The sequence below is a fragment of the Roseivivax sp. genome, from assembly GCF_054552075.1.
In genome coordinates this window covers 57,672-114,280 of the sequence record NZ_JBTOLZ010000011.1, presented here as the reverse complement: position 1 = coordinate 114,280, position 56,609 = coordinate 57,672, and the positions used below count along the sequence as shown (strand labels likewise).

Here is a 56,609-nt window from a genome sequence, read left to right as displayed (position 1 = left end):
TGATCGACCACCGGCAGCGCGGGCGCCTCGGCGCGCACTTGGTCCCAGTCCCCGCAGGCGGCAATCCGGCCATCCGAAAGCCGCAAAGCGCCGTCCTCGAGATAGGTGAAGGCCGCGTGGTCCTCGGGGCCCATGGGCGCGCGGTGGAAACTCAGAAGGCGCCCGCGGATGATCTGGTCGGTCTGTGTCATCGTCTCTCTTGCCTCGTTCTGCGGACGGGCGCGGTGGGCGCCCGTCCGGCCTTGGATCATTCGCCGGGCTGCATTCCGACCGGGTCGACCGGGTCAGAGGGCTCGCCGGCGCTCTCCTGCCGGTGGAAGACCGGGTAGATCGCCAGGAAGGCCGCCGCCATCAGGTAGCCCATCGCGACCGGCGTCGGCTCGGGCCATTGCAGGCCGGCGGCATGGATCACCCCGAAGGCCGACATCACCGAGGCCGCGAAGGCGAACCCGGCGGAGGTGCGGAAGTGCCCGTCGATCACGCTGGCGACGATGGCGCCCCAGATCAGCCCGGTCAGGATCGCGCCCTGGCTCAGCAGCAGATGCCCCTGGTAATGCGCGCCCTGGGTCATCAGCTCGGCGGTCAGCGCCGCGTCGCCCAGCCTCGGCAGCCCCTCGACGCCCGAGGCGCCGAGCGCGCTCATCATCGAGTTCCACTTGGTCACCAGGAAGCTCGAAATATGCGGCATCATCGCGATGCTCACCGCGGCGATATGCGAGGGCTTCACCGATTGCGCGGTATTGGTGATCAGGCTCAGCGCCACGAAGACCAGCACCGGCGCGGCGGCGGCGGCGGGGATCAGCCCGTTGAGGAAGGCCAGAAGCCCGGTGAAGGCCGCCAGCGGGATCACCGTGCCCACGCCGATCACATAGCCCGCATGGGCGCCCATGCGCTTGTAGGCGGGATGGCCGATATAAGCCGTCGTCGGGAAGGGCGAGCCGAAGAGCGCGCCGACCATGGTTCCCGCACCGTCGGTCACCTGGCAGAGCCCCACCGGGTAGCTGTCGCCCACCGCCTCGGCGCTCTCGACGTTGTTCATGGTCTCGATGAAGTTGTAGATCTGCACCGGCACCAGGACGAGGAACAGCTCGGGGTTGGCGAAGAGGTGCTGGATGCCCGCCAAGAGGTCGCCGAGGTAGGGCATCGGCAGGTAGACCCCGACGGTCGAGACGTCGATCTCGGACTTGCCGAGCGCCAGCGCCACAAGCGTGCCCGCGACCAGCGCCAGAAGGCCCGCCGGCACGTTGCCCGGCAGGCGGAAGCGCCCGACGAGGCCCCAGAGGATGATGATCATCGAGGCGAAGCCGACGTAGGGGTCCTCGAAGACGGTGGCGAGCGGCACGGTGCCGATGAAGACCAGCGCGATCCCGCAGAGCGTGCCGAGCATGCCGGCGCGCGGCGTCACGCGCTTCAGCCAGGGCCCGACGAGCGCGCCCATGGCCGCCACGATGCCGCCGATGAAGCCCGCGCCGATGCCCACCTGCCAGGCCAGGAGCGGATTCTCGGTGGCCCAGTAGATCGGCCCGATGACGCCGAAGAGATAGACGAACATCACCGGCGTCGAGATGCCGTAGGGCAGCGCGGTGACATCGCGACCGGTGCGCGCGGCGGTGCGTTTGGCGAGCCAGACGTAGACCGCGACCCCGGCGATGATGGCCATGGCGGCGCCGGGCAGGATGCGCCCGAAGACGATCTCGGAGGGCATGCCGAAGACGAAGCGGCAGATCCCCGAAAGCACGATCAGATTGACCAGGTTGTCTGTGAACAGCGCCCAGAAGGCACTGAAATCGCTGCGTGAAAACAGCCTGTAGCTAGAGTGTCCGGTGTCCATGTCAGGTCTCCTCCCTGGGTGGTTGCGCCTTGGTCTCTCCCGCCGGCCCTCAGCCGTGCGGGTCCTCCCGGACCGCGGCGCGGGTCCGTTCCATGCCTGGGCATGGGGTGGGGTGTCGTGGCGCGCGGGCCGCGGTCTCTTCCCGGGTCAGCGCGCCCATCACCTCGGCGGTGACGCAGGCGGCGATGATCTCGGGGCGTTTGTCGCGGCTCGGGCCCGCGCCGATCGGGCAGGTCAGGCCGGCGGTCGAACTGGCCTCGCCGGTCTGGCGCACCCAGCGGTCGAATTTCGCCCGTTTGGTCCGGGATCCGATCAGCCCGACATAGCCCGCGTCACCCCGCGCCAGCGCCGCGTCGGTGACCAGGAAATCGAGCCCGTGGTCATGCGTGGCGACCACGAAGGCCGCGCCCGGAGCGGCGGCTTCGACCAGCGCCTCGGGCAGGACGGCGAGCCGCGTCTCGACCCGGGCGGTGCAGAGCGCCAGCTCCTCGGGGCGCATGTCCACCAGAACCGTGCGCACCGGCATGTGCTGCATCAGATCCGCCAGCGCCCGGCCGACATGGCCCGCGCCGAAGATGAAGACCTCGGGCCAGGCCGCGCGCGCCCGGGCCGCGCGCTCGCAGGCGGCGCGCCGGTCGCCCCGGCTCATGCGGGTCAGGGTGATCTCCACGCGCCCGCCGCAGCACTGGCCGATCTCGGGGCCGAGCGGCAGGTCCATCCGGTCCGAGAGCACGCCTGTTTCGAGCATTTCACGGGCGCGGGCGACGGCCATGTATTCGAGCCGCCCGCCGCCGATGGTGCCGTGCAGGTCCTCGGGCGCCACGAAGATCGCGGCCCCGGCCTCGCGTGGGGAGGACCCGCGCACCCGGTCGAGCGCGACGCGCACCACCGCGCCTTGGGCCGCGAGGAAGTCCTCGAGCGGTCTCATGCCCCCTGCCCCTTCAGCCGTTCGACCGCCATGAGCACGCGCTCGGGCGTGGCCGGCGTGTCGAGGCGCGGGCAAGTCCGGTAGTCGGCGACGCTCGCCACCGCCATGGACAGCGCCTCGAGCACCGAGATGCCGAGCATGAAGGGCGGCTCGCCCACCGCCTTGGAGCGCTTGATGGTGCGCTCGGCGTTGGCGTTCCAGCTGACGAGATCGACGTTGAAGATCCGCGGCGCATCCGAGGCCAGCGGGATCTTGTAGGTCGAGGGCGCGTGGGTGCGGAGCCGCCCGGCCTCGTCCCACCAGAGCTCCTCGGTGGTGAGCCAGCCCATGCCCTGCACGAAGGCGCCCTCCACCTGGCCGCGGTCGAGGTCGGGGTTCAGCGAGCGGCCGACGTCGTGCAGGAGGTCGGTCCTGAGCACCCGGTATTCGCCGGTCAGCGTGTCGATCTCGACCTCGGAACAGGCCGCGCCATAGGCGTAGTAGTAGAACGGCCGCCCGGTGCCGCTGGCGCGGTCCCAGTGGATGTCCGGGGTCTTGTAGAAGCCCGCCGCCGAGAGCTGCACGCGCGCCATGTAGGCGGATTTCACGAACTCCGCGAAGGGCACCACCTCGTCGCCGATGGCCACCGCGTTCGGCAGGAAGCGCACCGCCTCGGGGGCGACGCCGCGGCTCTCGCAGGCGAAGCCCACCAGCCGCGCCTTGATCTGCTCGGCGGCATCCAGCGCCGCCATGCCGTTCAGGTCCGAGCCCGAGGAGGCCGCCGTCGCCGAGGTGTTCGGCACCTTCTCGGTGGTGGTCGCGGTGATGCGGATGGTGTCGATGTCGACCTGGAAGGCGTCGGCCACCACCTGTGCCACCTTGGTGTTGAGGCCCTGCCCCATCTCGGTGCCGCCGTGGTTCAGGTGGATCGAGCCGTCGTTGTAGACGTGGATCAGCGCGCCCGCCTGGTTGAAATGCGTGGCGGTGAAGGAGATGCCGAACTTCACCGGCGTCAGCGCGATGCCGCGGCGGATCACCGCGTTCTCGCGGTTGAAGGCGAGGATCTCGGCGCGCCGCGCGCGGTAGTCGGCGCTGGTCTCCAGCTCTTCCACCAGCCGCAGGATCACGTTGTCGGTGACCTCTTGGTGATAGGGGGTGAGGTCGCGGCCCTCGCGGTAGAAATTGGCCTTGCGCACGTCGAGCGGGTCGCGGCCGAGGGCGTAGGCGATCTCTTCGATCATGCGCTCGGCGGCGACGACGCCCTGCGGGCCGCCGAAGCCGCGGAAGGCGGTGTTCGAGACCGTGTTGGTCTTCATCGGCCGACTCTCAAGCCGCACGTGCGGGTAGAAATAGGCGTTGTCGGCGTGGAACAGCGCCCGGTCGGTCACCGGCCCGGAGAGGTCAGCGGAGAAGCCGCAGCGCGCCGCGAAGCATCCCTCGACCGCGGCGATCACGCCGTCACCGTCGAAGGCCACGTCGTAGTCGACCACAAAGTCGTGGCGCTTGCCGGTGGCGGTCATGTCCTGGTCGCGGTCGGGGCGGATCTTCACCGGCCGGTCGAGCCGCTTGGCGGCCACCGCGGCGACGGCGGCGAAGAGGTTCATCTGGCTTTCCTTGCCGCCGAAGCCGCCGCCCATGCGCCGGACCTGCACGACCACCGCGTTCGAGGGCACGCCGAGGACATGGGCGACCATGTGCTGCGCCTCGCTCGGGTGCTGGGTCGAGCAGTGCACCGTGACGGTGTCGTCCTCGCCGGGCACCGCGAAGGAGATCTGGCCCTCGAGGTACATATGGTCCTGCCCGCCGATGCGGACCTGCCCGGCGATGCGGCGGGGTGCTTGGGCGCGGCCTTCGGCGACCTCGCCGCGCTTGAGCGTCAGCGGTTCGGTCACATGCGGGTAGCCCGCCGCGATGGCGGCCTCGGGGTCGAGAACATGCGGCAGCGCCTCGACCTCGACCTGCGCCAGCGTCGCGGCGCGGCGCGCGGCATCGCGGCTCTCGGCGATCACCGCGAAGAGCGGCTGGCCGTGGTACTGGATCAGCTCCTCGGGGAAGACCGGGTCGTCGTGCTTGCCGGTCGGGCTCACGTCGTTCTCGCCGGGGATCTCGGCGGCGGTCAGCACGTCCACCACCCCGGGGGCGGCGCGCACGGCTGCGAGGTCCAGTGACAGGATGCGCCCGTGGGCCACCTCCGAGACGCCGAGATAGGCGTGCAGCGTGCCCGCCGGCTCGGCGATGTCGTCGGTATAGGCAGCGCGGCCGGTGACGTGGTTCGCGGCGCTGTCGTGGGCCAGGCTGGTGTGGACCGCGCCCCGGATCGGCGCGCGGATGGTCTTCATGTCGGTCATCGGGTCCCCTCCCCTCAGGCGCTGAGACGGACGCGGGCCGCGGCCCCGTCGGCATGCTCGAGATGGAAGCGGCGCAAGAGGTTCTGCGCCGCCAGCGCGCGGTACTCAGCCGAGGCGCGCCAATCGGTGAGCGGCTGGCAATCCTGCGCCAGAGCCTTGGCCGCCGCCTCGAAGGCCGCTGCGCCGAAGGGCTGGCCCAAGAGCGCCGCCTCGGCGCCGGGCGCCCGGCGCGGCGTCGCCGCCATGCCGCCGAAGGCGATGCGCGCGCCCGTGATCACCCCGTCCGTGACCGTCACGCTGATCCCCGCGGCGAGCGCCGAGATGTCCTCGTCGCGCCGCTTCGAGACCTTGTAGGCGGCGTCGCGCTGGCCGGTTGCGGGACGCGGCAGGCGGATGCTCTCGACGAACTCGCCCGGCGCTCGATCCTGCTTGCCGTAATCGATGAAGAAGTCCTCGAGCGGCAGTGTCCGCCGCCCCTGCCCGTGCCGCAGCGTGACCGTGGCACCCAGCGCGATCAGCACGCAGGGCGTGTCGCCGATGGGCGAGCCATTGGCGATGTTGCCGCCGATGGTACCCATGTTGCGCACCTGCCAGCCGGCGATGCGGGCCCAGTAGGGCGCGAGATGCGGGATGTGCTCGGCTATCACCGGCTCGAGTCCGGAATAGCTGACGCCCGCGCCGATCTCGATGGCGTCTGCCTCGACCGCGATGCGCCGCAGCCCGTCGAGATGGCCGATGAAGACCGCCGGGCCGATGGGCTTGAGGAACTTGGTCACCCAGAGCCCGACGTCGGTGGCCCCGGCGATCACCGTCGCCTCGGGCAGTTCGGCCAGCACCTCCGCCAGGTCGTCGACCGAGCCCGGCAGGATGGCGCGGTTGTCCGCGGGCCCGCTGACCACGCGCCGCCCGTCGCGCATGGCGCGCAAGCGGTCCTCGATGGCCTCGCGCTCGGCGGCGATGGGGTCGTTCTCCGGCGTGCCGTAGGCATGGACCGCCTGCGCCGCGCGCAGGATCGGCGCGTAGCCGGTGCAGCGGCAGAGGTTGCCCTGCAGCGCCGTCTCGATCTCCTCGGTGGTGGGCCGCGGCGAGGCCATCCAGAGCGCGTAGAGCGACATCACGATGCCCGGCGTGCAAAAGCCGCACTGGCTGCCGTGGTGATCGACCATGGCCTGCTGCACCGGGTGCAGCGCGCCGCCGCGCGGCGAGAGGTGCTCGACCGTGACCACGTGGCAGCCGTCCACCGAGGCGAGGAAACGGATGCAGGCGTTCACCGTCTCGTAGCGCAACGCCCCGTCCTGCAGGCGGCCCACCAGCACGGTGCAGGCGCCGCAGTCGCCCTCGGCGCAGCCTTCCTTGGTGCCGGTCAGCCGCCGCGCCAGGCGCAGATGGTCCAGAAGCGTGTCGGACGCGCCGACGCCCTCGAGCACGACCTCGCGGTCGTTCAGCAGGAAACGGATCTCCGTGCGATGCGCCATGGCTCTCTCCCGTCGCGGATCTGTGGACTCTGCGGCAGACCATACGCCCGGAGCACCCCGACCGATAACAGAGCCAATCGGCAAATTCTTTCAACGAAGTGTTGAAAATACCCCCGCCCGGGGATCTGCTAGAAGGGCCTGGCCAGACCGGCCTGAGAGGGAGGGCCCGATGCCTTACGTGGAAAGCCTGCGCGTCTTCGCCCGTGTGGTGGAGCTGGGCAGTATCACCTCGGGCGGCCGCGACCTGCGGCTCACCCCGGCGGTGGCCAGCAAGCGGATCAAGGAGCTCGAACAGAAGCTCGGCGTGCGGCTCTTCAACCGCACCACGCGCTCGCTCACCCCGACCGAGGTCGGCCGGGTCTTCTACGAAGAGGCCAAGGAGGTGCTCGAACGGCTCGACCGCGCCGAGGCGGCTGTGGCGAATTACTCGCAGACCCCGCGCGGGGCGATCCGCGTCAGCGCCCCGCTGGGCATCGGGCGGCGGCTGGTGGCGCCCCTGGTGCCGGAGTTCACCGACGCCTACCCCGAGACGCAGGTGCGCATGCGGCTTTCCGACCGCCGGGTCGACATCCTGGGCGAGGAGATGGACGTGGCCTTCTTCCTCGGCAATCCGCGCGATTCCAACCTGAAGATGCGCAAGATCGCCGACTGCCCGCGGGTGCTGGTCGCCGCGCCTTCCTATCTCGCGCGTCACGGAAGCCCGCGGCGGCCCGACGACCTCCTGGGCGGGGCGCACAACTGCCTGCTCCTGCGCTATCCGCGCTCGCCCGAGTATTACTGGGTGCTCAACACGCCGGAGGGTCCGCGCAAGCTGGACGTGGCGGGCCGCTACGACGCCGACGACGGCGACATCCTGACCGACTGGGCGCTCGCCGGGCGGGGCATCGCGATGAAGCCGCGCTTCGACGTGGCCGGGCATCTCGACAGCGGCGCGCTGGTCGAGGTGCTGCCCGACTGCCCGCCGCCGCCCGCGCTCTTCGGGTGCCTTTATCCGCACAAGCGACTGCAGGACACCAAGCTGCGGCTCTTCATCGACTTCATGCAGGAGGCGGGGAAGCGGCGGCTCACCGGGTGAGTGGCGCGGGGCGGGCGGCGATCATGCGCTCCGATCCGCGCTCAGCCGGCCAGCCGCGCCCCCCAGAGCAGCGCAAAACCCAGGCACAACCAGGGGCCGAAGGCCAGCTCCGCCCCCCGCCCCTCACGCCGGAAAAGCGCGGCGGCCAGGCCACCGAGCGAGGCGATCAGCAAGAGGCTCGGCAAGGCCTGCCAGCCGAGCCAGGCGCCCGCCCCTGCGAAGAGCTTCGCATCGCCCAGCCCGAGGCCCTCGCGCCCGTGGCGTGCGAAAAACCACGCCCCGATAGCCCAGAAAACCGCGAAGCCGCCCCCCGCGCCCAGCACCGCGGCGCGCAGCTCCAGCCCGGGCGTGAGCGCGGCCAGCGCGAGGCCCGCCGCGAGTAGCGGCAGGGTGACCGCATCTGGCAGCCGGTGGTCGATCAGATCGCGCCAGGCAAGATACCCAAGCGCCGCAGCCAGGACCGGTGTCACGAGAAGTTCAACGCTCACTTGCGGCCGGACCTCCAAACAATTGCCGTTTTTTGAAACCCCAGCCGCCTCGCCCTCGTGAGTTGGCATGGTGAGCGAATTTCCGCCGCCCGATGCGGGCCCTTCCGGCTCGGCATGCGTGACAAGAACAGTGACAACAGGGAGAAGTAAATGACGTTTCCGATCAAGACAGCCGGTGGCTGCGCGCTCCTGGCCGCGCTTGCTGCGGGGGCGGGCGGGGTGCATGCCTCTTCCCACCGCGAAGCGCCTGGCATCACCCAGACCCCGAAGATCGACGCGACCGACTTCTACATGTTCAACAGTTACGAGACCGGCCGGGACGGCTATGTCACGCTGATCGCGAACTATCAGCCGCTGCAGGCGCCCTACGGCGGTCCGAACTACTTCACCATGGATTCCGACGCGATCTACGAAATCCACATCGACAACGATGGCGACGCGATCGAGGATCTGACGTTCCAGTTCGAGTTCGAGAACACGCTGGGCGCCGACGGCGCCGGCATCGCGCTGCCCATCGGGGACGAGACCGTGGCGATCCCGCTGCGTACCGCGGGCCAGATCAGCGGCGCGGAGGACGATCCGCTCAACGAGGTCGAGACTTATACCGTCAACATGGTCACTGGTGACCGCCGCAGCGGCAACGCCAGCGCCGTGACGATGACCGAGGGCGGTGCAACCTTCACCAAGCCGCTCGACAACATCGGGACGAAGACCATTCCCGACTATGAGGCCTATGCCGACCAGTACATCTACGAGGTCGACGTGCCGGGCTGCGACCTGCCGGGCCGGGTCTTCGCGGGTCAGCGCGAAGAGGCCTTCGCGGTGAACCTCGGCGAGGTTTTCGACCTGGTGAACCTGGTGCCGCTCGAGGGCAGCATCGAGAACACCCGGGCCAACGACGACCTCATCGGCCAGTTCAACGTCACCTCGCTGGCGCTGGAACTGCCGATCGCCTGCGTGACCGGCGACGGCAACGGCGTGATCGGCGGCTGGACGACCTCGAGCCTGCCGCAGGCGGAGGTCGAAGACCCCTCGCCCACCTATGAGGGCACCTCGGTCTTTGGCGGCGCCTGGGTCCAGCAGTCGCGCCTCTCGGCGCCGCTGGTCAACGAAGTGGTGATCGGCCTGCCCGACAAGGACCTCTTCAACGCCGCCGAGCCGACGCAGGACTCCGCGCTCGCCACCTATGTGACGAACCCGACCCTGCCGGCGCTGATCGACATCCTCTTCCGCGAGGCTCTGGGCGCCGAGGAGAACATCGCGCCTTCGAACCTGCCGCGCCAGGATCTGGTCACCGCCTTCCTCCAGGGCTTCCCGGGGCTGAACCAGCAAAGCACGGTGACCGCCTCCGAGATGATGCGCCTCAACACCGGCATTCCGGCGACGCCGCAGGGCTCGCAGAACAACTACGGTGTGCTGGCCGAGGATCTCGCGGGCTTCCCCAACGGCCGCCGTCCGGGCGACGATGTCGTCGACCTCGCGCTGCGCGTGGCCATGGGCCGGCTCTGCCACCCGGTGCCGCTTGGGGCGGAACTGGGCGTCGAGGGCGCCGAGGAGGACACCGAGAGCGACATGATCAACCTCGGTCTCTGCGCGCCTGAGGATGCGCCGGTGGGCGACGAGCCCTTCATCGACGGCGCGCCTGTCGATGCCTTTGACGTGACCGCCACCTTCCCCTACCTGCGGACCCCGCTTCCGGGCGCAGGCGGCGACAGCTGATCGGAAGGAGACAGACCATGTGGACTTATCCGAAACTGCCGATGCTGCTGGCCGGCGCGCTGCTTCTGGCCGCCTGTGACGGCGGCGGAGGCGGAGGCGACGGGGACGATGACAACGCGCAGGGGATCGCGTCGCTGGGCCAGGCCTTCGTGGCCGCCTTCAACCAGCCGCGCAACTCCCAGCCGGTCAACGCGCAGAGCACCAATCTCGTCCTGACGCCACAGGCACAGCCGTTCAATCCCTGATCCGCTCAGGGTGACACGGCCATGATCGGGCCCCCGGACAACCGTCCGGGGGCCCTTTTCGTCAGGGATCGGGTGCGTCCTGCCGCTCTGACGGCAGCGGCAGGAACCGGCGCGAGACGACGCTCACCGATTGGGCAGACAGCGCATCGCTCCGCCGGATGCGGCTTTCCATTCGGACTGCCGCGCCGTCGGCCTCGGCCAGCACCACCACATCGAAGAGGTTCGAGGTGAAGCCCGAGTGATCGGGCCGGACCGCGCCCGCGCCGCGCAGCGCCTCGCGGGTGATCTGCCCCTCGCGATCGCGCCGGGCAATGAGCCGCGCCGCGATGGCGCGATTGTTCAGCATGGCGCGCAGCAGCGGCGGCTCGACGGTGTTGAGGTTCACCGTGGCATCTGAAGGCAGCACGGCCACATGCGGCGACAGCGCCTCGATCGCGGCGGCGGGAACGCCAAAGGCTTCGAGGTCCGACAGAGAGCCCACCGGGCCGGTGCGCCTCAGGATCGCGGCGATGCGCCGGGCCAGCTCGGGCGGCTGGTCAAGCTCCACGAGCAGCCGGGCCAGCACCTCCACCGGGCCAAGCCCGCCCAGGGCCAGCCTGTTGATGTCGTATTTGCGCTGCAGGTCGCGGATCTCGACCGAGAAACGGCCGGTGACGAGCTGCACCTCCTCCTGCGCGATGGCGGCCCAGGCTTCGCCGAAGTGGTCGACATCGGGCGCCTGGTCGAGGTCGCGGCGCAGGGCCGCCACCACCGAGGCTTCGGCGCCCAGCGCGATGAGCTCGGCATCGCCGGCCCGCGACAGCCCGGTGACGCGGTCGATGGCGCTTTCGCGGCTGCTGAGCATCAGATGCACCACCGCCGCGCTGAGCGCGATGATCACCAGGACGTTGACCAGCACAACGCCGCTGTCGCGCCGCCGTCTCATCGCTGCGCCGCCCCGGGCAACGCGAAGAGGCGCACCAGGTCGGCCGCCTCCACCTGCCCCGGCGCGTCGAGCCGCAGCGTCAGCTCGGCAGCCACCGGCGGCGCCCCCGGCGCCTCGGCCTCGGACTGGCCGGCGGGCGGCCAGCTGTCGCGCCAGCGCCCGCCCCTGTCGAGAAGCCGCCAGCGCGCGCCCGCGACGCCGCCGAGCAGGCGTTGATCCACGGCCCCGCCCTCCTCTGCCCGCAGGACGCGCAGCAGCCGGCCCGCCTCGAGCCGCAGGTCCTGGCGGGCCAGCCCCTCGCCTTCGGCACGCAGGAAACTGAAGACCTCGGGGCCCAGCGTCACCGCGCCCGGGGCCAGCTGCGCCAGATCTCGGCGCAGCACCAGGAGCGCGCGGTCGATCTCGACCAGCCGCTCGAGCCGCGCCTCGGTGCCCGCGTTGACCCGCAGGACGGTGTTGAGAAGGTTGGCCCCGGCCAGGCTGACCAACGCGAAGAGCGCGAGCCCGACCAGCACCTCGACCAGCGTCAGCCCGGCATCGCGCGACCGGCCGGGCGCGGCGATCATACCGATGTCGCCCCGATCAGCGAAAAGTCCCCCGCGCCAACCTTCAGGACCGCCAGGCCCCGCTGGCAAAGTCCCGAGGACAGGAACCGGTAGGGGCCGAGCACGCCCGAGAAGCCGTCCTCGTCCAGAAGGCCGCGCCGCGATTGCGCGCCGCGCTGGCCCAGCACCCGCGCAAGCTCGGTGCCGTCATAGGCCAGCCCCGCGATGATCCCCGCGCTCTGGCCCGTGGCCTCGGCGAAGGCGTCGCGGAAGGGCGCAAAGCGCAGCGGGTCCGGGGCCGCGAACCAGGCGCCGTCGAAGGCCGGATCGCTTTCGAGATCGAGCGCCGACCACTGCGTCGAGCCGATAAGCTGGATGTCCTGGCCCGCCAGCGCCCGGGCGAAAGGCGCAAGCGTCGCATCGGCCGCCGGCAGATAGACCGCGTCGGGCCTGCCCCCGCCATCGGCCAGGGCGGCACCGATGCCCGCGGGCGCCTCGGTGACGATGGGCGCGCGCAGGTTCAGCCCGAGACGCGGCGCGATTTCCTGGGCGGCGGCCACCGATTGCGCGCCATAGGCGCCGGGCGGCACGATGATCGCCAGGTCGCGCAGGTTGCGCTGCGCGGCGAGGCTGAAGACCGCCTGCACCGAATGCGCCGGGGTGATCCCGAAGACGAAGACATCCTCCTGCGCGAGCGAGCCGTCGTTCGAGAGGCTCACCACCGGCACCCGTCCTGGCACGGCACCGGCCACCGCCCGCGCCTGGGCGCCGAAGACCGGGCCGATCAGCATGTTGGCGCCCGCGTCCACGGCATTGCGCGCCGCGGCGGCGGCATCCTCGGGGGTCGAGCCGCTGTCGAAGATGTCGATCCCGATGCCCGGGCCTCCGCCGAGGCTTGCAGCGCTCCGCAGCATCTGGCCTAGTCCCTCCGACGCCCCCGAGAGAGGCAGAAGCAGCGCCGCCCGGCCCGGTCCGGCGCCCTCCGAGCCGCCGGCCCCGGCCAGGCGCTCGGTCACGCCGCAACCCGCGAGGAGAGAGACGGATGTCGCCGCGACCCCCTTCAGAAGACCGCGCCGGGTGGCTCCGCCGGGGGCTGGGCGGCTTGGGTCGTGCGGGGCTCGGGCTGCTCGCGGCCGGTCTGGGTCTAGGCACATTGGGCGGCGCGCTCCTTTATCTCGCTCCGGTGACGATCCTTACATCCTCGCGCGATCTTCCACCACAGGTCGAGGCGCTCTACGGCTCGCTGCGCGAAGGGCGCGCGGTGCTGTCGAGCGGGCATCAGCTGAGCTGGCGCACCCGCCCCGGTCTGGGCCCCTGGCCCGGCTTTCTGGGAGAGATCCGGCTCGAGGGCGGGCGCACGGAGATCGCGGGCAGGCTGCGCCTGCACTGGCGGCGGCTGGGCGTCGAGGGGCTCTCGGGCCGCGCCGGGCCCGGGCTCGCAGCACTCGTCCCCGGCGCCTGGAGCTGCGAGCGGGCCGCCGATCTCAGCGGTGTCACGCTGCTTTGGCAGGGTGGCGCACCGCGGGCCGGTGGCGGGCTGGATCTGCCGGCGGGCCGCTGCACCAAAGGCGGGGTCGAGATCGCCCTGCCCGATCAGCGCCTGGACTTCGGCACCGGCGACCAGAGCGCCCGCGCGCGGCTCCGGGCCGGAGATCTGGGTGAAATCGCGGCGCTCGAGGTCACCGCCGCGCGCCGCGCGCATCTCAGGATCTCGCCCGAGGCGGGGCGCGTCTACCCGGTGCTGCCCCGGGGCGCCCCGATCGCGCTGGACTATGACTTCTGAGCCCCTCATCCGGCCAGGTCGTTCAGGCTGACGATCGGCATGAGGATCGCAAGCACCAGCAGCATCACGATCCCGCCCATGAGCAGAAGCACCCCCGGCTCGACCAGCGCCACCAGCGTTGCCACCTTGGCCTTGAGGTCGGCCGATTGCTCGGCCGCGCTGCGCTCGAGGCTGTGGCCGAGCGTGCCGCCGGCCTCGCCGCTGGCGATCATCGCGACCAGCATCGGCGGAAAGATCCCTGCCTCCTCGGCGGCGCGCGACAGGGGCGCGCCGTCCGAGACGCGCTGCGTCAACGCGGTGAGCTTGCCGCGCAGGTAGAGGTTGGGCACCGTGCCCGCCGCGGCGCGCAGCGCATCGGCCAGAGGCACGCCGCTTTGCACCAGCGTCGCCAGCGTGCCCGAGAACCGCGCGGAATTGACCTTCAGCACCGCTCCGCCGAGGACCGGCATCCGCGCCAGCGCCTGGTGCCAGCGCGCCCTGAGCGCCGGTTGGCGCAGCGCCCAGGCCCCGGTGACGGCGCAGAGCAGCCCCGCGGCCAGCAGCGGAAGCCCCCAGCGGTTGAGCGCGTCCGAAGCCGCGATCAGGGCGCGGGTCAGAAGCGGCAGCTCGGCCCCGCGCGAGGTGAAGACGCGCACGATGTCGGGCACGACAAAGGCCAGAAGCGCCGCGATCACCGCGATGGAGACCAGCGTCAGCAATGCCGGGTAGATCAGCGCGAGCTGCAGGCTCTGCCGGTTGCGCGCCTGGTCCTCGATGCTCTGGGCGAGATGCTCCAGCACGGCGGCAAGCCGGCCCGAGGTCTCTCCGGCGCGCACCGAGGCGCGGTAATACTCCCCGAAGCTGGCCGGGTGATCCTCGAGCGCGGCGGCGAAGCTGCGCCCGTCCAGAACCGCGCTGCGCAGGTTCAGAAGGACCGAGCCCTCGCGCGCGCTGCGGGCCTGATCGGCGACGATCTTCAGCGCATCCTCGATGCGGACGTTGGCCCCGACCAATGTCGCCAGCTGCCGGGTGACAAGCGCCAGCCGCTTCTGGCCCAGCCGCGCCTGTCCGAAGCCCAGCTCGCGCGAGAGCCCGGCGCCGGGCGCGGCGCGGCGCCGCGTCGGCTCGACCGAGAGCGGCAGCAGGTCGCGCCGACGCAGCTGCGCCCGTGCCGCCGCCGCGCTTGAGGCCTCGATCAGCCCGCGCGACTTGCGCCCGCCCGCATCGACCGCCTTGTAGAGAAACGCCGACATCGCCTCAGTCCGTCCGCTGCGGAGAGCTGTCGGCCGGCGCGGGCGCCTGCGGCGCGCCGGCCTGGTCCTCGCGGACGGCGCGGACCACTTCCTCAACGGTGGTCAGCCCCGCGGCGATCTTGTCGATCCCGTCCTGCAGGATGCCCGGCGCGGCCTGGCGCGCGGCGGCGACCAGCTCGGCCTCCGAGGCGCCCTGGTGGATCAGATGCTCGAGACGGCGGTCGGCGGCCACGATCTCGTAGATCGGCAGCCGCCCGAGATAGCCCTGTTGCGCGCAGGACGCGCAGCCCCCGGCGCGCCAGATCTCGGCGCCCTCGGCCAGCCCGCCCGAGAGGAAGGCGGCCTCGGCCGCGCTCAGACGGTCTGGGACGCGGCAGTCGGGGCAGAGCCGGCGCACCAGCCGCTGCGCCACCAGCCCGCGCACCATGGGCGCCAGCAGGAAGCGTTCGACCCCCATGTCGATCAGCCGCGACACCGCGCCGATGGCGGTATTGGTATGCAACGTGGACAGCACCAGGTGCCCGGTCATGGCGCTTTCCACCGCGATGCGCGCGGTCTCGGCATCGCGGATCTCGCCGACCATGATGACATCGGGATCCTGGCGCAGAAGCGCGCGCAGCCCGCGCGCGAAGGTCAGGTCGGTCTTGGGATTGACCTGCATCTGCCCGATCCCGTCCATCGAGTATTCGATCGGATCCTCGACGGTGAGGATATTGCGCTTGCGGTCGTTGAGATGGTGCAGCGCGGCATAAAGCGAGGTCGTCTTGCCCGAGCCGGTGGGCCCGGTGACCAGCACCAGCCCCTCGGGCGCCGCGATCACATGCTCGAAGGTCGCCCGGTCGCGCTCGGACATGCCGAGATGCGCGATCCCGCGCTGAGTCTGGCCCCGGTCGAGCAGGCGCAGCACCACCCGTTCGCCGAATTGCGACGGCAGGGTCGAGATCCGCACGTCCAGCTCGTAACCGCCCACCCGCAGGCTGACGCGGCCATCCTGCGGCAAGCGCTTCTCGGCGATGTCGAGCTTGCCCATGACCTTCAGGCGACTGGCCAGGAGAGGCGCCAGGGCGCGCTTCGGTTCGATCACGTCGCGCAGGATGCCGTCGACGCGGAAGCGCACCACGAAGCGCCGCTCCTCGACCTCGATGTGCATGTCCGAGGCGCCCTCCTTGACCGCCTGCAGCAGGAGCGCGTTGATCAGCCGGACCACCGGCGCATCGTCGTTCTGGTCCAGAAGGTCGTCCACCGAGGCCGCGCTTTCGGCCAGCATGGACAGGTCGTCGCCGTCGCTTGCGGCGATCTCGGCGGCCTCGCTGGCGCTGTTGCGGTAGACGCGGGCGAGCGTCTCTTCGAAGGTGGCACTGTCCACCTCCTCGAAGCCGATGAGCCGGCCTGCCACGCGTTGCGCCTCGATCAGCGCGCCGGGCGTGGCGGTGGGCAGATGCCGGCAGAACGGCGCGGCCTCCGGAGCGGCATCATCCGGGTCGAGCACCGCGCCATGCGCCTTGGCGAAGGCGTAGCTCAGCGCGGCGCTGCGCGCGGGCTCGGGCGCTGCGGGTCCGCTCGCTGCCGGCTCGGGCGTTGCGGGCACGGGCGTCTCGTCAGGCCGCAGTGCGGGATCGGCGGTCTCGGTCATCGCATGGCCTCCACGGTCAGCCGGGCGCTGACGACGCCCGGCGCGGTTTGGCGGTCGATCTCGAGCGCGGTGGCCTGCACCGCCTCCTCGCGTTCGAGCGCCACGATCCAATCCAGCACGTCGCGAAAGGCCGCCTCCTGGACCGAGAGCGACAGCCGCCCGCCCTGCGGCTCGATCCGCGCGAGCGCCACCCCGGCGGCCTCGGCGCTGCGGGTGACACGTTGGGCCAGCGGGGCCTCCTGGGCGGGCGCCGGCGCCGCGCTGCCGCCGCGCAGGTCTTCCGCGTCCGCGGCCAGGCGCGAGAGCGCCAGATGTCGCGAAATCTCGGTGTTGAGCCGGGCGCGTTCGGCCTGGATCGGCTGCCAGCCGAAGCGGAACAGCAAGAGCCCCGCGAGCAGCAGCCCGCCGCCGATCACCATCACCCGTTCGCGGGCCGAAAGGGAGGCAAGCAGGCTCATCCGCCCTCTCCCGGCCTTAAGGTCAGCGCGGCCTGCGCCCCCGAGGGGCCCGCGGTCGCCGTGCCCGCCGAGACCGAGAGCCCGGCCACCCGCAGCCGCTCCTCGGCGCTTTGCAGGCTTTCGAGCCCCGCCGCCGTGACCTCGAGCGTCAGCGTCGCGGGGGAGGCCGACCAGACCAGCCGATCGACGGTGACCGGCTCCGGCGCCTCGAGAAGCGCCGCCGAGGCGCGGTCGAGCAATCCGATCACGCCGCTCTCCGCCCGCGCCGAGACCGCCCGTGCGGTGAGCTGACGGTACAGCAGCCGGGGGTCGTCGGACAGCCGCGCCTCGGGCAGGGTCTCCGCGAGCCGCGCGGCGGCCTCGGCGCCGGTCTCCGCCGCGAGCCCGCGCAGCGCGCGCAGGTCGGCCCAGGCCAGCGCCAGATGCAGAAGTCCGACGCAGACAAGCGCCGCGGCCACCGCCTTCAGCGGCCGCACCAGGTTGCTCGGAGGGGCAAACTCTCCCTGCCGCAGATCCACCGCGCGGTCGGCGCGGTCTGGCGCGTCGCCCATCGGCTCTGCCGGCACATGCGCGATCCCGTCGGGCAGCGGCGCGCCGTGGTTTTCGACCCGGGGCCGGCCCGCGAGCTGCCAGAGGTGGTCAAGGCCCGCGACGGAGACGGCAAACCCGGTGCCGTCCGAGACCCGCACCAGCACCCGCTCGCCGTCGCGCAGCACCGCCCAGGCCACGCCGGCCTCGGGCGCCTCCGGTGCGGGCAGCACGAACTGCTCGGGCCGGATCGCGCCGCCGGGCCCCTCGTCGACGGCCTCGCGCATGATCTCGCGGCGCACCACGGCGGCGAGGACGCGCTTGTCCGGCAGGGTCCGGCACATGGCGATATGCACCGCCTCTAAGGGCTCGCCCAGCCGGTCCTCGAGAGCGAAGGGCAAGGCCGCGCGCCGCTGCCGTTCCGAGGCGGGGGGCAGGTCGACCGCGTGCAGGCTCACGTCCTCGGCGCGCAGGATCGCGGCCTGCGGCGCGCGGCCCGAAGAGGCCGCCAGCCGGGCCCGAAGCGCCTTGGCGCCGGCCGGTCCGGGGTCGTTTGGCCGCGCGGAAACCGCCGCCTCGCGCGGGGCCTTCAGGGAGCGCAAAAGCCGGTGCCTCACGCAGATTTCCTCTTATCAATCAGGTGTTTTTCGTTATATTCAGACCGTACTCCGTTGTGGCAGGTTTGCGAAGTGGCCCTTCATCCACGCCCAACGGAAAGTGAAAGTTTCATGATATGCGTCCTCACACGCCGGCCCCGGAGGCGGCGCGACAGGCAGGCAGGCGTCACCCTGATCGAGATGATGGTGGTGCTCGTCATTATCGCCGTCGTCGCGGCGATGATCGTGCCGAACGTGGTGGGCCGGCCTGACGAGGCCCGGGTGACCGTCGCCCGGACCGACCTGCGCAGCATAGAAAGCGCGCTTGAGCTCTACCGCCTCGACAACCGCGTCTATCCCACCACCTCGCAGGGCCTGGCCGCGCTGGTCGAGCCGCCCACCGCCCCGCCGGTGCCCGAGAACTTTCCGGCTGAAGGGTATCTCGATGCCATGCCCGAAGACCCCTGGGGCAACGATTACAGCTATCGCTCGCCCGGCCAGTCGCGGCCCTTTGACCTGATGAGCCTTGGCGCCGACGGACGGCCCGGGGGCGAGGATGTGAACGCCGACATCCTGCTCAACGACCGCCAGAGCGCGTCGAACTGAGATGGTCATCGCCGCGCCGCCTCCTGTCACATTTGGCCAGGCCCGGCCCAGCCGTGCCACGCCCTGCCCCGCTGCGCGCGCGCCGCGCCCCCGTCGCGGTCGCGGTCGCGAGGCGGGTGTGACGCTGGTCGAGGTGCTGGTGGTGCTGGCGCTCCTGGGTGTCACCGCCGGGGTCGCGGCGATCAGCCTGCGCCCCGAGGACCGCGCGGGGCGGGGCGGCGCGCAGGAGGCCGAGCTTCTGGCCGCCCGGCTCTCCATCGCGCTCGAGGGCAGCATGGTGGGCGGCCACGTCGCCGCGCTCGACTGGGAAGACGGCAGCTACCGTTTCATGCAGCGGCGGGACGGGGCATGGTCGGCCCACCCCAACCCGCGTCTCGGCACCTGGCAGAGCGTCGGTGGCAGCGGGCTGTCGCGCGAAGGCGCGGAGCTGGCCGAGCGCGAAGGCCGGCTGATGATCACGCCCGGCGCCCTGCCGCCTCCAACCGGCCCGGCGGTCTTCGCCCTGGGCGGCGCCCGGGGCGCGCGGGTGATCTTCGACGGGGTCACGGCCCGGGTGGAGGCGCCATGACCGGGCGGCGCGATCCCGAGGCGGGCTTCACCCTGATCGAGGCGCTGGTGGCCATGGCGGTCCTCGCCGTCTCGGCGGTGACGCTGCTGAGCGCCGCCGAACGGCATGTGGCGCAGACACGCGGCCTCTCCGACCGCATCCTCGCCCGCTGGGTGGCCGAGAACGCGCTGGTGGCGCAGCAGCTGGGCCTCGAGATGCGCCCGGATTGGCAAAGCGCCCTCGACCGCCGGATCGAGACCCGGACCGCGCGCCGCGCGCTCGAGGGCAGCGGGCTCCTGGAGGTGCGCGTGGCTGCCGGTCCACCCGGCGAACGCCTGGTGACGCTGACCGGCTATCTGCCCGACGGAGGGGCACCATGATCCCGCGGCCCTGGTTTTTCGCGGGCCTGGCGATCCTGGCCCTTGCCGCGACGCTCGGCCCGCCGGCGGCGCAGCTCGCCTGGCACCTCTCGGGCCACACCGGAGTGCTGCCGGCCTCCTATGCGCCCAGTGCCGAGGCGCGCGATACCGCGCGCGCCCCCGTCGGCACCGACAATATCCTGGCCCTCGCGCCCTTCGGCACGGCCAACGCCCCGCCCGCCGAGACCGAAGCCAAGGCCCCGGGCCGCGAGATCGACATCGACCTGCACGGCGTTCTCGTCTCGACCGACCCCGAGATATCGCGCGCGCTGATCGCCGTGGCGGGCAACGTCGACCGCTACCGGATCGGGGACAGCCTCTCCGAGGGCGTGCGCCTCACCGCCATCGGCCCCGAGGCCATCGAGGTCGAGATCGACGGCGAGGCCAGGCGCTTCGGCTTCGACGGCGCGCTCGACGGCAGCGCCCCGGCGCCCGAGGCCACCGCGGAGGCCGCGCCCGCGGACGCCCCCGCCTCGCCGCTCGACCGGCTGCGCGCGGCCATCGTGCCCGGGCGCGGCTCGCTCGATCTGCGCGAGGCCCCGCCGCCCGAGACCACCCAGGAGTACATCGACTTGTGGCGCGGGCGCATCATCGAGGACCCGCAATCGGTGCTCGACACGATAGGCTTGGTGCCTGGGCCCGAGGGCTATAGAATCGACGCCAATCCGAACATCGGCGTGACCCTGGCGGGACTGAAGCCCGGCGACCTGGTCACCAAGGTGAACGGACAGGCTGTCGGTGATCCCGACGAGGACCGCACCTTCTACGACGAGGTCGCCGCCTCGGGGCAGGCCAGGCTTGAAGTTGTGCGGGACGGCGAGACCCTGCTCATGTCGTTCCCGCTCCGGTAAAGAGGACCCGCGCCCGTGCATCCGATCCGCCGCATTCTTCGCCATCTGGCCGCCGCCGGCGCGCTGGCCGTCACGCTGGCCCTGCCGGCCGCAGGCCAGAGCCTCTCGGAGGAGGGCGACTACGTCATCAACCTGCGCGCAGCCGATATCTCCACTCTGGCCGAGCAGGTCTCCGAGATCACCGGCCGCACGCTGGTGGTGGCCCCCGAGGTCTCGGGCGATGTCACCGTGATCTCGGCCGAGCCGCTGTCGGAATCCGGGGTCTGGGAGCTGTTCCAGTCGATCCTGCGCGTGCGGGGCTTCGTCGCGGTGGAAAGCGGCGTCGTCTGGGAAATCGTCGGCGAAGCCGAGGCCCGCGCCAAGGGCATGACCGTGGACAGCGTGCTGAGCGGGCGGCAGGACACCACGACGCGGATCCTCGAACTCGACCGCCTGCCCGCCGCCGAGGCGGTCCGCGTGCTGCGCCCGCTGGTGGCGGAGGCCGGCTACCTCGAGGCGCTCGAGGACCCGAACGCGATCATCATCACCGACACCCGCGCCAACGTCGACCGCATCGTCGAGATCGCCAGCACCTTCGACGGCCCGGCGAACCTCAGAACCGAGGTGGTGCGCTTTTCCTACGCCGAGGCCGACGCGGTCCTGCAGGCGCTGCGCGAGGTACTGGGCACCTCGGGCACCGGCGCGCGGCTGTCGGTCGACCCGGCCTCCAACGTGCTCCTGGTGCGCGGCACCGAGGCCGAGATCAACATGGTCCGCGACCTCGCGCAGGACATGGACGTGGCGCCGCGCCAAAGCCCGCAGGCGCAGCTGCGCACCCATGTCTACGAGCTGCAATACGCCGATGCCGAGGTGGTGGCCGAGATCGTCAACGGCACGCTGGGCGGGGCGACGGATCTGGCCAATCCCGTCGCCGAGGCGGTCGGCGCGCAGGAAGAGGGCGCGCAGCCCGGCGTCGCGGAGCCCGCGGCCCCTGCCCCCGCCGTCGCCGTGCAGGCCTCCACCGCGACCAATTCCGTGGTGATCCGCGGCACCGCGCAGCAGATCCGCGAGGTCATCGCCATCGTCGGCGCGCTCGACCAGGAGCGCCCGCAGGTGATGATCGAGGCGGCCATCGTCGAGGTCTCGGGCGATGTGGCCGAACGGCTCGGGGTGCAGCTGGGCTTCGGAGATCAGCTGCCCAGCACCGGCTTCGCTTCCACCTCCTTTTCCAACGGCGGCACCTCGCTTGGCTCGGTGCTGGCCGCGCTCGGGGTGCCCGGCGCCTCCGGGATCGCGCCAGGGCTGACCCTGGCGGGCACCTCGGACGACTTCGGGGTGCTGGTCCAGGCCCTTGGCCAGTCGACCCGGGCCAAGCTGCTCTCGACGCCCTCGATCACCACGATGGACAATGAAGCCGCCACCATCGTGGTCGGCCAGAACGTGCCCTTCCGCACCGGCAGCTTCGCCACCGACGGAAATACGCTCACCCCTTTCACCACGATCGAACGGCGTGACGTCGGCATCACCATGGACGTGCTGCCGCGGGTCACCTCGAACGGCGTGGTGCGGCTGGACATCTCGCAGGAGGTCTCTTCGCTGGTCAACGCCAACGTCCAGGGTGCCGCCGATCTGATCACCAACCGCCGGGTAATCGAGACCACGGTCCAGTCCCGCGACGGCGGCACCGTGGTGCTGGGCGGGCTGATCACCGACGACTCGCAGAGCTCCACCTCGAAGGTGCCGGGGCTCGGAGACGTGCCGGTGGTGGGCAACCTCTTCCGCTCGCGGTCGCGCGACGAGACCCAGCGCACGCTGTTCGTCTTCATGCGCCCGACCGTCCTCGACAGCGCCCATGAGGCCCGCGCCATCGCCGAACGCCGCTACCAGCGCCTGCGCAAGGCCGACGCCGCCGAACAACCGCGCAGCCTGCTGAAGGAGCGCAAGGTCGAGAAGCTGCCGCTGGAGCTGAACGGGCTGTATTGAGCCGGCGGGCGGCACGGTTCGGATTGGGTGGGTCGACCGGCTGTCCGCGCCGATGGCGTTCGGTTGGGCACAGGCTCACCGCTGGCGGCGCGGATCGAAACTAGGCGGTGCCGGAGAGGCGCGCGGGATGCGTCTGCATGTCAGGGTTTTATTTTGTAGAGGTGTGCGTCACCTGAGGCTGGCGGAAAAGGCAGGCTTTGCTCGCTGCACGGTATCTTTCGTTGCTCCTTCGAACAGGACTTGGGGATGCCAGGATATTCGGGTTTCGCATTATAGGTGAAGCCTCCTGACGTTCGAGGCAAAGGTGTGTAGTGTGGCGCGGAGCCGTCAAACCTGCCGTTCGCCGCAACCGCGTAATCCACTGGTCAACCGATTCACCAATTGCGGGACGCAACGGTCTTTCACTTAAGTTTCGGCTGGGCGGAGAGCTCTGCGAGAGTGGTCATGGCTGTTGCTGCGAGCAAGCCAAAGGAGACAAAAATTAGAGCCCAATTAGCAAATAAAAGCTGCCTGTGTTTTCTCCGCTCTTTATCATACTCTTGGACAGTCTTTAGACCAATGGGAGCAGCTTTATAAGAATTGCCAGTCCTTATCACATCCTGAGTTTCAACTAGGGAACTGAGGATGAATTCAAGTTCACGGTCGGCGTAAATTAGCTTTGGATTCCTGTTTGCATTGCTCCCATATAGCCTCCTGAGCCACTCCCTTACAGTAAGTCCTTGACCAAGAATTAGCTCTTCATCACCCCAGTGCTTTGTTTCGTAAGCCAACATCTGGCGCAATATCTTTATTCTACCCCCTTCAAGCTTCTGGAATACACCCAAAGAATATTCGAATGATTTGCGCCAAGCTCTGATTCTAGGTGCATATCCAGTAAATTCACCCCAAAAATATGAAGACAGTGTATCGTATCGAATTCTGATATCTTTGTACTGATGAGTGATTTCAAGTGAGCTATCAGCAGCCAACTCATTAGAGATGCAGATCCTGCAAAATTGACCATCGGAGAAACGCGTTATGCCCTCAAATCCCTTTGAAATCTTGCTCTGAACCAGCAGTCCATAATTTTCTTGATTCTGACCAATCCACACCGAATAAAAGTTATGGTAACGAACTGCGTCTCCGCTTAGAGGGTAGCGCTCCGGCATAGGCCGCTGAAGCACTCGGAGAACGGCCCACCTCAAAAGTAAAATTTTTATTCTCTTTGCCAGCATGATAAAGGAGTCGGTCATTTCATGCCCAAAATCAAGGCTGAGACGGCTCCTGCGATCCGGCGGGCGGTGGGACTGCCGGTCATGTGATCCTCGGCACCAAATGTGTCGATGCTGAATCAAATGAGTATCGAGCACGTCCTTTTCCGACGTCTCCCGTTGCGCAAGCTATCCGCCGGTCGGCCTCGCGCATCCTCCGGTCGGGCAGAAGCGGCTTGAACGGTGTGGCCGAATGCGTAGCACTGGAGCCTTGAGCGGCCCGCCCGTACCCGGAGCCCGACGAGGCACCGGCCTGGCAGAGCCAATTCAGGAGGAGGACCCCATGAGACTACCACTGCTTCTGGCGGCGCTGACCGCCTTCGGCGGGGGCGCGGCCCTGGCCGGCGACACATCCGACACCGCCGAGGCGGAAGGCGCGGCCACCGGCGCGGAGACCGCCGAAATTCAGGACATCGACGTCTCCGAAGCCGATACCGCCCAAGGCGAGAAGGCATACCAGGCGGTCTGCCGCAACTGCCACGGCCCCAAGGCCCAGGGCGTCGCGAGCTATCCGCGCCTGTCGGACAAGGAGGTCGCTTATCTGGTCGATCGGCTCGAAACCTATCGCTCGGGAGAGAAGATCGGCCCGAACTCGATGCTCATGATCCCGCATGCAAAGGAGCTGTCGGACGAGGAGATCCTCAACATCGCGGTCTATGTGACCACCGCCTTCGAGTGAGACGCGGACCCGCCGCCCCCCTACTTTGGTCGGGTGAGCGGGGTTTCACATGCAGATTTCGTTTACGGGACCCGGGACATCTGCCTAGCCTCCAGTGGTGCCGGTTGACCTAGCGTCCGCTTGGCGGATCGGGGCCGCCGGCCCATAAAGCAAAGGGAGGATACGATGCTTTATAGATCTCTCCGGACAACCGCTGCCTATATCATTCCGGTCGCCGCAGGATGCGCCCTGACCGCCGCGCCGGCCGTCGCCCAGACGGGCATGAACACCACCGCGCTCGAACATGAAGTGGTGCTCGAGGGGCTCGAGAACCCCTGGGACATGGCCTTCCTCGATGACGGCACGATGCTGTTCACCGAGAAGTGCAAGGGCCTCTCGGTCCGCATGCCGGACGGCACCGTCAACGCCCTCTACGGGGTTGGCGACACCGAGGGCTATCCCTCGAACGGCTCGGACCTCTTCTGCGAGGGCCAGGCCGGGATGATGGGCGTCGCCTTCGATCCGAGCTTCTCGGACAACCGCCGGATCTACGTCTACTCGACCTCGAACATGTCGGATCCGCACACCAACCGGCTGATGCGCTTCACCGTGAACGAGGATTTTTCCGGCGTCTCCGATCGCACCGATATCGTCGATGACGTGCCCTACAAGATGGAGGCCTCCGATCATCCCTTCGGCGGTCCCGGTGCGCATAACGGCGGAAGGGTGCGCTTTGATTCCGAGGGCAACCTCTGGCTGACCACCGGCGACAACCACAACGAGGAGGTCCCGCAGAGCCCGACGCTTATGGGCTCCAAGGTGCTGCGGCTCGACACCGACGGCAATGCCGCCGAGGGCAACAGCCCGCCCGAGGGCTTCGATCCGCGCACTTACACCTATGGTCACCGCAACGTGCAGGGCATCGCCTTTCATCCGGAGACCGGCGCGGCAATCACCGCCGAGCACGGGCCCTGGCATTCGGACGAGATCACCATCCTCGAGAACGGTGGCAACGCCGGATGGGATCCGCGCGACAACATGGCCGGTCGCGGTGACTGCCCCGACGGCTATTGCGGCTACATGCCCAACCAGAACGAGGGCATGAACCGTTACGAGCGCGCGGCCTTCATGCCGATGACGGATTTCGAGACCTATCCCGACGCCATGCCGCCAATCTGGACCAACAATGGCTGGTCGCAGGGCACCTCCTCGGCCGCCTTCCTCGAGGGCGAGGCATGGGGCGATTGGGACGGTGCCATGGTTGTCGGCATCATGGGCATCGGCTTTGGCGGCACGCCCATCGGTCAGCGCATCGACGTGATCCAATTCAACGACGACAACACCGGCGTTGAGGACGTGACCGAGATGACCCTGCCGATGGATGCGGGGCGCTTCCGCTCGGTGGTGCTGGGGCCCGACGGCAGCCTCTATACCGCCGTGGACGAGGGCATGATCCACAAGCTGACACCTGGACAGTAATCCGGGACCAATCCGCGCCGCCTCAAGGGGCGGCGCGGGCAACCTCACTCGCCCGAGATCAGCCTGTCCGGCACTTCGAAGCGCTGATCGTCGACCCGGATGACATGCATGCCGTCCTCGAGCCGCCAATCGGTGTCTGTGCCGACCCCCGACATCGTCGCATTGCCGCGCAGGAACTGGCCATGCGCGAAGATCAGTGTGCGCCGGAAGCCGTTCTGAAAGGTCGCGACCAGCGTCGCATCGCCGCCGCTGCCGCGCGCGGAGCGGATCGTGCAGCGGCCCATCGGCTCGCCGGGGTTCTGCGCGCAGGCGACCTCGGCGCGGAGGTCGAAATCGCCGCGCTTGGCCCGGGCGGCGCTGTCGTCGAGCCCGCGCGCGACCACGCCATCGGGGCCTTCGACCGGTGCCAGCTGCGCGGCTGGCAGATGGCCGCGCGGGCCGCCTGAGAGCGGCGCGACCCTGCACCAGATGACACTCGCCACGCTCTCGCAGCCAAGATTGGACAGGATCGTCCCCGGGGCGAGGCTGGCGGCAGGGGCGGCCTCCTCATTGGGCGCGCTGCGCAGGGGAACGGGCGCCTCGCCCAACAGCCGCCAGCGCCGGATGCCGCCTGCTTCGGCCGCGGCGGGAACCGTTGCCTGCGCTGCCGAGGCGCCTCGCTCCTGCGCTATACCGGGACCTGCAAGCGGCACGAGCGTCAGTGCGAGGATCACGAGAAGCCGGAAACGGCACTCTGTGTCGGACAAGAGGGTCAGCCGCCACGCGGGGGCTTTAGCATCGATGAAATCACACAAGCATGTAGGGATCATTGCACCAGCGTCTTCAAGATTGCGCCTAAGCCACCAAGCCAGAATAGACACCCGGAATCACTCAGATTGGATTGGTAGGTCTTCCTCGATCTTGAATGTCTTATCCCGCTGCATCCAAGCGCAATTTTTTTGGTGGGTATATAGGCGGGTATGCCCGCATGGCCTGATTTTTATGCAATATTATCAGGGGTAAATGGCGGAGAGGAAGGGATTCGAACCCTCGAGACGGTTTCCCGCCTACACACTTTCCAGGCGTGCGCCTTCGACCACTCGGCCACCTCTCCGCGGCGGTGTCTAGCGGAAGTCCGGGGCCGGGTGCAAGGGGCCTCGGGGCAGTTATTTTTCCTTATTTTTGACGCCGGCACGCGACGCTCGGACCAGGGCGCGCCGCGGGCGCAGGACGCGCCCGCATGTGCCCTACTCGCCCCCGTCGGGGTCGCCGCCGCCGGTGGAGCTGCGCACGGATTTCGACAGCGGGCCCTTGTCTTCCATGCTCTGCGGGGTCTGGCCCTCGGCGGCGAAGGCGCGGTGGTCGGGCACGCCCTGCCCGGTCAGCGCCTCGGCGTTGCGCAGCCAGAGGTCGCGCTGCGGGAAGGGGATCTGGATGTCCTCTTCGGAGAAGCGCTCCGCGATCTGGTGATTCATCTCGGTCTGGACCTCGAAGATCTCCAGGATGTCGGTCAGGATCACCCGGATCTCGAACTCGATGCCGCTTTCGGCGAAGCCCTTGAACCAGACGTAGGGCGCGGGGTTCATCAGCACCAGCGGATGCGCCCGGGCGATGGACAGAAGGATGCGCTGCACCTTGCGGGTGTCCGAGCCATAGGCCACCCGGATCGGCACGATCAGCCGGCCCAGCGTGTTGCCGCGGGTGTAGTTCGTCACCGTGCCCGAGACGAGGTCCGAGTTCGGCACGATCACGTCGAAACGGTCGAAGGTCTCGATCCGGGTGGAGCGCACCGAGATGTCCTTCACGAAGCCCATGTTGTCGCCCACGGCGATCCAGTCGCCCTGGCTGATCGGCCGTTCGATCAGAAGGATGATGCCCGAGACGAAGTTCGACACGATGTTCTGCAGGCCGAAACCGATGCCGACCGACAGCGCACCGGCGACCAGCGCGATCGACGACAGGTCGATGCCGGCGGCGGTGAAGGCCACGATGGCGGCGGTGAAGATACCGATGTAGCCGATGCCCGCGACGATGGCGTTGCGCCCGCCGATGTCGATCCGGGTCTTCGGCAGCACGCTCGAGCGCAGCCCGCCCTGAAGGCCCCGGGTGATCGCGAAGCCGATCAGGAAGACGGCGATGAAATAGAGGAAATCGGCCGGAGAGATGCGGCTTTCGCCGAGCTGGAAGCCGGTGGTGAAGGCGGTCCAGAGCTCGGTCAGATCCGAGACCCGCGCGCCCCAGATCAAGGCCAGCACCGGGAAGGCGCAGAGCATCAGAAGGAAGCCCGCGAAGACCGGCACCAGGCTGTTCGATTCCCGCGCCGTGCGGCCCGTCACCAGGTGGTAGACATCCGCGATCACCCGCAGAAGCACCAGGAGCGTGCCCGCCAGGACCAGCGTGGCGATCATCGGGAAGGTCAGCGCCAGCGCCACCTGCAGGTAGCCCGCGGCGGCGAAGATCGGCGCGGCCAAGGCGGTGACGATCAGGATCCGCCCCAGGAGCCGCGCGACGCGGAACCAGAAGAGCACCGGGTCGGGGTCGTCCTCCTCGCCCTGGGCCTCGGCCTCGGGCGCGGCGCCGCGGAAGATCATGCCGAGCCGGAACAGGAGCAGCGAGGCCACCGCGATGATCGGGAAGGACAGCACCGCCACCACGTCCGAGGCATAGTCGTCGGCCTCGGTGAAGACGTTCAGGATCGCGCCCAGGACGACCAGCACCGAGAGGCCCGAGAAATAGACCCGCGCCTCGGTCCGCCGCGCGTTCTCGAGCGGCAGCGTCGCCTCGTCGTCGTCCGAGGAAAAGCTCTGCTGGGCGAGCCAGCGCACGTAGACCAGGATGCCGACCCAGACCGGCAGGCTTTCGAGGATCAGCTCGCCCCGCGCGCCGATCAGCCCGGTCAGCCGCAGCCCGTAGGAGATCAGGATGATCCCGATCAGCGGCAGCACGATCATCCCCAGCGAGGCGGCGAAGCGCCAGACGCCCGAGGCCCGGCGCGAGATCGTGTTGCGCAGCCAGCGCACGCCGCGTTCGGCCCAGTGCCGCCCGCGCGCCAGGAGCAGGAGCCCCAGGAGGATCAGCACCACCGCGATCGGCAGGCTCTCGCGGTCGGTGGAGAGCGCGCCATCGGCGAACTCGCCCTCGGTTTCGACCACGAAGGCGCGGAAGGAGCGCAGGAGCTCCTCGACCGCGGTCGGCCAGAGCGCGGGATTGAGCGGCGTCGGCCCCTGCGAGAACAGCCGCTCGGCGGCGCGGGCGCGGATCCGGCCGTCGATCTCGCGGATCAGCCCGTCGGCGCGGGTATAGGCCTCCTCGGCGGTCAGGACCGGGGCACGCGCCTCCTCGAGCTGGCGGCTGAGCGCGGCGCGGCGCTCGGCGATGTCGGCGGCCTCTTCCTGGCCTTCCTCGGGCGCCGGTCCCAGCGCGTCGAGCTGCGCCTGCAGGGTCTGCACCCGGGCGTTCTGCTCGTTCTGAAGGATGCTGAAGCGCTCGCGGTAGGCCACGAGGTCGCCGCGGATGCGTTCGAGAAGGCTGGTCGAGGCCTGGCCGTCGGCCAGGGTCTTCTCGATCCGCTCGGCGCTTTCGTTCCAGGCGTCGAAATCCACCGTCTCGGCGCGCGGGGCGGGATCGGGGCTGCTGTCCTCGACCGCGCCGCCGCGGCCGGTGGCCGCCTGGCCGATCTCCTCGGCAGATTCAGCCGCGGTCTCGGCGGCGCTGCCGTCTTCCTGCGCGGCAAGACCGCCCGGCGCCAGCGCCACGAGCGCCGCCAGCCCGGCGGCGCGAAGCCAGCGGGCGGCGGCGGTCATACGTCCTCGAAGACGCCCGGGATAGAGGCCGGCGCGCGGTCCATCCACGGCGGCTTGGGCAGGCCCTTGCTGTCGAGGAACTCGGGGTTGAAGAGCTTCGACTGGTAGCGGTTGCCGAAGTCGCAGAGGATCGTGACGATGGTGTGGCCGGGGCCCATCTCCTTGGCCATGCGGATCGCGCCGGCGACGTTCACGCCGGTCGAGCCGCCCATGACGAGGCCCTCTTCGCTCAGAAGGTCGTAGACGATGGGCAGCGCCTCGGCGTCAGCCACGCGGCAGGTGAAATCGGGGGTAAAGCCCTCGAGGTTGGCGGTGATCCGCCCCTGCCCGATGCCCTCGGTGATCGAGTCGCCGGGGTTCTCCTCGCCGGTGTAGAGCTTCAGAAGGCCCGCGCCCTCGGGATCGGCGAGGCCGACCTTCACGCCCTTGGGCTGCAGCGCCATGCCGACGCCCGCGACCGTGCCGCCGGAACCCGCCGCGCAGATGAAGCCGTCGACCTTGCCGCCGGTCTGTTCCCAGATCTCGGGGCCGGTGGTCTCGACGTGGGCCTGGCGGTTGGCGACATTGTCGAACTGGTTGGCCCAGATCGCGCCATGCGGTTCGGTCTTGGCCAGTTCCTCGGCCAGGCGGCCCGAGTAGCGCACGTAGTTGTTGGGGTTCTTGTAAGGGGCCGCGGGCACCTCGACCAGCTCGGCGCCGGCGAGCCGCAGCATGTCTTTCTTTTCCTGGCTCTGGGTCTCGGGGATCACGATCACCGTCTTGAAGCCCAGCGAGGCGCCGACCAGCGCCAGCCCGATGCCGGTGTTCCCGGCGGTGCCCTCGACGATGGTGCCGCCGGGCTCCAGGAGCCCGCGCTGGACCGCGTCGCGGATGATGTAGAGCGCCGCGCGGTCCTTCACCGACTGGCCGGGGTTCATGAACTCGGCCTTGCCGAGGATCTCGCAGCCGGTCTCCTCGCTGGCCCGTTTCAGGCGGATCAGGGGGGTGTTGCCGACGGCTTCGGCCAGGTCCTTTGCGATGCGCATGGCGGCGTCCTTTTGATTTCCCGCTCGGGTGTCCTTGGGTGTAGGACGCGGACCCCGGGAACTCAAGCGCCCGCGCGGAGGCCCGCGCGTTCGCGTGCGAGCCAGAGGAGCATCATCGCCAGCGGTCCGGCGTTGATCTCGCCGCTCTCGACATGGGCCAGGGCCTCCTCGAAGGCCACGACGTGGCTGCGGATGTCCTCGTTCTCCTGGTCGAGCCCGGCGTGCACGACGCCCCGCCCGACCAGGTCGGCGACCCCCAGGAAGCAGTGGAAGAACTCCGAGGAATAGCCCGGCGAGGCATAGACCTTGAGCATCGGACGGATGTCGGAGAGCTCCAGATGCGCCTCCTCGAGCGCCTCGCGGCGGGCGGTCTCGATCGGCGGCTCGCCCGCGTCGACCAGCCCCGCGACGGGTTCCAGCACCCAGGGGCGCGGGTCGTCGCGCATCAGCGGGCCATAGCGGAACTGCTCGATCAGCAGCACCTGGTCGGTGACCGGATCGTAGGGCAGGACCAGGGCCGCGTCGAAGGCGCAGAAGGCCTCGCGGGTGACGGTCTGGGACTGCCCGCCCTGGTATTGCGGGAAGCGCACGTCGAAGCGGCGGAGGCGGAAGAAGCCGTCGTGCCCGCCCTCGCGGAACTTCACCTCTGGCGCGCCGCGCTCGCCCATGTCGGTGCGCAGCGCCGCGGGCGCGGGGTCGCGGCCCATCTCGCGGGCCCAGCCGCGCGCGGCGAAGACCGGCCAGAGCGCATGGGCGGCGCTGGCCTCCTCCTGGCCGAAGCGGGTCATGATCTCCTCGGCCGCCGAGGTCGCGATGGCGCCCCAGCGGGCCGACCAGTCGGCGATCTCGAAGGGCGCGCCGGTCTCGGGGATCTCGGCGGGGACATAGACCCGGGCCAGGCAGCGGCCCGCCTCGGTCTCGATCTCGAGGTCCTGCGGCAGGTAGCCGAAGCCTTCCTCGTAGTAGTCGACCCGCCGGGCGGCCTCGGCGTCGAGCGTCACAAGCTGGCCCTCGGCGGCGCCGGGGCTCTCGATCAGCACCGGGTAGGCCGCGCCCGCGACCCAATGCGCCGCCCGGCCCGGCAGACGCGCGGGCGTGACGGCGACCTCGCGGCCGGCGACCGCGGTCAGAAGCGGCGCGTGCCGCAGGGTTCCGAACAGAAAATAATGTGTCACGTCAGCGCCAGTAATGGCTCGCCACTTCGGCTGCAACGCCCGCAATCACCGCGCCCAGCGCCATGAGGCCCAGGGTCTGCGGGACCAGCAGATAACTGCCGTATTCCAGGAAGAAGGCGATGCCGCCGTCGACCGCCTCGAAGACCGAGGAGTATTTCTTCTTCAGGCTTTCCTCGACCATGGCGTCGGTGGCCTGAACCCCAAGGCAGAGGATCGTCGCGACCGCGGTGCCGGTGATGCCATTGGTGATCGCCGCGGCACTGCCCCGCCCGATCCCGCGCCCGATCACCCGCCAGCCGACGATGAAGGCCAGGACCGCGTTGACCTCGGCCACGAGCCCCACGACCACCGAGTCCGGCAGATCGGCCACCACCAGCTTGGTGACCGCATAGGCCAGGAGGGCGAGCAGAAGGCCCGCCACGAGTTTCGGTGCCGTGGGCATGGGGCTTAACCCGGACGTGACAACGTGATCTGCGTGACGTCGCAATTGCCCGAGGAGAAGGTCGCCGCGCAGGACGTCAGGTAGAAGTTCCACATTCGGCGGAAGCGGTCGTCAAACCCTAACTGGGCGACCTGGTCCCATTTGTCGTTGAACGTGTCGTGCCAGCGACGCAGCGTCTGGCTGTAACTTTCGCCGAACTCGATGCTCTTCATCACCTCGAGGCCGGCGCGGGTGATCTCGTCGCGCAGCACCACCGGCGAGGGCAGCATGCCGCCGGGAAAGATGTACTTCTGGATGAAGTCGGGCCCGCGCTTGTAGACCTTCCAGCGGCGGTGCTGGACGGTGATGATCTGCAGCGTGGCCCGGGCGCCGGGCTTCAGGCGTTCTTTCACCGTGTCGAAATAGACAGGCCAGTACTTCTCGCCCACCGCCTCGAACATCTCGATCGAGGCGATGCCGTCGAAGCGGCCCTGCTCGTCGCGGTAGTCCTGCAGCTTGATCTCGACCTGGTCTTCCAGCCCGGCGCGGCGCATGCGTTCGCGGGCGTAGTCGTATTGCGCCTGGCTGATCGTCAGCCCGGTGACCTTCAGCCCGCGTTCGCGCGCGGCATATTCCGCGAAGCCGCCCCAGCCGCAGCCGATCTCGAGCACGTGGTCGCCGGGCTTGGCGCCCATCTGGTCGACCATGGAGGCGTATTTCTTCACCTGCGCCGCCTCGAGGCTTTCCTGGCCGGTTTCGAACTTGGCCGAGGAATAGGTCATCGTGTCGTCGAGCCAGAGGCCGTAGAACTCGTTCCCGAGGTCGTAGTGATGGGCGATGTTGCGCCGCGCCTGGGTCTTGGAGTTCGACTTCAGCCAGAAGCGCGCGCGCTCGTAGAGCCGCACCAGCCCCATGCCGGGGAAGCCGTCGTAGATGTCCTCGTTGTCGGCATGCACAAGGTCCATGAAGGCCTGCAGGTCCGGGGTCGACCACCAGCCGTCGAGATAGGCGTCGCAGAAGCCCAGGTCGCCCTCGCGGATGAGCCGCGCGAAGAGGTCGGGGTTGTGGATCTCGAGCTCGGCCACCGGCCCCGGGGCCTTGCCCTCGGCGCGGAAGCGGCGGCCGTCGGGCAGGACGAAGTCGACGCGGCCGTTCTCCAGGCCCCGGACCATGTCGAAGACCTGCGTGAAGTAACGGGGCAGATCCTTCTGCCCGGCGGTATCGGTCAGGATCATCTCCCGCGCATCCCCCTCAAAAATCACCAATCTCTCCGGCGAACCACGACGGGCCCCTGCGCGAAGTTTCCAAAGAAGCTATAGGCGGCGGAGGCGTCGCGGCAAGGCGACCCCCGCGCAAGTGACGCGGCGAGAGCACAGTGGCGCCCTGCCCCGCCGGGCCCGTTGCCCGCGCCGCGGTGGCGCGGGCGGGCGGCCCGGCCTTGCGGGGCGTGCCGAACGGTCATGCGGCGGGCCACTCAGAAATCGCGGTTCTCATAGGCCTTGAGCGCCCGCTCCCGGCCTTCCTTGGCCCCCACGATCGGCTCGGGATAGGCATCCCCTGGCGCCATCTTCCAGGACCGCGGGATCGCGTCGAAATAGCTCAGCGCCTCGGCAGGCGGGCTCTCCTGGCCCTCGGCGATCCAGCGCCGGAGGTAGCGGCGCTGCTTGTCGAAGCGGTCGACCTGGGTCTCGGGGTTGAAGACGCGGAAATAGGGCGTGGCATCCGGGCCCGAGCCGGCCGACCACTGCCAGCCGAGCGCGTTCGAGGCCGGGTCCCAGTCGATCAGGCAGTCCTCGAACCAGGCCTTGCCGATGCGCCAATGGCTCATCAGGTGCTTGCAAAGGTAGGAGGCCACGATCATCCGGCCGCGGTTGTGCATCCGCCCGGTCACATACATCTCGCGCATGGCCGCATCGACGAAGGCCATGCCGGTGCGGCCGCGCTTCCAGGCGATGACCTCGGAGCGGCGCTCGTCCTCGTTCCAGGGGAAGGCGTCCCATTCCGGGCGCCAGTTGCCGCTGTCGAGCTGCGGCGTGTGCCACAGGAGGTGATAGGCGAACTCGCGCCAGACCAGCTCCTGCAGGAAGGTGCCGGCGCCTTCCTTGCCGTCCTCCTGCGCGCGGCGCCCGGCGGCCCAGCATTGCGCCGGGGTGATCTCGCCCAGGGCCAGGTTCTCCGAGAGGTTCGAGGTGCCGTCCTCGGCCGGCAGGTCGCGCGTGGTGTCGTAATCGCCGATGAGATTGGCGGTGAAGGCGCCGAGGCGGGACTGCGCCGCCCCCTCGCCGAGGCGCACGTAGGGCCGCACCACCGCCGCGCCCCGGTCCATGCCCGCGCCGAGCGCCCAGTCGCGCAAGGTGTCGCTTTTGGGCCAGCTGTCGGGCGCGGGGATGCGGCCCGGCGTGGCGATGGGCTCGGGCACATCGCGGTCGCGCACGGCGCGCCAGAAGGGGGTATAGACCTTGTAGAAGCCGCCGGTCTTGGTCTCGACGCTCCAGGGTTCGAACATCAGGTGGCCGGCGAAGCTTTCGGCCGCGACGCCCTGGTCCTTGAGGGCGGATTTGACCTCGCGGTCGCGCTCCACGCTCTCGGCGTCATAGGCGCGCATCCAGTGCACCGCGCCGGCGCCGGTCTCTTCGATCAGGTCCTGCAGGACGCTGAGCGCATGGCCCGCGCGCAGGATCAGCCGGCTGCCCTTCTCGGCGTAGCTTTGCCCGAGATGCTCGAGCCCCAGCTCCAGCCGCCAGGCCGGCGCGGTGCCGAGCCCGTCGACCAGCCGGTCGCGGATGAAGACCGGGATGACCGGCCCGCCGCGGCGGGCGGCGGCCTCGAGCGCGGGATGGTCGGAGAGCCGCAGGTCGCGGCGGTGCCATAGGAGCGTCGGTCTCGTGTCAGCCAAGGGCGCCTCGCGGGGTTCGGGGGGTACAGGGAGGATGCGGTTGGCAGGAGAGCTAGCGTGGCGCGGCGGAGGTCAACTGTTGGGGGGGGAGCTAGGAGGATGGGTGGTGGTGTGGGGCGTTGGGAGGATGGGCGGTGAAGTGGGCCGCCCGGAGGTTGGTGGTTGGTGCGGGGTGCACGGAAAATGATGGTTGGCGTGGGTCGCCCGGACAATGGGTTGAGACGTGGGGTGCTGAGATGATGGGTGACCGCGTGGTGCGCTGGGAGGATGGTGGCTGGCGGGAGGCGCTGAAGGGACGGATGGAGGTGGGGACCGCCTGAAGCCAACGGAAGGAAGCCCCGAGACGCGGACCCCCGCCTTCGCAGGGGCGAATGCCTTCACAGCATGGCCAGGCACCCCCTTGCGCCCGAATAGCACCGAAGGTGCCGGGCGCGCGCCGGACCGGCCCCTTGGGCCGGCGCTCTTGTGGGTGGCGTGCTTAGCTCAGTCCTAGCACTGACCTTGTTGGGATAAAGTGCATCGCTCGGAGGTCGTCAGCGCCGCCCCCCGGTCCGGTGCGCGCCCTTTGTCGGGAGAGATTGAGAGGGCTTGGGATCTGGCCTTTGAGGGAGGATCGGCTCACCCAAAGGACGTCTCCAGCCCGAGAGCCGCGCATTTGGCCTGGACGGACAAAACGTCACGACCCGCACGCCCCCCCGACGGGGCTTTTGCCTTCACAGCACGGCTAGGCGCATCCTCGCGCCCGAATAGCATCGAAGATGCCGGGCGCGCGCCGGACCGGCCCCTTGGGCCGGCGCTCCTTGGGGTGGCGTGCTTAGCTCACAGCCAGCCCTGACCTTGCTGGGAGAAAGTGCTGAGCTCAGAGGTCAGTAGCGCCGGCCCCCGGTCCGGCGCGCGCCCTTTGTTGCGTGAGTTTGAGAGGGGGTTGGGGGCGCGAACTTGGTGAGCGGTCCGGCACGCTGCGGGCGGAGAGCGACGCTTGGCGACGCTAGGTGTTCAGTTGTGGCTAGGGTGCTCTACCGCCCAAGACGCGCACGTCACGCGCGACGCCCCAACACCCCCCGAGCCAAGCCCCCCTGCCCTCACACACACAAAAAGACCCGGGCGCTCCACGCGCCCGGGCCCAAAAGCCTCTCAGCTCACCCTGCCGCTCAGCGCGGCTCGGTGCGCAGGCCCTGCAGGGTCGACCAGCAGAGCACCAGCAGGATCAGCGTGAAGAAGATCCCGGTGGTGTTCACCATGGCCTGCAGCGCGGTCAGACCGCCGCCGATCAGGAGCACGATGGCCACCACGCCCTCGGTCGTCGCCCAGAACACCCGCTGCGCGGTGGGCGCCTCGGTCTTGCCGCCGGCGGTGATCGTGTCGATCACCAGCGAGCCCGAATCCGAGGAGGTGATGAAGAACACCAGCACCAGCACGATGCCCAGCGTCGAGGTGATCATCGTGAAGGGCAGATCGCCGAACATCGCGAACATGGCGATGGAGTCGTTATAGCTGCCGATCACGTTCTGGTAGACGCCGCTCTCGGTGCCCATCTCGATGACATGGCTGATCGCCGTGCCGCCGAAGGTGGCCATCCAGAAGACCGACACCAGGGTCGGGATCAGGATCACGCAGGTGATGAACTCGCGCACGGTGCGGCCGCGGCTCACACGGGCGATGAACATGCCCACGAAAGGCGACCAGGAGATCCACCAGGCCCAGTAGAACGAGGTCCAGCCCTGGCGGAAGCTGTCATCCTCGCGGCCCACCGGGTTCGACAGCGGGATCACGTCACGCACATAGGTCGACAGACCGGTCCAGAAGTCGCTCAGGATCTGCAGCGTCGGCCCCGCGATGAAGACGAAGAGCAGCAGCAGCCCGGCCAGGAACATGTTGAAGTTCGACAGGACCTTCACGCCGCCGTCGATGCCGCGCACCACCGAGATCAGCGCCACGGCGGTCACGCCGATGATCACGATGACCTGGGTGTTGAGCCCCTCGGGCAGGCCGAAGACGTAGTGCAGACCCGAGGAGGCCTGCTGCGCGCCGAGACCCAGCGAGGTGGTCAGGCCGAAGAGCGTCGCGAAGACCGCGGTGATGTCGATCACATGGCCGGTCCAGCCCCAGACGCGATCGCCGAGGAGCGGGTAGAAGGCCGAGCGGATCGAGAGCGGCAGCTGCTTGTTGTAGGTAAACAGCGCCAGCGACAGGGCGACCACCGCATAGACCGACCAGGGGTGCAGACCCCAGTGGAAGATCGTCGCGGCCAGGCCATGGGCGCGCGCCTCGGCGACCAGAGCCTCGTTGACCGTGCCGTCCTCGGAGAGCGGCCCCTCAAGACCAAGCGGGCCCGAGACCTGCATGTGGTAGACCGGCTCGAGCACGCCGAAGAACATCAGGCCAATGCCCATGCCGGCGGCGAAGAGCATGGCGAACCACGACAGGTAGCCGAAGTCCGGCGTCGCCTCGGTGCCGCCCAGGCGCACCGTGCCCCAGGGGCTGACGATCAGCGCCAGGCAGAAGATCACGAAGATGTTCGCCGCCGACAGGAAGAACCAGTCGAAGGTCGTGGTCACGAATGTGAACAGCCAGTTGAACACCGCCGATGCCTGATCCTGGAAGATCAGCGTGACCAGCACGAAGGCCATGGTGGTCAGCGAGGAAATCAGGAAGACGGGGTTGTGAATGTCGAAGACCAGCGGGCCGATCTTCTTGGTGACATTGTCCTGTCCGACCTCGTAGGATGTGTCGATCGTGTCGACTTCTCCGTCGGGGCTTGGAATATCCAGCCCTTCCGATGACGTATCCGTCATGGACGATACCCTCCTTGCAGGTATGAGTGGATTTTTGCCTATCGCTTCACCTAGGGCCTCAGCCTCAAGGTCCAGCGAAAACCGCGAATTCGGCCCTTTAACGCGGTTCTGACCGGATGACACCCGGAAAACACGGGAAAATTCCCCGCAAAACGACACCGCCCCGCATCACTCGGATGCGGGGCGGCGGGTGGTTTCCGGTTCGCGCGGGCCCCGTCACGGGCCCTTCGGAGGCGGCGGGCTCAGCCGCGTTTTTCGCTTCTGAGGCCCGCGATGATCGCCCAGCACATCAGAAGAAGCACGATGGTGAAGGGCAGCCCGGTGGAGATCACCATGGCCTGCAGCGCGCTCAATCCGCCGCCCAGGAGCAGCACGATCGCCACCGCGCCTTCGAAGAGGCACCAGAAGACCCGCTGCGGCACCGGCGCGTCGATCTTGCCGCCGGCGGTGATCGTGTCGATCACCAGCGAGCCCGAGTCCGAGGAGGTGACGAAGAAGACGATCACCAGGATCACCGCGATGGTCGAGGTGATCGCCGCCATGGGCAGATCCGCCAGCATCCCGAAGAGCGACAGCTCCGGCGAATAGCTGTCGATCACATTGGCCTTCACCTGGCTGGTCTCGGGGTTGGCGAGCACCTGTTCGATCGCCGTGCCGCCGAAGACCGCCATCCAGAGCACGCAGACCAGGCTCGGGATCAGGATCACGCAGGTGATGAACTCGCGCACCGTCCGGCCGCGGCTGACGCGGGCGATGAACATGCCGACGAAGGGCGACCAGGAGATCCACCAGGCCCAGTAGAAGGCCGTCCAGCCCTGGCGGTAGCTGTCATCCTCGCGCCCTACCGGGTTCGAGAGCGGCAGGAGATCCCGCCCATAGGCCACGAGCCCCTGCCCGAAGTCGGTCAATAGCACCAGCGTCGGCCCAGCCAGGAGCACGAAGAGCAGAAGCAGCGCGGCCACCACCATGTTGACCTCGGAGAGGACCTTCACCCCGCCGTCGAGCCCGCGCAGCACCGACACCAGCGCCACCACGGTGATCGCCACGATCAGCACCACCTGGCTGGTGACGGTATTGGGCACGCCGTAGACGAACTCGAGCCCCGCGACCGCCTGCTGCGCCCCGAAGCCCAGCGAGGTCGCGAGCCCGAAGAGCGTGGCGAAGACCGCCAGCGTGTCGATGATATGGCCGGTCCAGCCCCAGACCCGCTCTCCGAAGATCGGGTAGAAGGCCGAGCGGATGGTGAGCGGCAGCCCCTTGTTGTAGGTGAAAAGCGCCAGCGCCAGGGCGACGATGGCATAGATCGCCCAGGGGTGCAGGCCCCAGTGGTAGATCGTCGCCGCCAGCCCCATGCGGGCCGCCGCCTCGACGTTCTCGGCGATGATCGAGCCGTCCTCGGCGATGGGCGAGGCCACGCCCAGGGGTTCGGAGATGGCCATGTGGTAGACCGGCTCCAGCACCCCGAAGAACATCAGGCCGATGCCCATGCCGGCGGCGAAGAGCATGGCGAACCAGCCCGCATAGGTGAAATCCGGCGTCGCCTCGGTGCCGCCCAGCCGGACCGAGCCCCAGGGGCTGACGATCAGGAACAGGCTGAAGAGCACGAAGATATTGGCCGCCGAAAGGAAGAACCAGTCGAAGGTGCTGGTCAGCGCCGGGCGCAGCCAGCCGAAGAACTCGGTCGCCTGGGCCTGGAAGATCAGCGCGTAGAGGACAAACAGCACCACCGCCGCGCCGGAGATCACGAAGACCGGGTTGTGGATGTCGAAGCCGAAAGGCCCGACCTGGCCGTCGATGTTGTCCTGTCCGATGTCGTATTCGGTGTCGATGATGACGGCGTGCCCCTCCGGTTCCGGCACGCCTTCGGCGACGTTCTGATCGGTCATGCTGTTCTCCCCTAGCCCTGTTGCAGGCGAGCGCCCCTCTCGAGGGTCCGCCGCTCTGGCGCGGTGGGCCCCGGAGGCGCCTTCCATGGCCGGGAAGCCTACCGGGTCGAATCGCTCTGTCCAGAAAAATGCTTAATCCCTAGGCATTTTGCTGGCGGGCGACGGGGGAAATTGGGGCTGCGACGGCGGGTGTGGCGCGGCGGCGCGCGATGTTGGGTGCGCTCCGAAAAGCAGACCGCGCGCGACCGGAGCGGCCACGCGCGGTCCTGTAAGTCGCGCGGTCAGGCGGCTCTGGGCCCGCCGCGGGCCCGGCCCCCCGCCTAGCTGCCGAGGTCGACCACGACCCGCCCGCGCACCTGGCCTTGCAGGATCTGCGCGCCAAGTTCTGGCAGATCCTCCAGGGTCGCGGGATGGACCATGGCCTCGAGCTTCTGCATCGGCAGGTCGCGGGCCACCCGCTGCCAGGCGCGCAGCCGGTTGTCATAGGGCTGCATCACGCTGTCGATGCCCAGAAGGTTCACCCCGCGCAGCAGGAAGGGGATCACCTTGGCGGGCAGATCCGCCCCGCCGGCCAGCCCCACCGCCGCGGCAGAGCCGCCGTATTTCAGCTGCCCCAGGAGCCGCGCCAGCATCGGCCCGCCGACCGCGTCGACCGCGCCTGCCCAGCGCTCGCTCTCGAGCGGCCGCTTGGTGGTCTCGGCCAGCTCCTCGCGGGCCACGATCTCGGTGGCGCCCAGATCCTTGAGGTAATCCGCGCCCTCGGGCCGCCCGGTGACCGCCGCGACCTCGTGGCCGAGCTCGGCCAGGATCGCGGTCGCGACCGAGCCCACGCCGCCCGAGGCGCCGGTGACCAGCACCGGCCCCTGCCCCGGCGTGAGCCCGTGATCCTCGAGCGCCATGACCGCCAGCATGGCGGTGAAACCCGCGGTGCCCACGGCCATGGCCTGGCGTGTGGTGAGCCCCTCGGGCAGCGGCACCAGCCAGTCGGCCTTGACCCGGGCCTTCTGGGCGTAGCCGCCCCAATGCGCCTCGCCGACGCGCCAGCCGGTCAAAACGACCTTGTCGCCGGGCGCGTAGCGATCGTCCGAGGAGGCCTCGACCGTGCCCGCGAAATCGATGCCGGGCACATGCGGGTAGCTGCGCACCAGCCCGCCGCCGGGCCCGAGGCAGAGCCCGTCCTTGTAGTTCAGCGTGCTGTATTCGACCACCACGGTGACCTCGCCTTCGGGCAGGTCCTCGGTGGCGATCTCGCGCAGCCCGGCGCTGGTCTTGCCGGTCTCCGCGTCCTTCTCGACGATCAGGGCCTTGAACATGGTGCCTCCTCCTTGTCGGTCGCGCCGCGCGGGGCCTCTCGGGGCCCTGCGCGGGGTGGGGTGTGGGTCGCGCCGCGGCTCAGGGCGCGTCGGCCTCCCCGGGCATGAAGACGAGGTCGCTGACCGGCGCCTTGGCGCCCGCCTCGGTCAGCATGGCGTGGATCTGGCCGCGGTGGTGGGTCTGGTGGTTGAAGAAATGCGTGACGCAGAGCGCCATGGGCCGGCTGACCTCGCGCCCCGCGACGCCGGAATACCAGCTGAGGTCGCCTTGGAGCGTGGCGCTCTCCAGCCCCCGCGCCCAGTGAGTGAGCCGCGCGTCGAGCGCGGCGCGGGCGCGCTCCTGCTCCTCGAGGCTCGCGGTGAACTCCGGGCTCTCGGGGATGCCGCCCTCGGGCAGCGGGCTCCCGGTGAAGCGCGCGAGCCAGACCGTATCGCCCCAGAGCAGGTGGTTGGCGGTCCGGAAGATCGAGCCGAAGAAGCCCGCGCCGGCGCTTTTCAGCCGCGCCTCGCCGAGCGCGCGGAAGGCCGCGCCGAGCTGGCGGTTCTGCCAGGCGTTGTAGCGCGCCATCTGCCGCACGTAGTCCGCGTCGATCATGCCTCGGCCTCCTCTGCCGCCGCCAATCGAGCAGCTTGCCGCGCCGCTGGCAAGACCGGGGAAGATTTACGGCTTCTTTACCTTGAGGACAGAGGCTGGCGCCCATGCCGCGTCTTTATGGTGCCCTCTCGCCCGAAGCCTGGATGGCCGAGCTTTTCGGCTCGCAATCGGCCATGCGCGGCCAGGTGATCCGCCGCTCGCGCCGGGACGTGGAGCGTTACGCGGGCATGGATGCGCTCAAGGCCGAGGTGGCGCGGCGCGGCTACCGGGCAGTGGAGAACTCGGGCCAGGTGGTGATCTTCTGCAACCGCGCGCCGATCACGCGGCTGGTCTGAGGGTTCCGCACGCGGAACCCTCGGGGAAATCCGACGCGGATTTCCGGGGGGATAGCTGAAGGGATTCGCGCTTGCGTGGTCCGGGCGATCTTTCTGCGCGCGTTGTCCGGCCGCCCGACTGTGGTGACCACCCGGTCCAAATGCCCGCCAATCCACCACAGCGCGCGAACCAACCGTCACAAAACGCACCAAACCACCACAACCCGCGCCCCCAGGTTTTCCGCGTCCGGAAACCGCCCCGAAATCTCCGCGAGATTTCGACACCCCCTTTGCAAGCCCGCCGCAAACCCCTATCTTCCGAAGTGTTCCGGCAACGGAACTATGGACATAAACGCGCTCGTAATAAGCGGATCGGACCCGGGGGCGGTACCCGGCGGCTCCACCAAACACCCTTCGTTGGGGGGATCCTGGGGCCGAAACAGGATCGACGAACGTGTAAAGGGGTAGCTTTGTCCCGGTGAGGTACCACCGTTATCGGTCCGTAAAGCATAATTGCCAACGACAATCGTGCTCCGGTCGCTCTCGCAGCCTAATGCTGCGCGAAAGACCGAAATCTTAAGTCCAGTCCTCTAGCAAGGGCTGGCGGGGTTCGCAGGCACCTGGCAACAGAAGCCTGCATTTCAATACAGTACGGGACGTTTGGTAGCGCGACCGGTGCATTGCGCCGGGCTATGCAAGCTGCGCGTTCACGCCGGGGTCGGGCCGGACGTTTTGCCATCCGACCCAAAGCTCCAGCCGCAGCGCGCGTCACCCCTCTTCGCCGGAGTTCGCCTTCTCGAGGTCATCCGGACGCCCGACGTCGAGCCAGGGTTCGTGCATCGGATAGGCCACGGTGCGCTCGCCGGCCTCCCGCAAGCGGTCGAACAGCATCGGCATGTCGCAGCGCTCGTCGCGCCGGAGATGCGCCAGGGCCTGGGGTTCGAACGCATAGACCCCCGCGTTGATATGGCTGCGCGACACCGGTTTCTCGACGAAGCCCGTGATCTCCAGCCCGTCCATCTGCACCACGCCGTAGGGATTGGTCCACTCGTAGATCCGCACGGCCATGACGCCCAGCGCCTCCTGCCGCTCGCAGAACTCGATCAGGTCGCGGTAGTCGATGTCGGTCAGCACGTCGCCATTGGTCACGACGAAAGGCCGCGTCGGCGCGGGCGAGAGAAGCGACAGCGCGCCGGCGGTTCCAAGCGGCTGATCTTCCGTCACGTAGTCGATCGAGACCCCGAACCGGGACCCGTCGCCGAAGTGGTCCCGGATCATCTCACCAAGGTAGTTCAGCGACAGGATGAACTTGGTGAACCCCTGGCCGCGCGCGCGTTCGATGATGTGCTGCAGGATCGGTTTGCCGGCCACCGGCAGCAGCGGCTTGGGGCAATTCTCGGTGTAGGGCCGCAGCCGCGTGCCCTTGCCGCCGGCCATGATCACCATGGCATGGTCATGCGCGATCGGCCGGTCGAGGTCGTTCCAGAGATGCAGGCCGACCACGTGGCCCTCGCCGTCGACCACCGGCACCTGCATGACGTCGTTGGCCTGCATGATCGCGCGGATCATCGCGCGGTCGGCGCCTTCCGGCACGACCAGAGGCCGCTTGTTCGCCACGTCCTGGGCCAGGTCCTCCATGGTCAGGCCGCGCAGCAGGCCGCGGCGCACATCCCCGTCGGTCACCGTGCCGAAAAGCCGCCGCTCCGCATCCACGCAGAGCACCAGCTTCAGGCCGGTTTCATTCAGATTGGCGATGGTCTCGCCCAGCGTGGCGTCGCGCGGCAAGAGCGCCCCACGCCATTTCGTGTCCTGTTCCGTCACGCGGTCTGCTCCTCGGGCCAGGGCATGTCGAAAAAGCCCTTGGGGCGGGCTTCGGTGTCCCAGTTCTCGATCACCTCGAGCGTGCGGGCGCTGGCCCCGCCGTCGCCGTATGGATTGACCAGACCCTCGAGCCCCGCGCGAAACTCCGGCGCGAGGATGCGGGTGATCGCGGCCTCTATGGCGCCACGGTCTGCGGCGCAGTCAACAACGCTCTCGGCCTTCAGCCGCCCGTCCTGCCGGCTGCCGATATTGACCGTGCCGATCTTGAAGGCCGGCGCCTCGATCAGTCCTGAGGAGGAATTGCCCACCACCCCGTCGACATGGGCCAGCGCCGAAAGATAGCGCCTCTGGCCGAGCGAGCGGTGCACGCAGGCGCGCCCGGGATGCCGGGCGACAAATGCGTCGATCATCTCGAACAGCAGCTGACCGCCGGAATCCGCGTTGGGCATGGTGAAGATCAGCTGCGCGGGCGTCTCTTCCAGCGCAGAGAGCAGCTCGCGCATCTGCGCCGCAGGATCCGCGCCGCTGGCCGTCTCGGGGTGGAAGGTCACCATCAGGCTCCGCTCGCCAAGAGGCAGGCCAAGCGCCTCTTCCAGCTCGCCGCGCGCCATGGGCTCAAGCCGTGCGATGCCATCGAGGCCAAAGCCGCCGACGTCAAAGACACGTCCGGGGTCCTCGCCCATTTGAACCACCCGCCGCCGGTAGGCTTCGCTTGCGGTGAAATGCAGGTCCGCCATCTTGGTGATGGCGTGACGGATCGCGTCGTCGAAGGCGCCTTCGGTGACCTCCCCGCCGTGCAAATGGGCGATGGGCACGCCGGCGATCAGCGCCGCCGAGGCGGCTGCGAGGATCTCGAAGCGGTCCCCCAGAAGAACCACCATGTCCGGCGCCAGGTGCTGGAAGGCATCGGCAAAACCCGACATCGCGAGACCCATGGATTTCGTCACCGCCGGGCTGCTGTCCGAGGCCAGGAGCATCTCGACCTTCCAGTCGATCTTGAAGCCGTCCGCTTCGATCGCGCGCCAGGTCTCGCCGAACTGCGGGGCGAGATGCATGCCCGTCACCACGGTCAGCAACTCGCAAGAGGCCGAGTCCTTCAGCCCCTGCATAAGCCAGCGCAAGAGCCCGTATTCGGCGCGCGAGCCGGTGACGACGCAGACCCGTTTCACAGGTGGACCTCCTCATCCGTCTCGAAGGCCCGGGGCGCCGCCTGTCCGACCACTTCGTCCCAGCGCATCGGCGAGAGGCCGGTGCCGGGCCGTTTGGCGGTCAGGTTGTCCTCGCTGAAACGCTCGCCCGGGGCAATCGGCCGGGCGGCCACGATGGATTTCCGCGCGACGGCGCAATTCGCCGCCTCGGACGCCGTGCGCGCCTTGATCGGCGAGCCCAGCGCCCGCTCGATGCGGCGGATGCCGCGGATCATATCGCGCAGCTCCTCGGGCTCGAGGCTCGCCGCATGGTCGGGCCCGGGCATGGCGCGGTCGAGCGTGAAGTGTTTCTCGATCACCCGCGCGCCCAGCGCGACCGCGGCAATCGCCACCTCGATGCCCTCGGTGTGGTCGGAGTAGCCGACAGGCACGCCAAAGGCCTCGGCGATGGTCCGCATGGCCCGCAGGTTCACTTCGTCGAACGGCGCGGGATACTCGGTGGTGCAATGCAAAACGGTGATGCGGGCGCGCGGCAGCCCGGCCTCTTCGAGCGCGACGATGGCCGCCTCGATGTCACCGAGCGTGGCCATGCCGGTCGACAGGATCACGTCTTTCCCGAAGGAGGCGAGCCTGCGCAGATACGGCAGGTTGGTGATCTCGCCCGAGGGGATCTTGAACTGCGGGAAGCCCAGGGTGTTCAAGTAGTCGAGACTGTCGAGATCGAAGCCGGTCGAGAAAAAGCCGATGCCGCGCGCCTCGCAATGCGCGATCAGCGCGGCGTGATCGGCCTCGCTCAGCTCGAGCTTGCGCAGCATGGCCAGTTGCGAGCTGTCGTCATCGGATCCGGCGCCCGCCGTATTGCGGCTTTGGTAGCTGGCCTTCTGCGCCGAGGCCGCGGCGATCTTCTCGGCCTTGAAGGTCTGGAACTTGACCAGATCCGCCCCGGCCTCTGCCGCGACATCGACGAGGCGCTTGGCGGTCTCCAGATCGCCGTTGTGGTTCACGCCAGCCTCGGCGATGACCAGAACCTTTGCGTCTTGCGTCACGACGGTGCCCTCCGCGGTGTCTCGCGTATGGTCGTATCCTCGGGCAGATCGCTGCGGATCACGCAGCCCGCCCCGATCACGCTGCCCCGGCCGATGCTCACGCCCTGGTAGATGATCGCGCCGGAGCCGATGAAACAGCCCTCCCCGAGCGTGACATTGCCATTCACCCGCGCCCCGGTCGAGACGTGGCAATGATCCCCGATCCTCGCGTCATGCTCGACCAGGCATTGGCTGTTGAGGATGCAGTTCTCGCCGATCTCGGCCCCGGCATTGGCAATCGCTCCGTGCATGAGAATGCTGCCCGCGCCCAGGCTGGCGTGGCGGGAGCGGTAGGACATGGCCGCGCAGACGACGGGCAGATCCGCGCCTGCGGCCCGGGCCGCGGCAAAACAGCGGATCCGCGCGGCGGCGGAGGCGATTTGCCCGATGGTCACGAGCGCCGCCGGATGCGCGGCCAGGATGTCGTCGAGCGCGTCGTCCGTCCCGAGGACGGGATAGCCCAGGACGGCAGTAGTCTCGGCGCCGGGACGCTCGACGATACCGGCGACCTCGAACCGACCCTCGGCCTCGATCACGTCGATCGCGGCGCGGCAGTGGCCGCCGCCGCCGATGAGCACGATCCCGGTCATGCCAGGGTTGCCCCGAGATAGGCCGAGGAGGGCACGTTCACCACGCGGGCGGCCAGGTCCTCGGTCACGGGCAGCGCCGCCCTTGGCGCATCGGCGTAGATCGGCAAGGTATGGAGCGGCTCCCAGACCGGCCGCGCCATGAGGCCCGCGTCGTTCAGCACCCCAAGCAGCGTGTCGCGCGCAGCGGCGGCATGCGGCTTCAGCACAAAGGCGTTGAGCCAATAGTTCGACTCCGCGCCTTCGGGTTCGCGCAGCACCTCGAGATCGGGATGATCCGCGAAATTCGCCAGATAGGCCTCGGCCAGCCGGCGTTTCTGGGCCAGCCGGGTGTCGAGCTGGGCAAGTTGCGCCACGCCCAGCGCGGCATTGAGGTTCGGCATCCGGTAATTGTAGCCGATCTCGTCGTGTTCAAAGGCCCAGCGATGGGCGGCTTTCGCGGTCGTGGTCAGATGCTTCGCGCGTGCCGCAAGCTCGGGGTCGTCGGTGACGATGGCACCGCCGCCGCCCGTCGTCAGGACCTTGTTGCCATTGAAGCTGAGCGCGCTGACCCGGCCGAAACTGCCGCAGCGCCTGCCTTTGTAGCGGCTGCCCAGGGCTTCGGCGGCATCCTCGACGATGACGAGGCCGGCGTCCTGGGCGACTTCCGCAAGCCCGTCGATGTCGACCGGGTGACCGAAGGCGTGCATCGGCAGGATCGCGGATATGCGCCGCCCGGTTTCGCGGTTGAAGAGCCCTTCGCCGCGCCGCTCGGCGGTGGCATCCAGATGCGCCCACAGCGCCGCGGGATCGAGGCCCAGGGTCCGTTCCTCCACGTCCACGAAATGCGGCACCGCGCCCAGGTGGTGCGTGGCATTGGCCGTGGCCACAAAGGTCAGCGAGGGCATCAGCACCTCGTCGCCCGCGGACACGCCCGCGACCCGCAGCGCCACCTCCAGCGCGGCCGTGCCGTTCACCACCGCGACGCCATGCGCCGTCCCGCAGGCGGCGGCGATCTCGGCCTCGAAACGGTCGACGTATTTGCCCACCGAGGACACCCAGCCCGAGCGGACGCAATCGGCCACCAGCGCCTCTTCCTCGCCGTGGAACTCGGGCTTGTGCAGCGGCACGAAATCGGAGGGCGCCCCCAGCATGGCGTGCAGGCGATCGCGGATGTCATGGGCCAGGCGGGTCGGATCTTTCATGCGGGCGCTCAGATGTTGTAGCGGTCGGTCTTGTACCGCGCGAGGTTGGCCGGATCCTGGAACCATTCGGCGGTCTCGGCCAGGCCGCGCACGAAGCCGTCGCGGCCGCTGAACTCCGGCGCCCAGCCGAAGCGGGCCTGGGCTTTCTCGGTCCCCGCGAAGAGCCGCTCGACCTCCGAAGCCGCCGGGCGCTCGCGGCTCTGGTCGCTCTCGATCTCGACCTCGACGCCCATGGCCTCGGCGATGAGGTCCACGGTATCGCCGATGGAGATTTCGAAGTTGCTGCCGATGTTCGTCACCTCGCCGATGCAGCCGTCGCAGGTCATCGCCTGGATGAAGCCGCGCGCGGTGTCCCGAACGAAGGTGAAGTCGCGCGTCGGATGCAGCGCGCCCAGCTTCACGCGCCGCGAGCCCGCCGCGATCTGCCCGATGATCGTGGGGATGACCGCCCGCGCCGACTGCCGCGGCCCGTAGGTGTTGAAGGGTCGCAGCACCGAGACCGGCATCTCGAAGGAGCGTTGGAACGACAGCGCCATCTGGTCGGCGCCGACCTTGCTGGCCGCATAGGGCGATTGGGCGTTCAGCGGATGCTCTTCGGTGATCGGCACGAATTGCGCCGTGCCGTAGGTCTCGGAAGTCGAGGTGCAGACCGTGCGCGACACGCCATGCCGGCGGGCCGCCTGCAGCACGTTGAGCGTGCCGGTCACATTGGTCTGCACATAGGCGTCGGGCGCCTGGTAGCTGAAGGGAATGGCAATCAGGGCGGCGAGATGCAGGACGGTGTCGCACCCCTCGACCGCCGCATCGACGCCGTAGGGGTCACGGATATCACCCGAGACCACCTCGAACTTGCCGGCCACATCCGGCGCGGCATCATCGAGCCAGCCCCAGGAATTGAAGGAGTTGTAGTAGACAAAGGCCCGCACGTCGTAGCCGTCCCGCACGAGCGTTTCGACCAGGTGCGACCCGATGAAGCCGTCCGCCCCGGTGACCAAGACCTTCTGTGCCATGCCGTTCCCTCAGCCGTCCTGTGGCGTGTCCCATGCCTTGGGATCACACCCCCTAGCTGGGGTTGGTCGTGCCACCGAACCCGCCCGCGCGCAAGCACCCAGCGCGGCGCCGCGCCCCCTGCCCCGACGGCGAACGGCCCGAAGATCCGCATCGACAAGTCGCGCCGGGGCCCCTAGAGCTTGGCTCTGAAACAAAGGCATATCGAGGCGGACGTGAGCGACAAAGGCCTGCTGGCGATCATCCCCGCGCGCGGCGGATCCAAGGGATTGCCGCGCAAGAACGTGCTGCCCCTGGGCGCGCAGCCGCTCATCGCCTGGACGATACGTGCGGCGCTGGCCTCCGCAGCCGTCCAGCGCGTGATCGTGAGCACCGACGACCGCGAGATTGCCGAGGCCGCCCGCGCCGCCGGGGCCGAGGTCCCCTTCCTGCGCCCGCCCGAACTGGCCTCGGATACGGCCACTTCCGCCGACGTCGTGGCCCATGCCCTTGCGCAGGCGCCCGGCTTTGCCAGCGGTGTCTTGCTCCAACCCACCTCTCCGTTCCGCACCGCCGAGGACATCGACGCCGCGCAGGCGCTTTGGCGGGCTGGGCAGGCCGCGACCTGCGTCTCCGTTTGCGAGGCCGAGGAAAGCCCCTGGCTGATGTTCACCCGAGACCAAGGCGGACAGCTTGGCCGCGTTCTGCCGCTGCCGGAACAAGGGCTTCGGCGGCAGGACCTCGCGCCGGCCTACCTTTTGAACGGGGCGATGTATTTCTTTCGGACAGAGGATTTCCTGGCGGACCGGCAGTTCGTCTCGGACGATACCGTCGGCTACGTGATGCCCCGGGCGCGATCGCTGGATATCGACACCGCCGAGGACCTCGAGCTTGCACGCGAAAGACTTGCCGCCTGGGGTGGCCGCGTGCCGATGGACGTTGAGTGATCCCGCAGCCGCCGCTGGCCTGCAGGCCCCGTGGCCTTGATTTCCGCCGCATGCTAGGGGGACGCAAACGCAACGCGCCAAGGCTCCCATGACCGCCGCCCCAAGATTGATCCTCCATATCGGCCAGGGCAAGACCGGCTCGACCTCGATCCAGAATGCGCTTCGGAACAATCCCGAGACGCTGGCCCGCCACGGCGTCTTCTTTCCCGAGACCGGGCGGCACACCAATCACCAGGATATCTTCACCTATCTGACCGGCGACGTGAAACACCACGATCCGGCGCTCGGTGGCGCGCGTGACGATGCCCGCAAGACCGCGCTTGGCAAGGAGTACTGGGAGGCCGCCCGCCGCCATATCGCCGAGGCCGCCCCGGAGCTGGTGGTCCTGTCCTGCGAGAACCAGTTCCGCCCGTTTTCGGCCGAGGCGCTGACCCGGCTGAGCCGCGAGTTGGAGGGGATGTTCTCCGAGATCCTGGTGACCGCCTACCTGCGCGATCCAGCCGATCACTTCCTGTCCATGGCCCAGCAGGACGTGAAGAAACGCCCCGACATCACCATCCCCGGCGAGACCGCGCTGCGCGACGTGCTGGAGCCCTGGCAGATGCACGGCCCCGGCCCGGTGGAGGTGATCCGCTTTGCCCGCGACACGCTGCAGGACGGCGATGTGGTCGCGGATTTCTGCGCCCGCTACCTGCCCTTTGCCGCGGGCGACCTGAGCATTCCTGCCAATCGCGACAACACCACGATCAGCGCCGAAGCCATGGCCCTGCTGCAGGCCTATCACCGCGGCGAGATCGCGCCGCCGTCGCGCTACCACGCCGCCCGTGCGCAGCGGATGAAGGACTTGATCCAGGCCGCTGACGCCGCCGAGCCGGGCTTTTCCAAGCCGCGGCTTGCCGAGGGTCTGAAGGCCGCAATCGAAGCGCGGGCGCAGGACCTGAGCTGGCTCGAAGAGCAGTTCGGCCTGTCTTTTCCCGGGCTCGATCCGACCGCGATCCCTCGCGACGCGGCGCGGGAGCGTATCGCCGGGATCGATGCGGTCTCGGACATCTGCGCGGTCGACGAGGCGCGGAAAGACGCCCTCTTGCGAAGGGTCCAATCGGCAGGCGCACAAAAGCGCGGCCTGGGCGAGCGGCTCCTCGCGGCCTTCAGGCCCCGGCAAGACGCCAAGAGCGGTTAAGCGCGTGCCGCCATCACGGCGCGCGACAACAGACTGGAAAGAGACATGTCGAAAACAATCATGGTCGTCGGATCGGCGCCGAACGCCAAACTCGTCCCCAGCGACCACATCTATTTCGCCAACTTCTCGGCCATAGTCTTTGCGCCCGAAACGCTGCGCGAGACCGGGGCCAAGACCACGACCGTCTGCGCGGCCTCGGCCTATTTCTTCGACCAGTTTCCCGACCTCTACACCGAAGAGCCCGATCCCGATAAGCCGCGCAAGAACACCTTCCGCTCGATGCAGGACCGCCTGGACCGGCTGAAAGCCGCCCCGGTGGACGAGACGCTGGCCTTTTCGCACAAGGACAAATACCTCGACGGCCTGCCCGCCGAGAAAAGCGAAGCGCGCCTCGTCCCGCCCCAGGAGGTCTTCGACAGCTTCGCGGCCATGGGCCTGACGCGCGATCTCCGCTGGCCCCTGCCCGTCCTGAAAGAGGCGCGGGCCTCGGGGCAGAAGATCCCCCGGAAGGACATGACCTCCTTCCTCAAGGAGTTCTTCTGGAAGCGCCCCGCGCTTTTCTATTCCAGCGGCTATTTCCGCCCGTCGTCGGGTCTGACCACCATGGCCATCGCCATGGCGACGCATGGGCCGGAGGCGCGCTACCTGATCTCGGGGCTGACCTTCGAGAACCGCTCGGGCTATTCCACCGGGATCGCCGCGGATGCCAAGGTGCAGACGACCTCGAAGCACACGATCATCGACCGCCTTCTGATGGAGAAGATCCGCGAACGCTACGCGGTCGAGTTCATCTAGGCTGAAGAAAGCCCGCGTTTTCCGGGCTACTCCGCCTGCCCCAAGACATGGGGCGCCGCCAGCCGCGCACCGCTGATCGAGATGTGGTGGTCGTCGAAGTAAAGCGCCTTGTCGTCGCGCAGCGCGTAGCACTGTTGCGCGTCGCAGAAGACCTCGCTCAGATCGACCAGGTTGACCTCGGGGTCCAGCGCCGACAGCGCGTTGTAGATATCGGCGTTCTGCTCCGCCCAAGTGTCCAGCGGGCGGGCCGCCAGCGCCTCTCCGCCCGAAAAGCGGCTCGCGCTGATGTAGAAGCGGATGTCCCGCGGGATTGTCGGCGGGTGCAGCACCAGGTGAGCGGTCCGGCCCGTCGCCGCGATGTCATTGGCAAGGCGCACCAATGCACCCGCCGCTTCCGGCCCCGTGCCGTCGGTGCGGAAGGCCAGCACCACATTGCGGATCTCGGGGTCGTCGAGGACGGCGGTCAGACGCTCCTGGTAGAAGGCCTCGCAATGGGGCGCCGCGTCGATCCGGTAGCTCGGCGGGCAGCCGCTGATCGTATGATGGACGAGGCCCGCGCCGCGGGGCTCGAGCCCCTCGGCCAGCGCATAGGCCAGCTCGACCCCGTAGCTGTTGCCGTAGACCGCCCAGGAAGCCTCTTCCCCGAAATAGACGCAGGCTTCTTCCAGCGGGAACACGTTGTCTTCGTGGTCGAAATGGCACTTGTCGCGCTTGGGGCTTTCGCCGGCCGAGGCGATCACCCCGAGGAAGTCCTCCGAGAACCTCAAGGCGGTCAAGCGGTCGTTGTTTGCATAGGTCAGGACCGCGATCCCCGCCAAACCGGCAAGCGCCGCCGCCGACGCCAGGAGAACCTGCCCCTTGCCCAGAACGCCGCGCCGGAAGGGCTGTTCGACGAAGCGCCAACTGAGGATCGAGGCGACGAGGATGCCCGCCGAAAGCAAGGCGAACACCCAAGGTCCGCCGGAGAGGCCCGAGATCCGGTAGAATGCGAAGACCGGTTGATGCCAGAGATACAGGCTGTAGGAAATCAGCCCGACCGCCACTACGAGCCTCAGCGACAGCAGCCGATGCACGAGCGTTCCCGGGCGCGCACAGAGAATGACCAAGAGCGTGCCCACCGTCGGCGCCAGGGCGTAAAGGCTCGAAAAGGGCGTCTCTTCGTCATAGGCAAAGACGGAGAACAGGATCAGCCCCAGGCCCAAACCGGCGCCAAGATCAGCCCCGAGGCCGGAGGCCGGTTCGGGGCGCGCACGAAGATAGAGCGCGGCAAAGCTTCCCAGCAGCAGCTCCCACGCCCGGGCCGCCAGGAAGAAAAACGCCGTCTCGGGGTCGCTGTAGGCGGTGTGATGCGCATAGGCGAGGCTGGCCACAAAGATCAGCCCGAAAATGGTGGTCAGCGCCCGGGATCCGAAGCGCCAGATCGCCAGGACCAGCATCGGGAACAGGATGTAGAACTGCTCTTCGACGGCGAGGCTCCAGGTGTGCAGGAGCGGCTTGAGCTCGGCCGCGGTGTCGAAATACCCCGCCTGCAGCTTGAAGATGATGTTCGAGACGAACAGCGCGACCCCAAGCAGGCTTTCGGCGAAGTCCTCCATGTCGCCCGGCAGGAGCAACGCCCAGGCGAACGGCAAGCTGCACAAGACGACGAACAACAGCGCCGGAAGGATCCGCCGGGCCCGCCGGTGGTAGAAGTCCAAGAGGCTGAAGGTGCCCTTGTCCTTGGCGCCAAGAATGAGCGTGGTGATCAGGAAACCGCTGATGACGAAGAAGACATCGACGCCGACGAAGCCGCCGCTGAACAGCTCGACCCCGCCGTGAAACAGGATCACCGGAACAACCGCGACCGCGCGCAGACCGTCGATTTCCTTGCGGTACTGCATATGCGGCGTAGGTCCTAACGGTTGGGCGGCACGGGCGAAGCTCAGGTCGGCTGGGTCACAAATTCACGAAGGCTTCGAGGAAGCGCAACCCGTGATCCGCGGAACGTTCGGGATGGAACTGCACGCCCAGCACGTTGTCGCGCCGCACCGCCGAGGTGATCTCGCGCCCGCCCAGGGTATGGGTCGCGATCAGGTGGTCTGGCTCGGAGACGACGGCCTCGTAGGAATGGACGAAGTAGAAGGCGTTCGGATCAGGCGCTTCCTGAAGAGGCGTGCCCTGCCAGGCGCCGCTCCGGCTTTCGGCCACCGGGCTCCAGCCGATGAAGGGCACGCGAAAGTTCGTGGCCGCGTCCTCCTCGACGGGGATCTTGCGGACGCGGCCCGGAATGAGGCCGAGCCCGGTGTGAGAGCCAAATTCCTCGCTGGTCTCCATCAGGACCTGCAGACCGATGCAGATACCCAGGAAGGGTTTTCCGCTGGCCACGTAGTCGTGGATCACCCGGTCGAGCCCGTCCTGCCGCAGCTTCTCCATCGCCCGTCCGAAGGCCCCTACCCCCGGCAGGATCACCCGGTCGGCGGCAAGGATCCTGTCGGGATCCGCCGTCAGTTCGGCTTCGACGCCGATCTGCTCGAGCGCGCGCCGGACCGAGAAGACATTCCCGATGCCGTAGTCGATGATCGCGCAGGCTGGTTGTGTCACTTCTGTCTCCTCACTGCCCGCCGGAAGAGGCGGCCGCGCCAAGGGGGCGCACGAAGTGCCCATGGGCCGAAACCGTGTCGCGCAGGTCGTCGAGCGACAGCTTGTTCCAATGCAGGGCCTGCGCCACAGCGACCGCCGAGGCCGGCGTCTTCTCGAGCAGCGCGCCCAGGTGGTCTTTCGTGCCGATGCCGCCGGCCGCGACCACGGGCACCCGCACGCTGTCGCAGACCCGCGACACCAGGTCGAGGTCCATGCCGCGGCCGAGGCCCTCCTTGTCGATCGCGGTCAGGATGATCTCGCCCGCCCCCCGGTCGGTCGCCTCGCGCGCCCAGTCGAGCGCCTTGCGCCCGGTGTGATTGCGCCCGTTGTCGGTCATCACCATCCACTCGCCTTCGTAACGGACGGTCTCGATGGCCACGACGCAGGCCTGCGCGCCAAAGGTCTGCGAGATCTCGGTGATCAGCACGGGATCCTGCGTCGCGCCGGTGTTGAGCGCGACCTTGTCCGCCCCGCAGGCCAGAAGCTCGCCGGCGTCCCCCACCGAGCGGACGCCGCCGCCGATGGTCATCGGCACGAAGACCTCCGAGGCGACATCCCGCACGATCTGATGCAGCGAGTTGCGCTGGTAGAGGCTGGCCACGACATCGGTGAACATCAGCTCGTCCGCGCCCTCGGCGGCGTAGCGGGCGGCGAATTCCCGCGGGTCGCCCACCTTGCGCCAGCCCTCCATCTGCACGCCCTTGATGAGCGTCTTCATCTTGACGTCGAGCCGGGCGATCAGGCGAAAGTTCCGCATCTCGCCGGCCCCTCAGATGTCTTCGATCTGGTGGCGCAGCGACCAGGTCCCGTCCTCGACCTGCCAGAGGTGCGGCGACCGGAACTGGTTCGTCAGGGCGTCGAAATATTCCCGGGTCATCTGCGGATGTTCGAACATCTTGTGCGCCTCGGGGAAGGATTTTTCGTCGATCGACAGGTAGTCGAAGACCTCCTCGGCCCAGCGTTCGGGAAACTCGCCGTCGTAACGCTGGATCAGCGCCACGGCTTCCTCGCGCTCGAGATCGCCCGACCGGACCTCCTGCGAAGCGTCATAGGTCGCCCGGCCGATGCCGAATTTCACGAAGGTCGTGTAGTAGTGGAAGTCGTCGATCTTGTCGTCGATCGAGTTGTATTTCGAATAGGTCCCCGCCGTGCGCTCGGGCGAGGCCCGGAACCCGCCGTTTTCCACCGCGAAGTAATAGGCCGACTGCGGGTGCCATTTCAAGTAATACCCGAGGTAATGGACCTCGGCCCCAAGCTCCTTGAGAGGCGAGACATCGGCGGGAAGATAGGGGCTGAGATCGGCCTGGCTCATGCCGAAGTCCGATTTCAGCTGCGCGATGCTTTCGCCGCCGATGTAGAGATCGCTTTCCGACGCGGAGGCGAAGTAGTCGTAGTTGCGCTGCGCCTCGTTGTTGTCGTCGATCGGATTGCCGTATTCGGCCTCGTTCTCGCCGTAGAAGATCAGCGGAATGTTGAACATGATCGCCATTTTGGGCGCAAAGCCCTTCTGGCCTATGATGAACGGCTGGAACGGGTGGAACAGGTTTTCCACGGCCAGCCGGGTCAAAAGCCGTTTCGACCGGCCCGAGGCGGTCATCAGGTAGTTGTCCATGCCGGAATGGATCCAGGCATCGAAGTTCTGGCGCCCCCAATCGGTATAGATGTTCGGCGCCCAGGTGACCGTCAGCGGGTTCATCCCGTATTTGTACTTGAGCATCCAGGACTGGTAGAAACTGTCCTTCCCGCCCGAGCCCGGCACCAGGCAATCGTAGGAGCCGTTGCGGCTGCGGAAGCGGTCGCAGAGCGCGATCAGCTCGCGCTCGCGCTTCTCCCAGTCGATTTCCTTGTTCTTGCGTTCGGCGGTGCGGCAGGCGTCGCAGACCCCGGCCTCGTCGAAGTTGATCGTCTTCTTCTTCGAGGCTTCGGTGTGTTTGAACTCCACCGAGGAATTCGGCCGCTGGTTCGACACGCCGCAATTGCGGCAGAAGGCGACCTCGCCCGGCAAACCGTATTTTCGGGGCAGATCATTGGCTTGCGGCGCAAAGTCCGTCCAGTTCAGCGGTTTTTCCAGCGCGTTCGGCTTCGGTGCCATTGTTCACTCCACTGATCAGCGATCTGGCGCCGTTTTGGAGACAGTTCTCTTTTGGTGCAAGCGATTACAGTGCGAATGCGCGCCGTCGGGGGGGCCTGCGCTGCGGCGTGATCCTTGAGAAAAGTTGCCCCTTGGGATGTCGCGCGCTCGGGTCCAGCCCGATGCCCGCCCACTCCCACCTCCACGCCCACTAATATTCGAATGTGATTATTCGTCATTGAAACCCCGCGCGAAAATCCCCCCGGCGCGCTTTACCCCGGCCCCGGGCGCCGCTACCTCCGGCCTTGCGTCCAGCTTCAACCGCCCCGGGGGCCCCATGACCGCGCCGACGCTTCGCGAGATCGCCCGCGTCTTCCACCGCATCGGCTGGCTCTCCTTCGGCGGGCCGGCGGCGCAGATCGC

General features: G+C 68.6%; 51 protein-coding genes, 1 tRNA gene and 1 other RNA gene (2 of these 53 cut by a window edge). 17 read left to right on the top strand and 36 right to left on the bottom strand.

What is annotated here, in order from left to right; all coding sequences use genetic code 11:
* The 5 genes in view from guaD to xdhA are tightly spaced (at most 56 nt apart) and all read right to left on the bottom strand, a layout consistent with a single transcriptional unit that may run on beyond the window.
* Nucleotides 1-191, bottom strand: the beginning of a protein-coding gene (gene guaD / locus ACX938_RS10515; protein WP_459431014.1) for a guanine deaminase. 1,174 nt of this gene lie to the left of the window's left edge; only the first 191 of its 1,365 coding nucleotides appear in the window; its start codon is at nt 189-191; the stop codon falls past the left edge of the window.
* Between the two features lie 56 nt (nt 192-247).
* Nucleotides 248-1,831, bottom strand: coding sequence for a xanthine/uracil/vitamin C permease (locus ACX938_RS10510; RefSeq protein WP_459431013.1), 1,584 nt, complete (start codon nt 1,829-1,831; stop codon nt 248-250).
* A 49-nt stretch (nt 1,832-1,880) separates the two neighbouring features.
* Nucleotides 1,881-2,759, bottom strand: a complete 879-nt coding sequence (gene xdhC / locus ACX938_RS10505; protein ID WP_459431012.1) for a xanthine dehydrogenase accessory protein XdhC — start codon at nt 2,757-2,759, stop codon at nt 1,881-1,883.
* Entirely contained in the window at nt 2,756-5,086 is a 2,331-nt protein-coding gene (xdhB, locus tag ACX938_RS10500) for a xanthine dehydrogenase molybdopterin binding subunit (protein WP_459431011.1), read from the bottom strand. Before xdhB ends, xdhC begins: the two co-directional genes overlap by 4 nt.
* Before the next feature lie 14 nt (nt 5,087-5,100).
* Nucleotides 5,101-6,561 (bottom strand): xanthine dehydrogenase small subunit, encoded by a 1,461-nt coding sequence (gene xdhA, locus ACX938_RS10495; RefSeq protein WP_459431010.1) that lies wholly within the window; start codon nt 6,559-6,561, stop codon nt 5,101-5,103.
* 169 nt (nt 6,562-6,730) lie between these two features.
* On the opposite strand from xdhA, the gene ACX938_RS10490 reads away from it, so the two are divergent.
* A complete protein-coding gene (locus tag ACX938_RS10490) occupies nt 6,731-7,636 on the top strand; it encodes a LysR family transcriptional regulator (RefSeq protein WP_459431009.1) in 906 nt (301 codons plus the stop codon).
* A gap of 41 nt (nt 7,637-7,677) precedes the next feature.
* Here ACX938_RS10490 and ACX938_RS10485 read toward each other — a convergent pair whose 3' ends face one another.
* Nucleotides 7,678-8,193 carry a prepilin peptidase gene (locus ACX938_RS10485; RefSeq protein ID WP_459431008.1) on the bottom strand — a complete coding sequence of 172 codons (516 nt, stop codon included), beginning with the start codon at nt 8,191-8,193 and terminating at the stop codon, nt 7,678-7,680.
* An 81-nt stretch (nt 8,194-8,274) separates the two neighbouring features.
* On the opposite strand from ACX938_RS10485, the gene ACX938_RS10480 reads away from it, so the two are divergent.
* Both ACX938_RS10480 and ACX938_RS10475 read left to right on the top strand, forming a co-directional pair.
* Nucleotides 8,275-9,843 (top strand): DUF4331 domain-containing protein, encoded by a 1,569-nt coding sequence (locus tag ACX938_RS10480; protein ID WP_232755665.1) that lies wholly within the window; start codon nt 8,275-8,277, stop codon nt 9,841-9,843.
* Nucleotides 9,844-9,860: 17 nt separating this feature from the next.
* On the top strand, nt 9,861-10,088 hold the full coding sequence (locus tag ACX938_RS10475; RefSeq protein ID WP_459431007.1) for a hypothetical protein: 228 nt from the start codon (nt 9,861-9,863) through the stop codon (nt 10,086-10,088).
* A gap of 61 nt (nt 10,089-10,149) precedes the next feature.
* Here the strand turns inward: ACX938_RS10475 and ACX938_RS10470 are convergent, their stop codons facing one another.
* From ACX938_RS10470 to ACX938_RS10460, 3 genes are read right to left on the bottom strand one after another with little or no spacing between them, the layout of a single operon-like run.
* Nucleotides 10,150-11,013 (bottom strand): type II secretion system minor pseudopilin, encoded by an 864-nt coding sequence (locus tag ACX938_RS10470; RefSeq protein WP_459431006.1) that lies wholly within the window; start codon nt 11,011-11,013, stop codon nt 10,150-10,152.
* On the bottom strand, nt 11,010-11,579 hold the full coding sequence (locus ACX938_RS10465) for a type II secretion system protein GspJ (RefSeq protein WP_459431005.1): 570 nt from the start codon (nt 11,577-11,579) through the stop codon (nt 11,010-11,012). The genes ACX938_RS10470 and ACX938_RS10465 overlap by 4 nt, the downstream gene beginning before the upstream one ends.
* Nucleotides 11,576-12,472, bottom strand: a complete 897-nt coding sequence (locus ACX938_RS10460) for a type 1 periplasmic-binding domain-containing protein (RefSeq protein ID WP_459431004.1) — start codon at nt 12,470-12,472, stop codon at nt 11,576-11,578. Before ACX938_RS10460 ends, ACX938_RS10465 begins: the two co-directional genes overlap by 4 nt.
* Before the next feature lie 269 nt (nt 12,473-12,741).
* On the opposite strand from ACX938_RS10460, the gene ACX938_RS10455 reads away from it, so the two are divergent.
* On the top strand, nt 12,742-13,341 hold the full coding sequence (locus ACX938_RS10455; RefSeq protein WP_459431003.1) for a hypothetical protein: 600 nt from the start codon (nt 12,742-12,744) through the stop codon (nt 13,339-13,341).
* A 5-nt stretch (nt 13,342-13,346) separates the two neighbouring features.
* Here the strand turns inward: ACX938_RS10455 and ACX938_RS10450 are convergent, their stop codons facing one another.
* Genes ACX938_RS10450 through gspL form a run of 4 tightly spaced genes read right to left on the bottom strand, consistent with a single transcriptional unit; the run spans nt 13,347 to nt 17,809 of the window.
* The gene (locus ACX938_RS10450) at nt 13,347-14,573 is read right to left on the bottom strand and encodes a type II secretion system F family protein (protein WP_459431002.1); all 1,227 of its coding nucleotides are present in this window, start codon (nt 14,571-14,573) and stop codon (nt 13,347-13,349) included.
* Between the two features lie 4 nt (nt 14,574-14,577).
* Nucleotides 14,578-16,206, bottom strand: coding sequence for a GspE/PulE family protein (locus ACX938_RS10445; RefSeq protein WP_459431001.1), 1,629 nt, complete (start codon nt 16,204-16,206; stop codon nt 14,578-14,580).
* Nucleotides 16,203-16,664: a type II secretion system protein GspM gene (gene gspM / locus ACX938_RS10440; RefSeq protein WP_459431000.1), complete on the bottom strand. Its 462-nt coding sequence runs from the start codon at nt 16,662-16,664 to the stop codon at nt 16,203-16,205. Before gspM ends, ACX938_RS10445 begins: the two co-directional genes overlap by 4 nt.
* Entirely contained in the window at nt 16,661-17,809 is a 1,149-nt protein-coding gene (gene gspL, locus ACX938_RS10435; RefSeq protein WP_459430999.1) for a type II secretion system protein GspL, read from the bottom strand. The genes gspM and gspL overlap by 4 nt, the downstream gene beginning before the upstream one ends.
* Before the next feature lie 111 nt (nt 17,810-17,920).
* Between gspL and gspG the strand changes: the two genes are divergently transcribed.
* Genes gspG through gspD form a run of 5 tightly spaced genes read left to right on the top strand, consistent with a single transcriptional unit; the run spans nt 17,921 to nt 22,173 of the window.
* On the top strand, nt 17,921-18,394 hold the full coding sequence (gene gspG / locus ACX938_RS10430; protein ID WP_459430998.1) for a type II secretion system major pseudopilin GspG: 474 nt from the start codon (nt 17,921-17,923) through the stop codon (nt 18,392-18,394).
* 1 nt (nt 18,395) lies between these two features.
* On the top strand, nt 18,396-18,962 hold the full coding sequence (locus tag ACX938_RS10425; RefSeq protein WP_459430997.1) for a prepilin-type N-terminal cleavage/methylation domain-containing protein: 567 nt from the start codon (nt 18,396-18,398) through the stop codon (nt 18,960-18,962).
* Nucleotides 18,959-19,321: a type II secretion system minor pseudopilin GspI gene (gspI, locus tag ACX938_RS10420; protein ID WP_459430996.1), complete on the top strand. Its 363-nt coding sequence runs from the start codon at nt 18,959-18,961 to the stop codon at nt 19,319-19,321. The genes ACX938_RS10425 and gspI overlap by 4 nt, the downstream gene beginning before the upstream one ends.
* Nucleotides 19,318-20,211, top strand: coding sequence for a type II secretion system protein N (locus ACX938_RS10415; protein ID WP_459430995.1), 894 nt, complete (start codon nt 19,318-19,320; stop codon nt 20,209-20,211). Before gspI ends, ACX938_RS10415 begins: the two co-directional genes overlap by 4 nt.
* Before the next feature lie 15 nt (nt 20,212-20,226).
* Nucleotides 20,227-22,173: a type II secretion system secretin GspD gene (gene gspD / locus ACX938_RS10410; protein ID WP_459430994.1), complete on the top strand. Its 1,947-nt coding sequence runs from the start codon at nt 20,227-20,229 to the stop codon at nt 22,171-22,173.
* Nucleotides 22,174-22,574: 401 nt separating this feature from the next.
* Here gspD and ACX938_RS10405 read toward each other — a convergent pair whose 3' ends face one another.
* A complete protein-coding gene (locus tag ACX938_RS10405) occupies nt 22,575-23,405 on the bottom strand; it encodes a hypothetical protein (protein WP_459430993.1) in 831 nt (276 codons plus the stop codon).
* A 301-nt stretch (nt 23,406-23,706) separates the two neighbouring features.
* Here ACX938_RS10405 and ACX938_RS10400 point away from each other — a divergent pair, with 301 nt between their 5' ends.
* Nucleotides 23,707-24,102 (top strand): c-type cytochrome, encoded by a 396-nt coding sequence (locus ACX938_RS10400; protein ID WP_459430992.1) that lies wholly within the window; start codon nt 23,707-23,709, stop codon nt 24,100-24,102.
* A 165-nt stretch (nt 24,103-24,267) separates the two neighbouring features.
* Complete coding sequence (locus ACX938_RS10395) at nt 24,268-25,560, top strand: PQQ-dependent sugar dehydrogenase (RefSeq protein WP_459430991.1); 1,293 nt, start codon at nt 24,268-24,270, stop codon at nt 25,558-25,560.
* A 44-nt stretch (nt 25,561-25,604) separates the two neighbouring features.
* Here ACX938_RS10395 and ACX938_RS10390 read toward each other — a convergent pair whose 3' ends face one another.
* From ACX938_RS10390 to ACX938_RS10335, 12 genes are all read right to left on the bottom strand, one after another.
* Nucleotides 25,605-26,354, bottom strand: a complete 750-nt coding sequence (locus ACX938_RS10390) for a hypothetical protein (protein ID WP_459430990.1) — start codon at nt 26,352-26,354, stop codon at nt 25,605-25,607.
* A gap of 209 nt (nt 26,355-26,563) precedes the next feature.
* Nucleotides 26,564-26,653 (bottom strand) — tRNA-Ser (locus ACX938_RS10385).
* 133 nt (nt 26,654-26,786) lie between these two features.
* Complete coding sequence (locus ACX938_RS10380; RefSeq protein WP_459430989.1) at nt 26,787-29,342, bottom strand: DUF3772 domain-containing protein; 2,556 nt, start codon at nt 29,340-29,342, stop codon at nt 26,787-26,789.
* A complete protein-coding gene (locus tag ACX938_RS10375; protein WP_232751863.1) occupies nt 29,339-30,367 on the bottom strand; it encodes a cysteine synthase A in 1,029 nt (342 codons plus the stop codon). Before ACX938_RS10375 ends, ACX938_RS10380 begins: the two co-directional genes overlap by 4 nt.
* 62 nt (nt 30,368-30,429) lie before the next feature.
* Nucleotides 30,430-31,542: a gamma-glutamylcyclotransferase gene (locus ACX938_RS10370; RefSeq protein ID WP_459430988.1), complete on the bottom strand. Its 1,113-nt coding sequence runs from the start codon at nt 31,540-31,542 to the stop codon at nt 30,430-30,432.
* A gap of 1 nt (nt 31,543) precedes the next feature.
* On the bottom strand, nt 31,544-31,984 hold the full coding sequence (locus ACX938_RS10365; protein WP_459430987.1) for a TrgA family protein: 441 nt from the start codon (nt 31,982-31,984) through the stop codon (nt 31,544-31,546).
* A 5-nt stretch (nt 31,985-31,989) separates the two neighbouring features.
* Nucleotides 31,990-33,198 carry a class I SAM-dependent methyltransferase gene (locus tag ACX938_RS10360; protein ID WP_459430986.1) on the bottom strand — a complete coding sequence of 403 codons (1,209 nt, stop codon included), beginning with the start codon at nt 33,196-33,198 and terminating at the stop codon, nt 31,990-31,992.
* 239 nt (nt 33,199-33,437) lie between these two features.
* Nucleotides 33,438-34,859 (bottom strand): cryptochrome/photolyase family protein, encoded by a 1,422-nt coding sequence (locus tag ACX938_RS10355; protein WP_459430985.1) that lies wholly within the window; start codon nt 34,857-34,859, stop codon nt 33,438-33,440.
* Between the two features lie 1,151 nt (nt 34,860-36,010).
* Nucleotides 36,011-37,654, bottom strand: a complete 1,644-nt coding sequence (locus tag ACX938_RS10350) for a BCCT family transporter (RefSeq protein WP_232751868.1) — start codon at nt 37,652-37,654, stop codon at nt 36,011-36,013.
* Between the two features lie 242 nt (nt 37,655-37,896).
* Nucleotides 37,897-39,540 (bottom strand): BCCT family transporter, encoded by a 1,644-nt coding sequence (locus ACX938_RS10345; RefSeq protein ID WP_459430984.1) that lies wholly within the window; start codon nt 39,538-39,540, stop codon nt 37,897-37,899.
* A 320-nt stretch (nt 39,541-39,860) separates the two neighbouring features.
* The gene (acuI, locus tag ACX938_RS10340) at nt 39,861-40,853 is read right to left on the bottom strand and encodes an acrylyl-CoA reductase (NADPH) (RefSeq protein ID WP_459430983.1); all 993 of its coding nucleotides are present in this window, start codon (nt 40,851-40,853) and stop codon (nt 39,861-39,863) included.
* 79 nt (nt 40,854-40,932) lie between these two features.
* A complete protein-coding gene (locus ACX938_RS10335) occupies nt 40,933-41,448 on the bottom strand; it encodes a DinB family protein (protein ID WP_459430982.1) in 516 nt (171 codons plus the stop codon).
* 104 nt (nt 41,449-41,552) lie between these two features.
* Between ACX938_RS10335 and ACX938_RS10330 the strand changes: the two genes are divergently transcribed.
* A complete protein-coding gene (locus ACX938_RS10330) occupies nt 41,553-41,783 on the top strand; it encodes an N-(5'-phosphoribosyl)anthranilate isomerase (protein ID WP_459430981.1) in 231 nt (76 codons plus the stop codon).
* Nucleotides 41,784-42,047: 264 nt separating this feature from the next.
* Nucleotides 42,048-42,403: a transfer-messenger RNA gene (gene ssrA, locus ACX938_RS10325) on the top strand.
* Between the two features lie 127 nt (nt 42,404-42,530).
* On the opposite strand, the gene ACX938_RS10320 is transcribed toward ssrA, so the two are convergent.
* Genes ACX938_RS10320 through ACX938_RS10295 form a run of 6 tightly spaced genes read right to left on the bottom strand, consistent with a single transcriptional unit; the run spans nt 42,531 to nt 48,597 of the window.
* On the bottom strand, nt 42,531-43,583 hold the full coding sequence (locus ACX938_RS10320; protein WP_232751873.1) for a nucleotidyltransferase family protein: 1,053 nt from the start codon (nt 43,581-43,583) through the stop codon (nt 42,531-42,533).
* Nucleotides 43,580-44,752, bottom strand: coding sequence for a UDP-N-acetylglucosamine 2-epimerase (neuC, locus tag ACX938_RS10315; protein WP_459430980.1), 1,173 nt, complete (start codon nt 44,750-44,752; stop codon nt 43,580-43,582). Before neuC ends, ACX938_RS10320 begins: the two co-directional genes overlap by 4 nt.
* A complete protein-coding gene (gene neuB, locus ACX938_RS10310) occupies nt 44,749-45,777 on the bottom strand; it encodes an N-acetylneuraminate synthase (protein WP_459430979.1) in 1,029 nt (342 codons plus the stop codon). The genes neuC and neuB overlap by 4 nt, the downstream gene beginning before the upstream one ends.
* A complete protein-coding gene (locus tag ACX938_RS10305) occupies nt 45,774-46,406 on the bottom strand; it encodes a NeuD/PglB/VioB family sugar acetyltransferase (RefSeq protein ID WP_459430978.1) in 633 nt (210 codons plus the stop codon). The genes neuB and ACX938_RS10305 overlap by 4 nt, the downstream gene beginning before the upstream one ends.
* Nucleotides 46,403-47,587, bottom strand: a complete 1,185-nt coding sequence (locus ACX938_RS10300; RefSeq protein ID WP_459430977.1) for a LegC family aminotransferase — start codon at nt 47,585-47,587, stop codon at nt 46,403-46,405. Before ACX938_RS10300 ends, ACX938_RS10305 begins: the two co-directional genes overlap by 4 nt.
* A gap of 8 nt (nt 47,588-47,595) precedes the next feature.
* Nucleotides 47,596-48,597, bottom strand: coding sequence for an NAD-dependent 4,6-dehydratase LegB (locus ACX938_RS10295; RefSeq protein WP_459430976.1), 1,002 nt, complete (start codon nt 48,595-48,597; stop codon nt 47,596-47,598).
* Between the two features lie 213 nt (nt 48,598-48,810).
* Between ACX938_RS10295 and ACX938_RS10290 the strand changes: the two genes are divergently transcribed.
* The 3 genes from ACX938_RS10290 to ACX938_RS10280 all read left to right on the top strand — a co-directional run bounded on the left by ACX938_RS10290 (nt 48,811) and on the right by ACX938_RS10280 (nt 51,496).
* Nucleotides 48,811-49,521: an acylneuraminate cytidylyltransferase family protein gene (locus ACX938_RS10290; protein ID WP_459430975.1), complete on the top strand. Its 711-nt coding sequence runs from the start codon at nt 48,811-48,813 to the stop codon at nt 49,519-49,521.
* Between the two features lie 88 nt (nt 49,522-49,609).
* Nucleotides 49,610-50,701, top strand: a complete 1,092-nt coding sequence (locus ACX938_RS10285) for a hypothetical protein (protein WP_459430974.1) — start codon at nt 49,610-49,612, stop codon at nt 50,699-50,701.
* Nucleotides 50,702-50,746: 45 nt separating this feature from the next.
* Nucleotides 50,747-51,496 carry a hypothetical protein gene (locus ACX938_RS10280; protein ID WP_459430973.1) on the top strand — a complete coding sequence of 250 codons (750 nt, stop codon included), beginning with the start codon at nt 50,747-50,749 and terminating at the stop codon, nt 51,494-51,496.
* A gap of 26 nt (nt 51,497-51,522) precedes the next feature.
* Here the strand turns inward: ACX938_RS10280 and ACX938_RS10275 are convergent, their stop codons facing one another.
* From ACX938_RS10275 to ACX938_RS10260, 4 genes are read right to left on the bottom strand one after another with little or no spacing between them, the layout of a single operon-like run.
* A complete protein-coding gene (locus ACX938_RS10275) occupies nt 51,523-53,376 on the bottom strand; it encodes an acyltransferase family protein (protein WP_459430972.1) in 1,854 nt (617 codons plus the stop codon).
* Nucleotides 53,377-53,431: 55 nt separating this feature from the next.
* The gene (gene hisH / locus ACX938_RS10270) at nt 53,432-54,076 is read right to left on the bottom strand and encodes an imidazole glycerol phosphate synthase subunit HisH (RefSeq protein WP_459430971.1); all 645 of its coding nucleotides are present in this window, start codon (nt 54,074-54,076) and stop codon (nt 53,432-53,434) included.
* Between the two features lie 10 nt (nt 54,077-54,086).
* Nucleotides 54,087-54,872, bottom strand: a complete 786-nt coding sequence (gene hisF / locus ACX938_RS10265; protein WP_459430970.1) for an imidazole glycerol phosphate synthase subunit HisF — start codon at nt 54,870-54,872, stop codon at nt 54,087-54,089.
* Nucleotides 54,873-54,884: 12 nt separating this feature from the next.
* Nucleotides 54,885-56,207, bottom strand: coding sequence for an N-acetyl sugar amidotransferase (locus ACX938_RS10260; RefSeq protein WP_459430969.1), 1,323 nt, complete (start codon nt 56,205-56,207; stop codon nt 54,885-54,887).
* A gap of 316 nt (nt 56,208-56,523) precedes the next feature.
* Between ACX938_RS10260 and chrA the strand changes: the two genes are divergently transcribed.
* Nucleotides 56,524-56,609 carry the start of a chromate efflux transporter gene (gene chrA, locus ACX938_RS10255; protein ID WP_459430968.1) on the top strand. The gene runs 1,153 nt beyond the window's last position, so the window shows 86 of its 1,239 coding nt (coding positions 1-86); its start codon is at nt 56,524-56,526; the stop codon falls past the right edge of the window.

Coding starts and splice junctions, on each gene's coding strand:
- ACX938_RS10510 (WP_459431013.1), bottom strand. CDS start 1,831: ATGGACACCGGACACTCTAGCTACAGGCTGTTTTCACGCAGCGATTTC.
- xdhC (WP_459431012.1), bottom strand. CDS start 2,759: ATGAGACCGCTCGAGGACTTCCTCGCGGCCCAAGGCGCGGTGGTGCGC.
- xdhB (WP_459431011.1), bottom strand. CDS start 5,086: ATGACCGACATGAAGACCATCCGCGCGCCGATCCGGGGCGCGGTCCAC.
- xdhA (WP_459431010.1), bottom strand. CDS start 6,561: ATGGCGCATCGCACGGAGATCCGTTTCCTGCTGAACGACCGCGAGGTC.
- ACX938_RS10490 (WP_459431009.1), top strand. CDS start 6,731: ATGCCTTACGTGGAAAGCCTGCGCGTCTTCGCCCGTGTGGTGGAGCTG.
- ACX938_RS10485 (WP_459431008.1), bottom strand. CDS start 8,193: ATGCCAACTCACGAGGGCGAGGCGGCTGGGGTTTCAAAAAACGGCAAT.
- ACX938_RS10480 (WP_232755665.1), top strand. CDS start 8,275: ATGACGTTTCCGATCAAGACAGCCGGTGGCTGCGCGCTCCTGGCCGCG.
- ACX938_RS10475 (WP_459431007.1), top strand. CDS start 9,861: ATGTGGACTTATCCGAAACTGCCGATGCTGCTGGCCGGCGCGCTGCTT.
- ACX938_RS10470 (WP_459431006.1), bottom strand. CDS start 11,013: ATGAGACGGCGGCGCGACAGCGGCGTTGTGCTGGTCAACGTCCTGGTG.
- ACX938_RS10465 (WP_459431005.1), bottom strand. CDS start 11,579: ATGATCGCCGCGCCCGGCCGGTCGCGCGATGCCGGGCTGACGCTGGTC.
- ACX938_RS10460 (WP_459431004.1), bottom strand. CDS start 12,472: ATGCTGCGGAGCGCTGCAAGCCTCGGCGGAGGCCCGGGCATCGGGATC.
- ACX938_RS10450 (WP_459431002.1), bottom strand. CDS start 14,573: ATGTCGGCGTTTCTCTACAAGGCGGTCGATGCGGGCGGGCGCAAGTCG.
- ACX938_RS10445 (WP_459431001.1), bottom strand. CDS start 16,206: ATGACCGAGACCGCCGATCCCGCACTGCGGCCTGACGAGACGCCCGTG.
- gspM (WP_459431000.1), bottom strand. CDS start 16,664: ATGAGCCTGCTTGCCTCCCTTTCGGCCCGCGAACGGGTGATGGTGATC.
- gspG (WP_459430998.1), top strand. CDS start 17,921: ATGATATGCGTCCTCACACGCCGGCCCCGGAGGCGGCGCGACAGGCAG.
- ACX938_RS10425 (WP_459430997.1), top strand. CDS start 18,396: ATGGTCATCGCCGCGCCGCCTCCTGTCACATTTGGCCAGGCCCGGCCC.
- gspI (WP_459430996.1), top strand. CDS start 18,959: ATGACCGGGCGGCGCGATCCCGAGGCGGGCTTCACCCTGATCGAGGCG.
- ACX938_RS10415 (WP_459430995.1), top strand. CDS start 19,318: ATGATCCCGCGGCCCTGGTTTTTCGCGGGCCTGGCGATCCTGGCCCTT.
- ACX938_RS10405 (WP_459430993.1), bottom strand. CDS start 23,405: ATGACCGACTCCTTTATCATGCTGGCAAAGAGAATAAAAATTTTACTT.
- ACX938_RS10400 (WP_459430992.1), top strand. CDS start 23,707: ATGAGACTACCACTGCTTCTGGCGGCGCTGACCGCCTTCGGCGGGGGC.
- ACX938_RS10395 (WP_459430991.1), top strand. CDS start 24,268: ATGCTTTATAGATCTCTCCGGACAACCGCTGCCTATATCATTCCGGTC.
- ACX938_RS10380 (WP_459430989.1), bottom strand. CDS start 29,342: ATGACCGCCGCCGCCCGCTGGCTTCGCGCCGCCGGGCTGGCGGCGCTC.
- ACX938_RS10375 (WP_232751863.1), bottom strand. CDS start 30,367: ATGCGCATCGCAAAGGACCTGGCCGAAGCCGTCGGCAACACCCCCCTG.
- ACX938_RS10365 (WP_459430987.1), bottom strand. CDS start 31,984: ATGCCCACGGCACCGAAACTCGTGGCGGGCCTTCTGCTCGCCCTCCTG.
- ACX938_RS10360 (WP_459430986.1), bottom strand. CDS start 33,198: ATGATCCTGACCGATACCGCCGGGCAGAAGGATCTGCCCCGTTACTTC.
- ACX938_RS10350 (WP_232751868.1), bottom strand. CDS start 37,654: ATGACGGATACGTCATCGGAAGGGCTGGATATTCCAAGCCCCGACGGA.
- ACX938_RS10345 (WP_459430984.1), bottom strand. CDS start 39,540: ATGACCGATCAGAACGTCGCCGAAGGCGTGCCGGAACCGGAGGGGCAC.
- acuI (WP_459430983.1), bottom strand. CDS start 40,853: ATGTTCAAGGCCCTGATCGTCGAGAAGGACGCGGAGACCGGCAAGACC.
- ACX938_RS10335 (WP_459430982.1), bottom strand. CDS start 41,448: ATGATCGACGCGGACTACGTGCGGCAGATGGCGCGCTACAACGCCTGG.
- ACX938_RS10330 (WP_459430981.1), top strand. CDS start 41,553: ATGCCGCGTCTTTATGGTGCCCTCTCGCCCGAAGCCTGGATGGCCGAG.
- ACX938_RS10305 (WP_459430978.1), bottom strand. CDS start 46,406: ATGACCGGGATCGTGCTCATCGGCGGCGGCGGCCACTGCCGCGCCGCG.
- ACX938_RS10300 (WP_459430977.1), bottom strand. CDS start 47,587: ATGAAAGATCCGACCCGCCTGGCCCATGACATCCGCGATCGCCTGCAC.
- ACX938_RS10295 (WP_459430976.1), bottom strand. CDS start 48,597: ATGGCACAGAAGGTCTTGGTCACCGGGGCGGACGGCTTCATCGGGTCG.
- ACX938_RS10285 (WP_459430974.1), top strand. CDS start 49,610: ATGACCGCCGCCCCAAGATTGATCCTCCATATCGGCCAGGGCAAGACC.
- ACX938_RS10280 (WP_459430973.1), top strand. CDS start 50,747: ATGTCGAAAACAATCATGGTCGTCGGATCGGCGCCGAACGCCAAACTC.
- ACX938_RS10275 (WP_459430972.1), bottom strand. CDS start 53,376: ATGCAGTACCGCAAGGAAATCGACGGTCTGCGCGCGGTCGCGGTTGTT.
- hisF (WP_459430970.1), bottom strand. CDS start 54,872: ATGCGGAACTTTCGCCTGATCGCCCGGCTCGACGTCAAGATGAAGACG.
- ACX938_RS10260 (WP_459430969.1), bottom strand. CDS start 56,207: ATGGCACCGAAGCCGAACGCGCTGGAAAAACCGCTGAACTGGACGGAC.